The following is a 57,671-nucleotide window of genomic DNA, read 5'->3' as shown; positions in this document are numbered from 1 at the left end:
CCTCATGTACAATGGGTTTATGACCACCAACCCGAGCCTAGTAGCGAAGAAGAAAAACTGATCAAAATATTACAAGAACCAAAATCATGGATTTCAAACTAAAACTACTTGGTATTTTACTAAACTTTTTATGTTTGCCGCTTTTCGCACAAAATAATAATACGAGCAAAACCGCTCAAGATAGTATTCAAGATGTTGTTTATGGCGAACAGCACAATGAATACATTTACATCTATAAAAACAGAATTACAGCCAAGGCTTATTTCATTAAAACCTCAAATACCTTAAGAATAAGAAATCGTGAAGATGCTAATGATGAATTTCACCTTTTCCCAAATAATCAAGATAAAATTGGTGCTTCAGTAGCTTTTAGATCTATTTCAGCGTCTTATTCGTTTTCTCCTAATTCCCTAGCTGAAAACCCAAATGATAACAACTCAAAGCTCTTTAATTTGAACTTACGAAGTTATTTTGGCAAACATTTTATGCAAACCTTGGATATCTACAGTCAAAAAGGATTTCAATTAGAAGGAACAAACAATCAACAAGCCTATCTCCCTAAAACGAAATCATTTAAAATAGGGGGATCCACTTCTTACATTTTCAACGAAAACTTTTCATATCGAGCCATTGCTACTCAGGATGAAAAGCAATTGAAAAGTGCAGGAACATTTATGCCCCGTTTGGTATACTACTTTACTAAACATGATGTCCACGTTACAAGTGAAGATGGTTCTCAATCCATAAGCACCGATTATAATGCTCTTGATATTGCCTTTGCACCCTCGTACATATACAATTTTGTTCCAACAAAAAACTTATTCTTGTCTGCTGGTGTTTCTGCAGGCATAGGTTTGAATTACAGTAACAATCCAGGTGATGAAGAGAACATGACCTCTTTGCTTACTGAACTGGATTTTAGAGGCTCCATAACCTATGATATCAATTTCTTATATCTAGGAGCCCACTACAACTATTTGATATTAAATCACAATAGTGATCGCTCGTCATACATTAAAGATGATATCCCTTATTTGCAAGTTTTTATTGGTTACCGCTTTAATGCCCCAAAAAAAATGGTCAACAAAGCCGATGAAATAAATAAAAAAATAAGTTTTTAATAAATTATGTTATGTTACTGCGGCCATACAAACACATACGAAACCTGCTGTGAACCCATTCACAAAAACATGACAAAAGCCAAAACCGCCGAACAACTCATGCGTTCTAGATACAGTGCGTTTGTTTTAGCAAAAGGTGATTATTTAGTGGAAAGCCACCACAGTAAAACCCGAACGCCTAAAGAAAAGAAATCGATTGAAAAATGGGCTAAATCGGTACAATGGATAAAATTAGAAGTCTTAGAAACGACTAAAGGCCAAATAGAAGATACCGAAGGTACCGTTACATTTAACGCCTATTTTTTTGAAAACGGCAAGGTTGATGTGATTCATGAAAAATCAGCTTTTGTAAAAGAAAATAGCCTTTGGAAATATTTAGGACTAAGTCAATAAAAAATAAAATTATGTACCCTTTAAGAAGAAATAGACGATTAAGAACTAACCCAGCCATACGTTCACTAGTTCGTGAAACCATATTAACACCAAATGATTTTTTAGTACCTCTTTTTGTTGTTGAAGGCAAAGGTGTTAAGGATGAGATTCCATCGATGCCTAATTACTTCCGTTACAGTTTAGACCTGCTTGAAAATGAAGTTAAGCAACTTTGGAAACTGGGGTTAAAATCTGTTTTACTTTTCGTTAAAGTACCAGAGAACCTAAAAGACAATAAAGGTACTGAAGCCTTAAACCCAAACGGGCTCATGCAACGCGCCATTAAAACCGTTAAAAATGTTTGTCCGGATATGTTAGTCATGACCGATGTGGCATTAGACCCTTATTCAGCTTACGGACATGATGGTATTATTGAAAACGGACAAATAATTAACGACGACACCGCTGAAGTTTTAGCAGAAATGAGTGTTTCTCACGCTAAAGCAGGTGCCAATTTTGTAGCACCAAGCGATATGATGGATGGTCGAATACTATCCATTCGTGAAGCTTTAGAAGATGAAGGTTTTATTAACGCAGGCATTATGAGTTACTCGGCAAAGTATGCTTCTGCGTTTTACGGACCTTTTCGTGATGCTTTAGATTCTGCTCCAGTAGATATTAAAGACATTCCTAAAGATAAAAAAACATACCAAATGGACTTTGCCAATCGTTTTGAAGCCATTCGAGAAACTGAAATGGATATCGATGAAGGCGCCGATATTGTTATGGTAAAACCAGGCCTTTCATACCTTGATATCTTAAGAGATATTAAAAATGAAGTTGATGTACCTGTAGCCGTATATCAAGTTTCTGGTGAATATGCGATGATTAAAGCGGCAGCTGAAAAAGGTTGGCTAGACCACAACCAAGTAATGATGGAAACTACAACAGCCTTTAAACGTGCTGGTGCAGACATTATCGCGAGTTATTTTGCAAAAGATATCGTGAACTTATTAAACGAGTAAACGAAGTTAAACTCAGAAAAATTCACTTTCATAAAAACAGTTAAGGTTTAAAAAATAATTTTTAAGAAACCTGACCTTTTGATATAAGATTCTTACTTAAAGAAAAGCGCAAATACAAAAGTACATAAGCCAAAACCAATAAAATTAATAGGTGAATAAATCCAGATGTAATGTCTGGCAAATGTGCTTTTTCTACCGACAAAGAATTAAACACATTGAAGTATGGTGTAGAAGGCAATATGTTTGCTACCCATTGTAACAGTTCTGGCATGGATTCAACTGGCCACGAGTAACCCGAAACTAAAAATAATGGATAAGTTGAAAAAGCCATGATTTCGGTCCAACCAATGGCAGTTCTAAAATATGAAGCAACTAATATTGTATACAATAATATTACTGTAATAAACAAAAAGCCTAAAAGTAAATGAAAGCCAATAGAACCGTTAAAAACAAGCGTATAGTGAGGGAAAATCAACTTATAAAAAACGAAAAAGTAGGCGCTATATAAAAATAGGTAATAAGCGCTTTTAGCCGAAAGGATTTTGGTAAATTCTAAAAAAGAAATACCATTCAAATCTTTTAGAATACCATGCTGAAACTCATGTACAACACTTTGTCCAAAGGCGATAATTAAAGTTTGCTGTAAAATTAAAATCAATAAAATAGGTAGTAAATAATCACCATAATTGTTTGTGGCGTTATATATGGATTTTATAACAGGCAAAATGGGTTGTGCCTTCTCCTTAGCCATGTCTATAGGTATCTTATTACTCACAAAATAGCGCATTCGCACCCCACCAGAAACCATCAAAACTACTTTTTGAACAGATTTATTAATCTCATTCGATGTTAAAAATTTAGTATTATTAAGTATTAAATCAATTTTAGCACCTTCTAAATTCATCGTTTTCTTCTGAAATCCCTTTGGAAGCACTACAATCCCCTGAACCTCCAAATTATTAAAATAAAACAAGGCGTCTTCAAGATTTGAAAAATGCCCTTTTAGCTTAACTTTTTCAGTCGAATTTATAAGCGAAGCCACTTTACGAGACAAGCTCGAGTGATCGTAATCTACTACAGCAATGGGGATTTCATTAACTTCTTTTTCAGAGTAAATGGAACCAACGAAAAAAGCGTATAACAAAGGGGCTACTAAACAAGTAAGCAGAATACTCTTGTCTTCAAAAATTAAAGACAATTCTGACTTAAAAATATCCCACCAGCTTTTCATACAGATCGTTTTTGATTTCTAAGGAATAAAATAATAGCCGTAACCACATAACCAATAGCAAAAAATAAGGCTAAACTTAATAGGTGTTTCACTAAAAACTGAAAAGGTGCATGCATCTCTATACCCTTAATAAAAGCCGATAAAAAGTGAGTATATGGAATCAACTGAGCATACCAAGCATTAAAGGCAGGCATGGCCATAATGGGAAATGTAAAGCCACTAAAAACAAACGCGGGTGAATTGTAAACGAAAGACACATCCATGGCAATGGCTTCGTTTTTAAAAATAGCTGAAACCATAATCCCTAACATGGCATTTACCATAACGAACAAAAATACAACAGGTAAAAACGCGAGCGTTCCTGAGCTAGCTGGAATACCCAACAATGGATGTACAACAGCAAAAATAAAGAGTCCTACAATAAACCCGATTACTGTGTAGGTTGTCAATTTAGCAAAGATTAATTTAAAAACACTCCCATTTGCCATACCTAAAACCTCATCAAAACTAGCATTAGAATATTCTGAATTTATGGAACGTGCTGCTAAAAGAAACACCAACATTTGCAATAAAACCGTAGTTAAACCTGGGAGTAAATAATACAGATAATTATAATAGGCATTAAATAAAGGCTTCGTATTAACTTTAATAGGCGCAATCATTTTTAATGCCTTTTCGCTTGGAATACCTTGTGACCTAAAAGCATTATAATTAATTCCTGCAGACAACGTGTTTATAAAGCTAGCGGCTTCCTTATAAATTAAATTGCCATAAACTATATTAGATGAGTTTGTATAAACTAAAAGTTTGGCTTGTTCCCCTCTATAAATTACCTTTTCAAAATGATTTGGAATCACGTAAAACCCTCTAATTTCGGGGTTTTTCACAAACACCTCGTCAATATTATCATTTGAATTTAAAAATTTTACAATGTTTAGTTTTGGTGTGGCCTCTATACTTTTAATAACGGTTCGACTCAAACCTGAATGGTCTAAATCCAACACCCCAATATCTACAGTATTAATTGCCCCTTCCTTATAAATGTACCCCAAATAGAAGAATATGGCGGTAGGTATTAAAAAAATTAATATCCAAGCGGTAGGTCGTTTTTTTAAGATTAAAACCTCCCTTATTATTATGTTTAAAAACCCTCTCAAATTTTAATATTAACACTCATCCCAGGACGTAGATCAGCAATTTTATTAATGGGTTTTAAGTGAATTTCAAAAGTTTTCATATCCAATCTACCCTTATCAGCAGTTGGAATCCAATCGGCAAAATCTGCCATGGGAGCAATGTAAGTCACCTTAAATTGATATGAATCATTATTAAAAGCAGGCAGTTTCCCAGAAATTTCAGAACCTTTTTTAAAGTTATTCAAGAAATCTTCACGCACATGAATCACGGCGTAGATGTCCTCTAACTTCTGAACGGTAAAAATAGGGTATCCTGCAGGCATAACTTCACTTTCTTCGGCCAACTTATCTGAAATCTCTCCCGAAACTGGGGCATAAATCTCCAACTCCTTATAATAGGCTTTCGCTTCACTTACCATACCTCCAGCAGCATCCATTTGTCCTCGTGCTGCGCGCTTATCTTCAACCCTAGCCCCTTCTTGCGCCATCTCGAAAATAGATTTCGCTGCATTCATTTGATCGAAAGCCGCATCTCGTTTGAAAATAACCTCATCCATTTGCTGCTGAGAGACCAAACTGTCTTCAACTAGCTTCTTTAATCGGTTAAATGACTTTTCGGCAAAATTATACTGACTTAAAGCCATTTTATAACTGTTTTGAGCCGCCATGATCTCTTGATCTCTAGCTCCAGTGTTTGCTTTCTCACTAACCGATTTAGCCGCATTAAACATACCTTCAGCCTGCTTGACTTTCGCTGCTAAAATATCACTTTCAATGGTTGCTAACAGTTGGCCTTTTTTAACTTGATCTCCCCGATTCACATAAATTGATTCAATTCGGCCTGGGATTTCAGAAGCGACTTTTATTTCAACAGTCTCAAATAGACCTACAAAAACGCGATTAGCGTTAGGATCTGGCTTTAAAAGCAATAGCATAATAATTCCAACAATTATTATAATAATAGGAATTGCTAATATGAAAATTTGCTTGGTATTTTTCATAAATTCAATTTTTTCTGGGATTTAATTTTAGCGTTTGTAAACTTCCAGTAGAGATTAATAATTCTAAAGCTGCCATGCGTTGTTGTACTATAAGCTTATAATATTCGAAACTCACATCTTGATAACTAGTCTCGGCCTCCAAACGCTCTGTGATTGGCATAAGACCAGATTTGTAACGCTTTATTGCCGAATTCAAATTATTTAATGCCACTAATTTTTCCTGCTCTTTATATAGCAATTGTTTATTTTTAACTTCAAAATCTACTTGTGTTTTTTTAGAAAATAACTCTAATTTCTCAAGAGCATCAACCTTTTTTTCTTCCGCCATACTTTTTTCTATAGTAGTTTTGCTAATTTCAGTTGTGTGTTTTAAACCGCTAAATATCTCCCATTTCATACCTACCCCTAAAAAATACGTTGGAAATAATTGAAACTTATTAAGCTCTAAATTTATGGGTTCATTACCAATAATCGTATTATATGGTGTGTCCAATTCTGCATTAAATAAATTACTGTAAGACAAGCTTGCAAGGGCTTGAATTTTGGGCAAGAATAAATTTTTATTCATTTTAAGCTTATAATCATAGGCTTTTATGGAAGCATCGAGAGCCTTTACCTCTGGACGATCTATAAAAGATTTATCGCCCATTTTTATTAGCCATGGTTTTAATTCGAAAGTATAGGCTTTCAATTTAGTAGTTTCAATACCCGTAAGCATAGATAATTTAAGATAAAGCAAACTTAAATTACCATAAATCTCGGTCTGTTTTGCAGCTATATTAAGTTCAGCTGCGGTAATTTTATCACGTTCGTAAGGGGTTGCAAGACCATTTGCAATGGCCTTAACCACACGCTCTTTTTCTTTAACTATACGCTTTAAACCTGTTTCTAGAACATGTTTTGACTGGTTTAGTAATTCAATATTATCAAACGTACTAATAACATCCTTTATAATATCACCGCGTTCTTTGAACAACAAATAGTTTTTAGCGCGTATTTTTTCATTTGTCGCCTTAGCCCCATAGTTAACTTGTAAACCAGAAAACAATAATGCTTTTGCTGTAAGGTTGGCGTTAGCAAAACTACCGTTAGCATTAAATTTTTGATCGCCTTCAAATAAATTAATGCCCGTTATTGGCAATTGGATAGTAGGTATGTTAGTAATTATTTGAGTAGAGCCGTATCCGTATAAAGCATCAAATTCAAGAGTTGGAATGAAATTACGACGAATACTTTTATACTCTAAACTATCTATAGCTATTTCATAATTTGCAGCTTTTAACGCATAGCTTTTTTCTAAGCCTAATGCAATTAATTGCAATTCATGGTCACTCAAATTTCTTTGAGCATTCAATGCTAAGGAAGAAACACTAAAAATCAAGAAAATTAAAACGAAGTTTTTTATAGAGCCCATAACACAATCACCTTGTTAACAAACTTAAAAATAAGAGTTTCTATTAAATAATAATAAAATAAACACAATAATTTTTCTTAAAATAGTTTGTTTTAGCTTCGTTTATATTTAATGCTAATGAGTTAATTGGTTTTTGTAATTTAGTCCTTTTCAAAAACCATTTTATGAGCGTACTATTTTTTTGGGCTACCATTTCCATCTTTTTTTCGTTTCTATGTTCGATTCTAGAAGCTGTTTTATTAAGTGTTACCCCTACTTTTATAAACCTAAAAAAAAGAGAAAACAAAGAGTATGCGTTAACCCTTGAAGCTCTTAAAAAAGATGTAGACAAACCCCTTATCGCCATTCTCACGCTTAATACCATTGCCCATACTTTAGGTGCCATGATGGTTGGTATCGAAGCTGAAAAATTACCTTTTAAAATAGAATTTTTTGGAATAAACACCGTAGGTATCGTTTCGGCAATCATGACTTTGCTCATTTTAGTTGCTTCAGAAATTATCCCAAAAACCATAGGTGCTACCTACTGGAAAAAACTGGCTAATTTCACATCTAAAACATTGACCATATTAATTTTCCCACTAAAATGGACAGGTATCTTATGGTTGTTACAACTAACCACCAAACTCATTGGAGGTAAAGGACACGGTAGTGTACTTACTCGCGAAAGTTTTATAGACATGACCGATTTAGCCCATGAAGAAGGTGTATTTCATGAAAATGAAAGCAAGGTTATTAAAAACCTTTTAACCTTTAAAGAGGTTTGCGCCAAGGATGTGATGACACCACGAACGGTTATGAAAACTGTTGATGAAACCACCAGTGTTGAAGAATTTTTCAATAAAAACCTAAACTTACGCTTTTCTAGGATTCCTGTTTTTGTTGATGAACCAGATAACGTTAAGGGTTTAGTGCTTAAGGATGAAATCTTCAAGGAAATGGCACTTGATAATGGTCATAAAAAACTATCTGAACTCAAACGCAATATCATCATTATCGATAGAGATTTGCCCATTCCAGATTTATTTGAAAAACTAATTGAAGGCCGAAATCATATGGCTTTGGTTGTTGATGAATACGGAACGGCCAGTGGTATCGTAACTATGGAAGATGTTATTGAAACCCTTCTAGGTTTAGAAATTATGGATGAAAGTGATAACGTTTCAGACCTTCAGCTCCTAGCTCGAAAAAGCTGGGAATTACGTGCTAAAAAATTAGGAATTTTTGAAGAGGACGACACGAATACAACCGAGTAGATGAAAACCTGCATTATCGCCTCTCCTTTAGGTTATACTCAAATTTGTGGTGATGAAAATGGAATCGCGACAGTAACCATACTCAATTCCGAAGAAAAAATAACAGAATCCATTCCTCAAGAGTTACAAAACTGCGTCATGCAACTTAAGGCTTATTTTAAAGGTGATCGCAAAATATTTGATGTAAAGCTTAATCCTCGAGGTACCAATTTTCAGAAAAAAGTTTGGAAACAACTGGAGCAAATTCCCTATGGCAAGCACATCTCCTATCTCGAATTATCAAAACAATTAGGCGATGTAAAAGCCATTCGTGCAGTAGCTAATGCCAATGGTAAAAATCCAATTTGGCTAATAGTGCCTTGCCACCGCGTTATTGGAAGCGACGGTAGTTTAACAGGTTATGCCGGCGGACTACACCGTAAACAATGGTTGTTAAATCATGAAAGCACAAATAAACAACAATCGCTGTTCTAATAGACAACTCAAAAACCCTGCAATCAACAAAACATAAAATTATTCCCTATATTTATTTCAACTAAATATTTCTCGCATGAAATTTATTAAAACCCTCTTTAAAGGACTTATTATTATTCTAATAACTGGTATTGCACTGTTATATATTTTCGATTATGGCTACATTATAAGAGCAGCTAAAATAGTATATTTTACAGGGCACAAAACCGCTTTTATTGACGATTACCCCTATTTTGAAAATGATACCATAAAAAAAGGCAACAACACAAGCCCTTGGCCTATTCATAAAAATTATAACAGCACCAACCCAACCGAAAAGTTGTCTCAAGCAAATGAAGACTGGGGTACAGTTGCCTTCCTAATTATTAAAAATGATAGTATATGGTATGAAAACTATCATGAAGATTTTAATAAAACCTCCAAAACCAACTCTTTTTCTATGGCCAAAAGTATTACTACCGCGCTTTTAGGAAAGGCAATTATGGATGGCCATATTAAAAATTTAGACCAACCTGTTAGTGATTATTATACACAATACGCCAATACCAATTTAACCGTTGGCGATTTGGCTTCAATGGCGTCTGGGCTAGATTGGGTAGAACATTATACGAGTCCGTTTTCGGTGACAGCAAGAGCCAATTATGATGATGGTTTAGCCGAAACCATATTAAATCAAAAAGTAATTAAAACCCCAGGAAAAGCCTTCGAGTATTTAAGTGGGAACACAGAATTACTAGCTATGGTTATTGAAAAAGCAACGAATAAAACCCTCTCAAATTATTTGTCTGAAGGGTTTTGGCAACCTATGGGAGCTAGCGATGATGCCTTATGGCAAGTTGACGATAGCAAAAACCGCCTAGCAAAAGCCTTTTGTTGTATTTCTAGTAACGCCCGTGATTTTGCCCGTTTTGGAAAACTCTATAAAAATTACGGAAAATGGGAAGGCAAACAAATTTTAGACTCTGCTTATGTTGTAAAATCTGTGACGCCACGTTTTAAGGAAGGCCCAGAATATGGCTATGGTTGGTGGTTAAAAAAGCAAAACAATAAAGACTTTTTCATGATGCGCGGGCACTTAGGTCAATATGTGATTGTGCAACCTGAAGACAACCTTATTATAGTGCGTTTAGGACACAGAAAATCACCCGACTATGGCAAAACAGATGCCATTTTCACCAATGACATTGGAATTTACATTGATGAAGCCTACAAAATGTTAGCTCATGATTAAAAAACTAAATTTAGAAAACATTCTTTTTCTGGATATTGAAACCGTTCCTGAAGTTCAGCATTTCTCAGATTTAGACGAAACAAAACAAGCGCTTTGGGAAGGCAAATCAAAATACCAAAGAAAAGAAGAATTTACCGCTGAAGAGTTTTACGACCGGGCCGGGATTTGGGCCGAATTTGGTAAGATTGTTTGTGTTTCTGTTGGGTATTTTAAAATTCATAACGACTTAAGGAAATTTAGAACAACTTCCTTTTTTGGTGATGAAATCAAAATACTGAAAGACTTTAAAAACCTACTCAATACCCACTTTAACGATCCTAAACATTTACTTTGCGGGCATAATGGTAAAGAATTTGACTTTCCTTATATTGCCCGACGCATGATTATTCATAACATTGAATTACCTCATAAACTGAATCTCTTTGGAAAAAAACCCTGGGAGATACCACATTTAGATACTTTAGAACTATGGAAATTTGGTGACTTTAAAAGTTTCACCTCTTTAAAATTACTCACCAATGTTTTAGGTATTCCATCGCCAAAGGATGATATTGATGGTAGTGAAGTTTACAGGGTATATTATGAAGAAAATGAAATTGATCGCATTGTTACCTATTGCGAGAAAGATACAATAGCCGTAGCTCAAATATTTTTACGTTTAAGAGGCGATAACATTTTAACCGATGATGAAATTATTCATATATAATGAGGGATAACCAAATTTTAGAAGTTAGAGATTTAAGCGTTTCATTTGGCAAAAATGAAGTGGTACATAACATTACTTACAAACTTCACACTAATGAAGTTTTAGGTATTGTAGGCGAATCTGGATCTGGTAAATCGGTTTCGTCCTTAGCCATTTTAGGGTTACTTCCTAAGAAAATTTCAACTATAAATACGGGCTCTATTTTATTTGAAGATTTAGATTTAGTAGAACTATCTTCAAAATCGTTTCAAAACATTCGGGGTAATAAAATCGCAATGATCTTTCAAGAACCTATGAGCTCTTTAAACCCTTCTATGACCTGCGGAAAGCAAATTTTAGAAATTTTGCTACAACATACCCATGTTTCTAATAAAACAGCTAAAAACGAAACCCTAGAGCTTTTCGAAAAAGTTAAACTACCAGATCCAGAACGCGTTTTTAAGGCGTATCCTCATGAAATTTCTGGCGGCCAAAAACAACGGGTTATGATAGCTATGGCAATTGCATGTAAACCAGATATTTTAATCGCCGACGAACCTACAACTGCACTGGATGTTACCGTACAAAATGATATTATTCACCTGTTAAAAGAACTGCAAGCTCAAACTAAAATGAGTATCATTTTTATCACACACGATTTGGCAATAATTTCAGAAATTGCCGATCGCGTTTTAGTCATGTACAAAGGTGAAATTGTAGAACAAGGCTTAGTGGCTCGCATTTTTAAACAGCCAGAACACAATTACACAAAGGCTTTAATTAATTCACGCCCGTCGTTAGATTCGCGATTAAAGGTTTTACCAACAATTAATGATTTTTTAAATGATACGATTTCAGACGCTATTATTTCTAAGGAAGAACGTCAAAAAAATCATAAAAAAATCTATAGTAAAGCGCCATTATTAGAAGTTCTAAACGTAGAAAAGGAATACCTTTCTAAATCGAGTATTTTTTCCAAACCAGAAGGCTTTAAAGCCGTTAACGATGTAAGTTTTAAACTTTATGAAGGTGAAACTTTAGGTTTGGTTGGTGAATCTGGATGTGGGAAGTCGACTTTGGGAAACGCCATACTTCAATTAGATAAGGCAACAGCTGGAAAAATAATATATAATGGTGTTGATATTACCAAGTTATCAAAATCTGAAACAAGAAAACTAAGAAAAGACATTCAAATTATATTTCAAGACCCTTATTCATCTTTAAATCCAAGAATCCCTGTTGGAGAAGCCATTATGGAGCCAATGAAAGTACATAAACTTTATAGTTCCGATGAAGAACGTAAAGCAAAGGTTATTGATATTTTAAATAAAGTAGGACTGTCTGAAGATTATTTTAACCGTTATCCTCATGAATTTTCGGGTGGACAAAGGCAGCGTATTGGAATTGCTAGAACCATTGCCCTTCAACCGAAACTAATTGTTTGTGACGAATCGGTTTCGGCCTTAGACATTTCAGTTCAAGCGCAAGTTTTAAACTTGCTTAATTCACTTAAAAAGGACTTCGATTTTACCTATATTTTCATCTCACATGACTTAGCAGTTGTGAAATACATGTCAGATCAATTACTGGTTATGAACCAGGGTAAAATTGAAGAATTAGACGATGCGGACATCATCTATAAATCCCCTAAAAAAAAGTATACTAAAAAATTAATTCATGCTATACCAAAAGGTTTATAGCATGAATAATTTTTTTGTTAAATAACATAAACTTTTTACAAATTCAAAAGTATCATTTACAGACGCTCTAAACTTGTTTTGATTAGTAGGTAATTCATGTAGATTTGAGTCCATATTCATAAGTTTTTAAAATTATGATAGATTTGGGGTAGGTTAAATCTAAAATTGATATACTTTTTTTGGTTGAAGCTAATATCGATAATAGATTCTATTTATCCGACAAAAAACACATATATTCGATGAAATACATTATTTTTTAACAAATAAAAACATCCAAAAAATATATTATAATCTTTTGGCTACAAATTAAATATACATTTCAGGTATTTCTCCTTCAATTATTAGACAGCCTTCAGTAGCCTTCTTAATCGTTTCCACAGAAACACCAGGTGCACGTTCAAGCAATTTAAAACCCCGAGCAGTAACTTCGATAACGGCAAGATTCGTTACAATTTTTTTCACACAGCCAACACCCGTAAGTGGCAAGGAGCACCTTTTTAGTAATTTGGAAGCTCCATGCTTATTCGTATGCATCATGGCTACGATTATATTTTCTGCACTAGACACCAAATCCATCGCACCACCCATACCCTTAACCATACGACCGGGAATTTTCCAATTGGCGATATCGCCGTTTTCGGCCACCTCCATGGCGCCTAAAATGGTAAGATCCACATGTTGACCGCGAATCATAGAAAAACTAAATGCAGAATCGAAAAAACTAGCACCAGGCAAGGTGGTAATGGTTTGTTTCCCTGCATTAATAATATCGGCATCTTCTTGGCCTTCAAATGGAAATGGCCCCATACCCAAAACACCATTTTCACTTTGAAATTCAACTTCAATATCTTCACGAACATAATTAGCTACTAAAGTTGGAATACCAATACCTAAGTTCACATAATACCCATCTTTAACTTCTTTAGCGATACGTTTTGCTATACCTATTTTATCTAACATTTTTTTTGAGTTATAAGTTAAAAGTGCCTAAAATACTTAAAGTTAGCCACCGTATTAATATTTAGTTGAAACCTGAAAAGTCATACATCCATGAACGCAAGTTTACTTTTAGCACCATTTAAACCCAACTTTAGGCACTTTAAATACTTTGAACTTTAAGTACTTTTCACTCTCACCGTACGCTGCTCAATACGCTTCTCATAGGCTTGCCCTTGAAAAATTCGCTGAACAAATATCCCAGGAATATGAATTTGATTCGGATCTAAAGCACCAATAGGCACCAATTCTTCCACCTCAGCCACGGTGATTTTAGCAGCTCCACACATCACAGGATTAAAATTTCTCGCAGTGCCTTTAAAGACCAAGTTTCCAGCGGCATCACCCTTCCAAGCCTTCACAAAAGCGAAATCGGCTTTAAAAGCATGTTCTAAAACATACATTTTACCATCAAATTCTCGGGTTTCTTTACCTTCGGCAACTTCGGTACCATAGCCTGCAGGTGTATATATAGCTGGAAAACCAGCTTGCGCCGCGCGACAGCGCTCTGCTAAGGTCCCTTGAGGAATCAACTCAACATCTAGCTCTCCAGATAGCATTTGCCGCTCAAATTCATCATTCTCGCCAACATAAGAGGATACCATTTTCTTGATTTGCTTTTTTTGAAGCAATAGCCCTAATCCAAAATCGTCTACGCCGGCATTGTTAGAAATACAAGTTAAACCATCCACGCCGCGTGTCACCAATTCTGCAATAGCATTTTCTGGAATTCCACAAAGCCCAAACCCCCCCAACATTAAAGTCATATTATCAGAAACACCCTCTACAGCTTCTTTAACATCAGCCACTTTTTTATTAATCATCTTATCTCGTTTAGTCTATCTAAATTTACGAATAATTAATGATGTTGTGGAACTGTTTATTTGTTTAATCGGGTAATTGCTCAGCTGAAAACTGAGACTGAGACTGTATTACTAAAAAGATATTACATGTGATAAAAAACCTAACTCCTAGGCTTATTCAGATTCCTATCGTACATAACGATACTACCTGCCACCGAAACATTCAAACTTAACTCCGATTTAAATTTGACTAAAAAATGAGATTTTTCAATAGCTTCTTTATTTAGGCCGTGATCTTCGGCACCTAATAAATAAACACAGCGTCTTGGGTGATGAAAGTTTTCTAAATCTTGGGCAGTATCGTCCAATTCTACCCCAACAATTCGTGTGCCTTTGGGTAAATTATTAAAAAAAGCTTCAAAATTTTCATAATGAAAATAGGGCATCGATTTTACAGCGTTATGTGTATCGCAAGCTTGTTTTGCGTATCGATTACCTATAGTAAAGATGAAACTAGCGCCTAAATTTTGCGCCGAACGCCATAATACACCTAAGTTCTCGGGTGTTTTACCGTTCTGAATACCTATACCAAAAAATTCATTTACAAAATTATCGTTCATTTCAAAAAGCCCTTAAAAATATAGAGACCGATTTTAAAACTCTAATTCATCTAAACGATCTTCAGTTGAATCTTCTGTAACTTCTGAATCTGAGACGGTGGAACAATCGACATTAATTGATAAATTATCTGGAGCTACAAAATCTTTTTTAGAAATTTCTAACGCTTTATCGGCATAACAACTCTTCATATATACACCCCAAATTGGTAAGGCCATAGCCGCGCCTTGTCCGTAAGTAATGGTTTTAAAGTGTGCTGCACGATCTTCGGCTCCTACCCAAACGCCCGTTACTAAATTAGGTACCATACCCATAAACCAACCATCACTTTGGTTTTGTGTGGTTCCTGTTTTTCCTGCAATAGGATTGGTAAATTCATAAGGATAACCTGTAATAATTTCTTTATAATCGGCACGATAAGCATCACGTCCTTTTCCTCTTAATCGAGCACCAGAACCTGATTGGGTTACCCCTTCCATAAGTTTTACTGTTACGTAAGCTGTTTCAGCATTTAAAACATCACGGGTCTCTGGTGTAAACTGATATAACACCGTACCATTTTTATCTTCAATATTTAAAACCATAACCGGTTTGGTATACACCCCTTGATTGGCAAAGGTAGAATAAGCACCAACCATATCGTAAACACTAATATCTGTAGTTCCTAATGCAATAGATGGCACCGCTGGGATCTCCGACTGGACCCCTAATTTTTTAACCAAATCTACCACGGTTTGTGGACCAACCTTATCAATTAATTGAGCCGTAATTGTATTTACCGAGTTTGCCAAAGCATCTTTTAATGTTCTTATACCTCCATACGAATCCCCTGCATTTTTAGGGCACCAGGCTTCTGGGTTTCCAAATTTACCGGCTTCAATACAAAATGGTGTATCTGGCAATTCATCGCAAGGTGAAAAATGTAACTGATCAATAGCTGTAGCATAAACAAATGGCTTAAAAGTAGAACCCACTTGACGACGTCCTTGTTTTACCATATCGTATTGAAAATGTCTATAGTTCATACCACCTACCCACGCTTTCACATGGCCTGTTTGCGGATCCATAGACATCATACCTGTTCTTAAAAACGATTTATAATAACGCATAGAATCCATAGGTTTCATTAGCGTATCAACCTCAGACGGCTTACCGTCTACCCATTTAAAAACAGACATTTTAATAGGTTTCTTAAATGATTCCTCAATCTCCTCATTCGATTTTTTCAAATCGTATTTCATATGTCTCCAACGTTCTGATTGACGCATGGAGCGACGCATTAAAGCTTTTTCCTCTTCAGGTTCTAAATCTAAAAATGGCGCTGTTGGATTTCTGTCTGGTGTGTTTTGATGAAAAAATTCAGCTTGTAACCTTGGCATGTGCTGTTGTACGGCATCCTCAGCGTAAGTTTGCATACGTGAATCGATAGTCGTATAAATCTTTAAACCATCATTATATAAATTCCACTTAGTACCATCTGGTTTTGGATTATTTTTTATCCAATCCTTCATAAAACCATCTAAATAGCCTCTAAAATAAGTCGCAATACCTTCACGATGCGATTCTGGTGAATAATCCAAGTCTAATTCTGTATTTTTAAGTGAATCTTTAACTTTTTCAGTAATGAAATCATATTTATACATTTGGGATAACACCACATTTCTACGGTTTTTTACACCTACTGGATTACGCTCTGGTCTAGGGTTGTATAATGATGAATTTTTAAACATGCCCACCAACATCGCCGATTCCTTAATGTTTAATTCTTTAGGCTCCTTATTGAAATAGATTCTTGAAGCACTACGAATACCATCGGCATTATTCCCAAAATCATAGATATTAAAATACTGGGCGATAATCTCTTCTTTAGTGTATTGGCGTTCTAAACGAATGGCAATAATCCATTCTCTAACTTTCTGAGATAATTTTTCAACCAAATTAGCTTTCTCTCTCTTATGAAATAAAAGCTTAGCCAATTGCTGAGAAATGGTACTTGCTCCACCATTTTTACCCATATAAACCGCAGCCCTTATCGTACCACGTGCATCTATTCCTGAATGCTCATGAAAACGCGCATCTTCGGTTGCTATTAATGCGTCCACTAAATTTTTTGATAAATCATTATAACTTACAGGTGTTCTATTATCATTAAAATAGAATTTACCTAAAGTTTTTCCATCTGAAGAAATAATTTCGGTAGCTAAATTTGTTTTAGGGTTTTCTAAAACGGTATGATCGGGCATTTCACCAAAAGCACCCCACGATGCTAATAAAAAGATAAATACAATTGTAAGTATACCTCCTAAAAACAAGATCCAAAACCAGCGAATATAGGATGAAAAATCTTGACCTTTCTTTGTTTCTTTTTTTGCTGTTGCCATGCACTATGTATTAATACATCTTAAAACTATTTCGCATTTACAAAATAGATGATGCTAACTATTTTTTAAGTCTTTTATGTTCAATACTAAATCCAACATCTGTAATTCCTTCCAATTCCTCTACGCCATTTACCATACCGTTTTCACGCATTGCTTGCTGGATTTTAACTTCATACTCGCCAGATTCGCTAAAAATAACATGTTCTTTATACCACAATTTATTTTCTTTAATGTCTGAATAGCCAGTTCCTAGAAACTTACCACTTGGTTCGGCCATCTTATATTCTAAGGTATCTGTTATAATTTTACCATGAGGAAAAGCCATTTCGACTATTAGAAATAAATTACTGTACTTATAAGCACTTGTATTTCTAAGGTTTACAAATAGATTATAAAGATTTATGGAATCTGGTGGAATGATTTTAAAGCTAACAATGGAATCTTTATGCCATTTTTTAGGCACCGGCTTATACTCATCAAAATAATATTGGGAGTTGCAAGATACCAAACTAAAAAAAAGTAATACTAAAAGTAATAAGTCTCTATTTTTCAGCATTTTTACTGTTTTGAGGTTTATTCTGATTATTGTTATTAGGCTTTCTTCTATTGTTCCTATTTCTACTCTTATTTTGGTTAGGGTTCGGCTTATTAGCTTCTCCACCTTCTGCCTTTGGTTTATTTGGCCTATTAGGACGTTGTCTTGGTTTTGGCTTTGGTTTATTAGGATCTGTATTTTTATTAGCCTGCGTTTTCTTTTGATTTCTAGCAGGTGTATTTTTTCCACCCTGCGATTGAGCCGCATCCTTTTTCGCTGGAGCCCCAGCTTTTTTGCGTCTATTGTTTTTACGTTTTTTAGTCGGTTTTGGACTATCAAAGCGCGTTAAACTATCTTGACCTACAACGTTCTCAAATTCGGTTTTAGTATCCTCTTCAATAAGATCTAAAGCATATTCTTCAAGACTTGTAATTTTTTCGCGTTTCTTATTAATTTCAATAATTTCATTGGCATGTGCTGTAGTTATTTTATGCCAATTCATCCATTCACCTTCGTACGCATACCACATATGCCCCTTAAAAATATCGGTTTTCTGACAAACAGCAGTACCTTTTTCGGTATATAATTTGATATCCGATTTTGGAAAACTTTTTAAAGCATCGAGGTAAGTATCCAACTCATAGTTTAAACAACATTTAAGCTTTCCGCATTGTCCTGCAAGTTTCTGCGGGTTTAAAGATAATTGCTGGTAACGCGCTGCAGAAGTACTAACCGAACGAAAATCGGTTAACCAAGTAGAGCAACATAACTCACGTCCACAAGAACCTATACCACCAAGTCTAGCCGCTTCTTGACGGAAACCAACTTGTTTCATTTCGATACGCGTTCTAAACTCACGGGCAAAAACCTTGATTAATTCACGGAAATCAACACGATCTTCAGCGGTATAATAAAAGGTGGCTTTACTAGCATCACCTTGAAATTCAATATCTGAAATTTTCATTTGTAATTTCAGATCGATAGCAAACTGTCGCGCTTTAACCTTCATGGCTTCTTCACGCTCGCGAGCGGTTTGCCAAATATCAATATCTTTCTGACTAGCTTTTCGGTAAACTTTAAGAATATCGGCTGCTTTGGTAGATATATTTTTACGTTTCATTTGAACACGCACCAATTCCCCCGTAAGGGTAACCATACCTATATCATGACCCGCTTTAGCCTGAGTAGCAACTATATCGCCAATGCTTAAAGTTAGGTTTTCTAAATTCTTGTAATATTCTTTTCTACCGTTTTTATAACGTACCTCAACCCAGTTAAATGGGGCTTCGCCACCAGGAAGCGACATGTTTGAAAGCCAATCGAATACCGTTAGTTTATTACAACTATCTGTACCACAAGTACCATTATTTTTGCAGCCTTTAGGTGAGCCGTCTTTTGTTGAGCAACTTGCGCAAGCCATATATTATATATTGAATTCGCTAATAATTAACTTATTACGAATGAAGATTTATAAATTATCTGTTAATCACTTTTAGGTGAAGAACATATTTTGTTAGGATTCTGAAACTAATTTCCAAAAAACATTTGCGACGTAAAGATATGATTATTCTAAAGACTTATAAAAGAAGATTAAAATATAGTTCGCTGCACAGTAAATACGACACTTGCCAGCAGGCTAAATCTGTTTCACGGATATAATTTTTACAGGACAAGCCTTAGCCGCATTATCACAATCATCGAAAATAAGTTCATCGTTAGATTTTAGTGTAAAAAAGCCTTTTTTATCCTGACCATGAAGCAAAACTGTTTTTCCGTCTTTTTTAGACATTTGAAACTGGCTAGGGGCCAACTCCACACAGTAATTGCAACCAATACATTTTTTCCGCTGTAGGGTAATAACAACCATTAGGCTTCAACTTTATTTTCAACAATCTTATAAAGTTTATCCGATTGGCGAATTCTAAATGGTAATTTAATCGTTACCATATCGCCTTTTTTACCTTCACTTAATTTTTGATCGTTCACAAAAAATGATTCAACAACAAATTCCTGAGCCCCTGTTGATGGCCCTGTGATTAAAATGGTATCGCCAACGTTAATGTTGTAAGCTTCAATTTTAAACTCCCCAACTTCAGCCTTTGGAAAGTAATGGGTGCCTTTTCCAATATACACTTTCTTTTGAGTGGCATGAGATCCAGAGCCTTTACTCCATTCGCCCAATTTCTGACCTAAATAATAACCACTCCAGAAACCACGATTATAAACAGTCTCCAAGGTTTTCATCCATTCGATAACTTCTTCCTTGCTATAGGTACCATTTTCAATACTATCGATAGCCTCACGGTAACACTTAATAACTTTCGCTACATATTCTGGCGCACGACCACGGCCTTCAATTTTTAAAACCTTAATTCCTGCATCGGCAACTTCATTTAAAAAATCGATGGTACACAAATCTTTTGGAGACATGATATATTCGTTATCGAGCTCCATTTCAAAACCGGTTTCTTGGTCGACAACCGTATATTTTTTTCTGCAATTTTGCTTACAAGCACCACGATTGGCTGAAGAATTATCGGAATGTAAACTCAAATAACACTTCCCTGAAACGGCCATACACAAAGCACCATGACCAAAAATTTCTATTTCAACAAGTCTACCTGAAGGTCCTTTGATTTGTTCTTTTTCTATTTGCTCGGTAATCATTTTAACCTGACGCAAGCTTAACTCGCGACTCAGCACCATGGTATCGGCAAACATGGCGTAAAATTTAACCGTTTCAATATTAGTGATATTAATTTGGGTAGAAATATGCACTTCCACCCCCACTTCACGTGCCATAGAAATTACGGCTTGATCCATTGCGATTACCGCAGTAATCTTCGCCTCCTTCGCTTTCTTGACTAAGGTTTTTACAATCGATAAATCATGATCGTAAATAATAGTATTCAGCGTTAAATAGCTTCTTACATTTTTTGCTTCACAACGTTTTACGATTTCATCTAAATCATCTAAAGTGAAATTCACCGTTGCTCGAGCACGCATATTGAGTTGTTCTACACCAAAATAAACGGAATCTGCGCCATTATCTAAGGCGGCCTGTAGGGATTCAAAATTTCCCGCTGGCGCCATTAATTCTATCTTTTGCATAACCCTACTTTTTAATTTCGTCTACTTTAAGTGTTTCGAAAATATTACGTAAATCTTTTTTATAAGGTAAGTGATCGGCACGTCCTTTTTTGAAAATATCGTTACTATTAGATTGCCCTTTACGCAATGCTTTTTGCGCCTCGAAAGGTAAGGCATGAATTTCTTTGCAGTTTATTGAACAACAATTATCCATTTCCGCCTTACAAGAATCACATTGGATAAAAAGTAGATGGCAGGCATCGTTAGCACAGTTGGTATGGATATCGGCTGGACTTCCACATTGGTGGCAACAAGCAATGACATCGTCACTAATTTTTTCGGCGCGACGTTCATCAAAAACAAAGTTCTTGCCTATGAATTTATTTTCAAGTCCATCTTCATTAATCTGTCTGGTGTATTCTATAATACCACCTTCTAGCTGAAACACGTTTTTAAAGCCTTTATGCTTAAAATATGCACTTGCTTTTTCACAACGGATTCCACCAGTACAATACATTACCAAGTTTTTATCTTCTTTATGGTCTTTTAAATCGTCTTCAATAATATCTAACGACTCTCTAAAAGTATCAACATCAGGTGTGATGGCATTTTTAAAATGACCAATTTCACTTTCGTAATGGTTTCGCATATCAACCAATACGGTGTTTTCATCTTCAATTAATGCATTAAAATCGTTGGCAGCAACATGAACCCCTTTGTTGGTTACATCGAAGGTATCATCATTTAATCCGTCGGCAACAATTTTGTTACGTACTTTTACTTTCAGCTTTAAAAAAGACATGTTGTCCTGCTCTACAGCAATGTTTAAACGGATATCTTTTAAAAAAGCAATGGTATCTAAATGTGCTTTAAATTCATTAAAACGATCGGCAGGTAACGACAACTGCCCATTTATACCTTCGGTAGCCACATAAATACGTCCTAAAACGTCTAGTTTATCCCAAACTATAAATAATTGATCACGAAATTCTTGAGGATTGCCAATTTTGGCATATTGATAAAAAGAAAGTGTTAATCGATCCTTTCCGGCTTTTTCGATTAATTCTGCTCTTTCTTTGGCACTTAATTTATTGTACAGTTGCATGCTATACTAATTTTATAAGGTTAAAGACTATTTTTTGAAGGGGCAAAGGTACGATTTTCTATGAGAATCTTCCTTTTTCGAATGAAAAAAGCACTTAAACCGAAGCTTAAGTGCTTAAAAATGAGTTAGTCACTCTAATTCCACTATTTCATAGCAATAAAATAATTTCTTATTTATAAAGAAGATGCATAAAACTTAAAAAGGTTGCGTAGGCATCGCATATTTCATGAATTGAATAAAATTTATGATTCTAATTTCTATGAATTTATGTTGAAAACTATTATTGTGTTATGCCAAAACTTATAGTATTTTAGCCTTCCAATTTTCAGTAAAAAAACAAAGCCATGAGCAGCGAAAAAGAAGCAAAATTAAAAGCACTAAAACTTACATTAGACAAATTAGATAAGGCCTACGGAAAGGGAACAGTAATGAAAATGAGCGATTCTGCTATTGTAGATGTCGAAGCCATTCCTTCTGGTTCATTAGGTTTAGATATTGCTTTAGGCGTTGGCGGATATCCTCGCGGTAGAGTTATTGAAATTTACGGTCCGGAATCATCGGGTAAAACCACTTTAACATTACACGCTATTGCGGAAGCTCAAAAAGCTGGAGGTATTGCTGCATTTATTGATGCCGAGCATGCTTTTGATCGTTTTTATGCTGAAAAATTAGGCGTTGATATTGACAACTTAATTATTTCACAACCAGATAACGGTGAGCAAGCTTTAGAAATTGCCGATAATTTAATCCGTTCTGGCGCTATTGATATTGTGGTAATCGATTCTGTTGCTGCCTTAACACCAAAAAGTGAAATTGAAGGTGAAATGGGAGACTCTAAAATGGGACTTCACGCGCGATTAATGTCACAAGCCTTAAGAAAACTTACAGGATCTATTAGTAAAACCAAGTGTACGGTAATATTCATTAACCAATTACGTGAAAAAATTGGTGTGATGTTTGGAAACCCAGAAACAACCACTGGTGGTAATGCCTTAAAATTCTACGCTTCGGTAAGATTAGATATTAGACGTTCTACACAAATTAAAGAAACTAACGGTGATGTTGCAGGTAACAAAACCAGAGTAAAAGTGGTAAAAAATAAAGTAGCACCGCCTTTTAAAACGGCCGAATTCGACATTATGTACGGTGAAGGCGTTTCTAAAGTTGGAGAGATTTTAGATTTAGCTGTGGAACACGAAATCGTTAAAAAGAGTGGTTCTTGGTTTAGCTACGAAGAAACGAAACTCGGTCAAGGTCGAGACGCGGTTAAAGCCTTAATAAAAGATAATCCGGAACTTATGGAAGAACTTGAAGCTAAGGTTCGAAAAATAGTTTCAGAAATGTAATACCAATTTAATTTGGTATAATACTTTAAAATCCCGTTAATTCGGGATTTTTTTTGCTAGTTACGCAACCTTTTCAATTCATGAGCATCTACATAGAAACATGTATAACACTAAATTGAAAATAGCCATGAAAAGATTAATAGCACTTTTTTTATCACTAGCCTTATTTGTATCATGTAGTACCGACGATGAAGGGGTCGCCTTTCGTTCGGCCATCCTACCAGTTGATAGCGTAGATATCCCTGCAGAATTTGAATTGGGAAAAGTCTATACCATCGAAGTATTTTACTACCAACCTACATCCTGTTATCAGTTCTATAATTTTTATTACAAAAAAGACAATAACGAACGTACCGTAGCCCCAAATAATTTGGAATTTGATTACAACAATTGCGACCCAACCGATGATATTCTAGTAAGCAACCGTTTTAATTTCACACCTACTAGCAATGGTTCTTATATTTTTAAATTCTGGCAAGGTGAAGATGAGGATGGAGAAAATGTATATCTGGAAATTGAAGTTCCTGTAATAGATACCCCATAACTATTTAGTAACTTTAAGTATTCATTTTAAACCTGTTGCATTTGAGTTTAGATTTGCTCATAGAAAATTGTAAAGCCAACAATACAAAAGCCCAAGGCGAATTATACAAGCTGTTTTCCAGTAAGTTATTCGCCATAAGCCTGAAGTATTCGCGCAATCGTGCAGAAGCAGAAGACAATCTGCAGGATGCGTTTTTAACAATTTTTAAAAAAATAGGGCAATATAAAAATAAAGGTTCCTTTGAAGGCTGGCTTAAACGCATTACAGTAAACACTGTTTTACAGCGTTACCGTACCGAGAAAGTATTCGACCTTGTAAATGAACATGCCATTGAAGACGTAGAAATTGAAATTGACGAAGACCAAGTTTCCATCGATTATCTACTAAAAATTATTCAAGATTTGCCAGACCGTTACCGTTTGGTTTTTAATCTATACGTATTAGACGGTTATTCTCATAAAGAAATAGCAGACCTGTTAAATATAAATATTGGCACCTCAAAATCAAACTTAGCACGCGCAAGAATGATTTTAAAAACAACAATTGAAGATTACCAAAATACAGAACACTTACAATCACTATAATGGCTGAAAAGAAACACATAGACCGGTTATTTCAGGAAAGCTTTAAAGACTTTGAATCTGCGCCTAGCGATGCCGTGTGGAAAAATATAGAAGCTAAGCTTAATGCTAAAGAAGAAAAACGCCGTGTGATCCCAATTTGGTGGCGCTATGCAGGTGTAGCAGCTCTACTTTTGCTTTTTATAACTGCTGGAAACCTATTTTTTAATGAAGAAGAAAGCCCTACTAATCAAGTAGTAGATACTAATGCGGTTATTATTGAAGATGCTTCAGCTATAACAGATTCTAAAGCACCAACAGGCAGTTCAAAAGAGGCCAACATAATTTCAGAAAAAGTACAATCGGTTAACAAGCCAACAACACCTTCAAAAGTTTTGGCAGTTGCTAAAAATTCAGAAGAAAAAAAAATTAATACATCGGCCACTCCTTTAGCAAAGCAGAAACCTACTATTTACAAGAAAAACACAACACTGGCGCATGCTAATAAAGAAATCCAGACAGAAAACGATTTTACTGAAAACAAAAATTCTAACACTGCTCTAGCAACATCAACTCAAAAGAAGCACAGGGTAAAAAACAATCATGCTTTTCTAATCGATAAAGAAGACGCAAAATCTCATATTGCTGCAGTTTCAAAAAATAATAACGCTATTGCGGAAGTGAATCCTACTTCAAACAAAAACATGCTTACTATTGAAGAAGCGATGGCCGAGAATAAAACCAAAGTTAACGCAGAGAAAAACCAAAATAAATGGAGCGTATCTCCAAATGTCGCACCTGTATATTTTAATAGTTTAGGAGAAGGCTCGTCTATAGACCAGCAATTTTCTAACAACAATAAAACTGGAGATATTAACATGAGTTACGGTATTTCAACCAGTTATGCCGTTAATAACCGCGTTAAAATACGTTCTGGAATTAATAAGGTAAACTTAGGTTACAACACCAATAATGTTGTGGTTTACGAATCTAGAGGCGCAGGTGTTAGTGCTTTAAAAAATGTAAATAGTTCGGCTGATAATATTTCAGTAACGAGTGCAGATACCCAAAGCAATTTTCCGCAAACGATATCTACAACAAACGTTTCAATCCATCAGACTTTCGATTATATAGAAGTGCCTTTAGAAATTCAATATGCCCTGTCTCAAAAACGCTTTGGAGTTAATATTATAGGTGGTTTTAGTTCTTTCTTTTTAAGTGACAATGAAATAATTTCCAATGGAGAAGATGGCACAAGCACCTATTTGGGTGAAGCCAATAACATAAATGATACGAGCTATAGTGCTAACCTCGGGCTCGGTTTAAATTATAAGTTTTCTAAAAAAGTGGACTTGAATTTAGAACCTATGTTTAAATATCAATTTAACACTTTCGATAATACGTCCGGAAATTTTACACCCTTTTTTATTGGTGTCTATACTGGATTCTCTATTAAATTCTAGGCTTTTGGTTAGGGCCTAGTTCCCTTGGTTTTTTTACATGAAAACCAATTTTTACTAAAACCTCTCTTTTTAAAAAAGGAGAGGTTTTTTATTGATACTATTTTAAGTAATTACACGACTAGAAGGTTTTTTGAGCGCAGTTAGGATAAAATCACGTATCAACATTTTAAAATATTTAATACCCAATGTTGTGAGTAACCGAGGCTGTCGTACTATATTTACAATATCAAATAATCAAACCAAACATGAGATCAATTAAATCCCTCTTCATTTTAACTTTAATCTTTAATCTATGCAGCTGTGAAGTTGTTCAAGAAGTGCACTTCAATGCCGACCAAAGCGGACAATATAGCTTAGGCTTCGACCTCTCTGAAATGATGCACATGGGTGCCGCTGCCGAAAGCGATTCAAAAAAAGAACAAATAGATTCACTAATTGTCTTTGCCGATATCTTAGAATTAAAAAAAGACAGCATCTCCAAATTAAGTCCAGAAAAACAAGCTAAACTCAAACAATTGGAAGCCTATAGTATTGATATAAAATCCGATACAACTACTAACCAATTTAAAATGAAGATTAATTACGATTTTAAAAACTTAGAGGATTTGGCCCTATTTAGTGAAAAACTTAGAGACCAAGACATTCAGGAATTAGATCTAATAGGCAACAAAATGAAAACTACCGATAAAAGTAAAACCGACGAGATATTTAATATCAACGATTCCTTCGAAACCACTTTTAACAAGGATAAATTTACACTTAATATTAGCCCAGAAGCCTTAGCTAAATCGGAAAAAGAAAAAGATACGACCATGACTGCCGATAACCCAATGGCTAACCTCATGCGTTTTAAGCTAAAATACACTTTTCCTTACCGCATTAAAAAAGTTAGCAACCAAAACGCCAAAGTTTTATCTGATTTTAAAGGCATAGAAATCAACGCCAATTTATACCAAATGATGAGCGATCCTAAGTTTTTCGATACCGAGGTCGAGTTTGAATAACAGTAAAAAACAACTTTAAAATGTTAGATTTTTCAATTAATCACATTGCCCTTTCCGTAAAAGATGTTAACGAAGCTGTAGCTTTCTATCAAAAGGTACTAGGGCTTAAAGAAATTAAGAATACGGCTTCCAATTCAAAAACAAGATGGCTCATCCTTGGCCAAGGCAAACAACTGCACTTAATTCCGCGTCCAGATGCCGAAATTAAAACCAATAAAGCCGTTCATTTTGCTCTAGCCACCTCTCAATTAGATACCTTTATAAAGCATCTAGAAACTTTAAATATCGATTACTCCGATTGGCTGGGCACCCCAAACAAAGATTATATTCGAAAAGACCGAATTAAGCAGATTTACTTCCAAGACAATAATGGGTATTGGGTTGAAGTGAACGACGATGTTTAGGCCCTATAAGTTTTACTCCTTCTTAAAACACATCAGTTTGAGAAACTGTTTAATACAAAAAAAATTAATGAAATAAGAAAAAAAACTCGATTAGAAACTACCTACTATCTCATAAAAGCTTCACATTAAAAAATACAATTAAACGATATGTCAAATTGAAATTACTTCTTTTTTTTTGTTCTAAAACCAAAAAATTGGCAGGTAATTAATCACCAAGCCCCTATTTTAACGAGTTTCCATATTTTAGAAATAAACAGTTCTTATTTTCTTTAAAACCCTTAATTTTCTTAATAATTTAGACACAATAAAGCTTAGCATATTTATGAAGATCAATTTAACAACCTTAGTTTTTCTAATTTCAGTGGCTTGTTTTAGCCAAAACTTCAGCAAGAAAAAACAGTATTACTTTCAAGACAACTTAATAACCGAAGCTCAATTTAAATCACTAGACAAGCGAAAAATATACACTAAAACTATTGAAAATGATACCTTACGCATTGAGCAGGTTTATCGTCATAAAAAAATAGGCAAACTTGATTCAATTCAATTTCACCAAATAAACATGTTATTAAAAAAAATGGTTGGTACTGAATTTAATCCAGAAATAAAGACAATGATACACTTGTATAGCAATAATGACAAGGCTATTTACAGGGACTCCAAAAACAAAAAATATTGGAAATGGATAAAAACCAACGCTAATCGCTATCAATCTTTCCTAATTGGCACCAAAACATCGCGAGTGGAACCTCAAGCAAAAAATCACATATATTTAGATCAATACAACGTACTTGAAAGGTTGTTTTTTAAAGATTCCGAATTTAAAACAAACCACTTACTTATAAAACCTGATGCCGAAATTTATACATATTTCGGTCTTGAAGACATCTCCTATGTTTTGGATGCCTCTATAGACTAAAAACACCTAATACTAAGTCGCACTCGTTATTATTGGATGGTTTACGATACAAGAATATAAGAAACGAATGAATTAGTATCTTTACAACCTGCAATTTCTAAAAGGAAATAAAATAACGTTTCTTTTATTAAAAACTGCATCTAACCCTCTAACTCACCATCCATGAAATCAATTTTATCGATTTTTATCGTTCTATGCTATTTCAACAGCACAGCACAGACAAATACAACACACCAAGCAGATATTGTAATTTACGGAGGTACATCTTCGGCCATTGTCGCTGCAGTTAAAGCCAAACAGCTTGGCCACTCGGTACTTGTTGTTTCTCCCGACAAACATTTAGGAGGCGTTTCCTCCTCTGGTTTGGGCTATACCGATAGTGGAAATAGCCGTTTAATTGGCGGACTTTCAAAAACTTTTTACCAAAAAGTATACAATTATTATCAAGATATTAAGGTATGGCACTGGGAAAGCATGGAGGACTTTCACGGTGAAGGCCAGGGAACATCGGCAATAAACACACAATCTAAAACCATGTGGGTTTTTGAACCGCATGCCGCAGAGCATATTTTTGACACTTGGGTGGCAGAAAATAATATAACAGTATTAAAAGAAGAATGGCTAGACCGCAACAAGCCTATTATAAAAGCATCTACAACCATTAAAAGTTTTTACACCTTAAGCGGAAAAAAAATTGAAGGCAAAATTTTTATTGATGCAACGTATGAAGGCGATCTTATGGCTGCTGCAGGGGTCTCATATCATGTAGGTAGAGAATCAAATGCTGTTTATAACGAAACTTACAATGGTGTTCAAAAAGAAGTTTACCAACATAAACATAATTTTAAAAAGTTAAAAATATCACCTTACCTAAGTCCAAGACATAAAGAGTCTGGGCTCTTGGCTAAAATATCTAACCAAAATCCGGGTAAAAATGGAGACGGCGATCATCGCGTAGAAGCTTACTGTTTTAGAATGTGCTTAACCAAAGTTCCTCATAACAGAATTCCTATTTCTAAACCCGAAGACTATAACCCTATGGACTACGAGCTACTCGCTCGTGTATATAAAAAGGGTTGGAAAGCTACTTTTCAAAAATTTGACGGCATCCCCAATTTAAAAACCGATGTGAATAACCATGGGCCTTTTAGTATGGACAATATTGGTATGAATTACGACTACCCTGAAGCTTCATATGAAGAAAGAAAAGCCATTGCAATTGAGCATCGTCGCTATCAAGAAGGCTTATTATATTTCACTGCAACCGATTCTCGTGTTCCTAAAAAGATTCGAGAAGAAATGCAAAAGTGGGGGTATCCTAAAGATGAATTTACAGATAATGGCGGTTTTCCACATCAGTTATATGTTCGAGAAGCACGACGTATGGTTGGTGATTATGTGATGACAGAACATAATGTTTTAGGTAAATCTGATACCAACGCATCCATTGGTGTTGGCTCTTACGCTTTAGATTCACATAATACACAACGCTATGTTACAGCCGAAGGCCACGTAGAAAATGAAGGAGACATTGGCGTTGAACCACCACATCCTTACAAAATTGATAAAGGCACCATTTTACCAAAGGCATCAGAATGCACCAACCTCATTGTTCCCGTTTGCGTAAGTAGTTCTCATACGGCTTATGGTAGCATTAGAATGGAACCTGTGTTTATGATTCTTGGTGAATCAGCATCCCAAATTGCAAGTCTAGCCATACAGAATAAAGTAAAAGTACAGGATGTAAATTATAAGGAATTACAGCCTTTACTAATAAAATCTGGGCAAATATTAGAAAACAAATAAGCTAAAAACGAAGCTTAAAGCTGAAAAAATCTTAATAAAACGAAATTCCCGCGTGCTCGGGAATTAGTATCTTTGCACCATGCAAATCCCCAAAGGAAAAAAAATATATTTCGCGTCCGATAATCATTTAGGCGCTCCAACAGCTGAAGTTTCGCGACCTCGTGAAAAGAAATTCGTAGCCTGGTTAGACGAGGTAAAACACGACGCCGCTGCTATTTTCCTACTTGGCGATATGTTCGATTTCTGGATGGAATACAAAACCGTTGTCCCTAAAGGCTTTACAAGAACCTTAGGTAAACTCGCAGAAATTAGCGATTCTGGCATTCCTATTTACTACTTTGTGGGCAACCACGACCTTTGGATGAACGGTTACTTTGAAGAAGAATTAAACATTCCCGTTTACCACAAACCCAAAGAATTTACTTTTAACAATAAAACGTTTTTTATTGGTCATGGCGATGGTTTAGGCCCTGGCGACAAAGGTTATAAACGCATGAAAAAGGTGTTTACCAATCCGTTTTGCAAATGGTTGTTTCGTTGGCTGCATCCTGATTTAGGCGTGCGTATGGCGCAGCATCTTTCGGTGAAAAACAAATTGATTTCTGGTGATGATGATGCTAAATTTCTTGGTGAAGACAATGAATGGCTCGTCCAGTATTGCAAGCGTAAACTGGAAGAGAAACACCGTGATTATTTTGTATTCGGGCACCGCCATTTACCTTTAAATATCGACCTAAACGACAACTCGAAATACATCAACTTAGGCGACTGGATTAACTACTATACCTACGGTGTTTTTGATGGTGAAACTATGGCATTGGAAACATATAAATAAAGAGGTTCTTTTCACAAATTTAAAGCCTATTATTAAACAAACCCTTGACGGCACTCGTTAAAAACGAGCCTAACATAAGGTTTGCGCGAAAATCTGTGTAATCTGTGTCTAAAAAAAGCTCTGTGAGCCTCTGAGAAACCTCTGTGAAGCGCTGTGAAAAAGCATCCAATCTCGAGTGCGCCTGTCTACCGATAGGCAGGCTCGAACACTATTTTTAGTTGAAAATTTCAACGTCTTCCCAAGTCTTCCGTCATCGGTCTTCGGTCAAAGTTTTCAATTCAACAATAAAAGCCGGTATTATTCTGCATTTTCATGCGCTTCCAAATCTTTAGTTAAGTCAAGTTTTCTAAAAGTTGGAGAAACAATACCTGTAGTTACTACCGTAAATAAGGTCATAGCACCCCCAAAAACCACTGCGGTAGCGGCACCCATCAGTTTAGCCGTTACACCACTTTCAAAAGCGCCCAATTCGTTAGAAGACCCCACAAACATCGAATTTACCGAAGACACACGACCACGCATATGATCCGGCGTTTTAATTTGTAGTATCGTTTGGCGAATCACCATAGAAACCCCATCGGTAATTCCGCTGAAAAACAGTGCCAACAAAGACACCCAAAATATAGATGATAATCCGAAAGTGATGATACTCAATCCGAAACCAAAAATAGCCACGAGCAACTTCATCCCAGCATTTTTACTTATTGGAATATACGCCGTAATTAACATGGTAATAAAGGCGCCAACAGCAGGTGCGGCTCTTAAAACCCCAAAACCTTCACTACCTACTTTTAAAATATCTTGTGCAAAAACAGGCAATAACGCAATAGCACCACCAAATAAAACGGCCACCATATCAAGGGTCATCGCGCCCAAAATAGCCTTAGTTTTGAATACAAAACGCACACCTTCTTTTAAACTTTCAACAACGGGCTCCCCTATTTTCGGATTCAAAACAGGTTTTCGGTCTATTAGAAGTAAAATAAAAAAGGACAGCATCACTAAGCCGAAAACAATACATAAAGCCCAATGCACGCCCATCCAACCAATGGCAAAACCACCTAATGCAGGCCCTAAAACGGCAGCCATTTGCCAAACCGAACTGTTCCAAGTAGCGGCATTAGGATATACTTTTTTAGGCACGATAAGCGCCACTAAAGAAAAAATGGTGGGTCCAAAAAAGGAACGTAAAAACCCACCAAAAAACACCAAAGCATACACCGAATATAGAATTGTATGCTTATCCCAACCAGCTACAATAACATCCCATGTTAGTAAAAACAAGCCCAAACTTATTAGCGAAAAAGCCGCAATACAAAGCGCTAGTAGATTTCGTTTCTCCTTTTGATCGACAATATGTCCTGCAAACAAAGCCATAGTAAAGGCTGGAATAATTTCCATAAGACCAATAACTCCAAGTGATAGCGGATCTTTAGTTAAACTATAAACCTCCCACTCGATCACTATAAATTGCATGGTCCAACCAAAAACTAAAGCAAAACGAACCATTAAAAAAATATTGAATTCTTTGATGCGGAGTGCTGCGTAGGGATCTTTTTTTGCCATGTTCTAAATTCCTGCGAAGGCAGGAATCTCCTTTTTAATTTATACCAGAAAGATATTAACCTTACATGATACGGTTGAAATTTATTTTATTTGTATTACTTCGTTTTCTAAATATTTTAGTATAAAACCTTTAATGATGCTTCAACCTATTATTAAAACAATCGATAATCAATGTATTCAATTCTGGTTTTTTATCACTAAAATAATGATCTGTATCAAACTTCATTAATTTAAAATCATAACCCACAGATTTTAATTTACCCGCCATTCTATCTGCTTGTTCTGGGTTTACTCGTTTATCATACTGCCCACTTAAAATAAGCAGACTACTATTTAAATCTAATTCATCGGCCCAAAAGATTGCCGAACGTTTCTTTAGTTCTATTTCTCTGTTTTTCCAGTAATTGGGAATACATTCCGCAAAAACTTTCGTTTCCAATTCAGGTCTAAATTTTGCTAATTCGAATAAATCACATGGACCGTTTCCAACAATTGCAGTTTTTATCTCATTCGATTTCTGAAGTGCCAAATAAGTCATCACAACACCCCGAGACCAGCCATACATGCCTATACGACTAGGATCGGCGCTTTCAATTGCTTTGATCGTTTCTGTTAAATATAACACATCATTAATTTCAGCACCACCAAAAGCATCATTTTTGCGATAATTACTTCCAATAACTACATAACCTTGTGCTGCCAACTTTGAGGTATAAAAAATTAAAGTGGCTATAGTTAACTTTCCAAAATCTCGATTACCACCACGATTAAAAATAACTACGGGGTATTTACCTTCTTCTTTAGGTTCAACAAGAAGACCTTGAACTTTTAGATCATCACTTAAATAATTGATATTGTAAAAATTCAACTTATTAAGATGATCAAAGTCAGGCTGCAATTTGTCGTTTTCAGAAATCCTATTCCAAATAGGGGTTTTTGAAATATCGACCAATTTTTTAGATAACAATTTTCCATTTTGCCCAACTCCATAGTTTATTGAAAGTAGAAAAACAAAAATTGTAATAAATCTATACATCTCTTTTCTATTAAAGCTTGAAAACTAAATTACAAGATACAGCAATGAAATACTATTTGATATCCTTCAAGCGCAACTGCAACGACACATTACCCTGCCATTCATTTTCATCAATAGCATAAATAGCAGAAAACGGCTTGCGGCTTGTAGCCAACTCTAACTTATCACCCAGTCCAAAACCAATACACACAAACTGGGCAGAAGTCTGTGGTTGTTTAACGGTTAATCTTAAATGGGTTTGATCGGCGCCAACACATTTTCCGTATCCGGTATCAGTTAGATTTTCGGTCATAAAAATGGGAGACATATTACTCGGGCCGTATGGTGCAAACTGTTTTAAAATGCGATAAAACTTAGGCGTAATCTCGTTTAAATCCAGCTGGGCATCAATTTGAACCTCAGGAGTCAATAAATTTCGATCTATGGTTTTAGATACTACGTCATCAAAAGCTGCTTTAAAGGCCTCATAATTCTTTTCTTCAAGCGTGAGACCTGCAGCATATTTATGTCCTCCAAACTGCTCAATATGTTCCTGGCACGCTTCCAAGGCATTGTAAACATCAAACCCCTTCACCGAGCGTGCCGAAGCTGCTAATTTATCGCCACTCTTGGTAAAAACTAAAGTAGGTCTGTAATAGGTTTCAGTTAATCGAGAAGCCACAATGCCAATAACACCTTTATGCCAAGTTTCGTGGTAAACAACAGTAGTAAGGCGGTTTTGTTCTTTAAGAGCTTCGATTTGTTGAAGGGCTTCTTCAGTAATTTGTTTATCTGTTTCACGGCGATCTAAGTTATAATCGTTAATTTCTCCTGCATATTTTTCGGCCAAATCAGGATCTTGTTCAGATAGTAAAGTGACCGCATAATTACCATGTTTCATACGGCCAGCCGCATTAATTCTGGGCGCGACAATAAACACCACATCGGTAATGGTAAACTCGGTTTTATTCACCTGTTTTAAAATGGCTTGAATACCTGGTCTAGGGGTGCTATTTATAACCTGCAAACCAAAATAAGAAAGCGCTCGGTTTTCCCCATTAATAGGGACAATATCGGCACCAATAGCTGTGGCTACAAGATCTAAATATTCGGTTAAATCTTCGGCTGTTTTTCCTTCTTTTGAGGCTAAAGCTTGAATTAATTTAAACCCAACACCACAACCACATAATTCTTTAAAAGGATAATTGCAATCTTCACGTTTAGGGTCTAAAACGGCCACAGCATCAGGAATCGAATCGCCAGGTCTGTGGTGATCACAAATGATAAAATCAATACCTAATTTTTTGGCGTATTCTACCTTTTCAATGGCTTTTACACCACAGTCTAACGCGATTATGAGGGTGAAATCATTTTCTGAAGCAAAATCAATCCCTTTATACGACACCCCATAGCCTTCGCCGTAGCGATCGGGAATGTAGCTGTAAACCAGCTCATGTTTAGTCTTTAGGTAAGTAGACATTAATGCTACAGACGTTGTGCCGTCTACATCATAATCGCCGTAAACCAAAATATTCTCGTTGTTTTCAAGAGCACTTTCAATACGTGCCACGGCTTTACCCATGTCTTTCATTAAGAATGGATCGTGTAAATCGTCAAAACTAGGCCTGAAAAACTGCTTGGCTTCCTCGTAAGTTTCGATACCCCTTTGCACCAATAAACGGGCTAAAATAGGTTCAATTTTAAGGGTGCTTGCTAAGGATTTCACCTTTTCTGAGGGTGGAATTGGTTTTAAAGTCCAACGCATTAATTAAATTCTGAAAGTTAATTTTTATGAAAATGGGTTTGTACATCTAATGCAGCAAACTGACGAAACATCTCCATCACGCCACAGTATTTTTCAACCGATAAATCTACCGCTCTTTGTAACTTTTTTTCATTTAATTCAGCCCCATAAAAATGAAAACTCATGGTCACTTTGTCATAAAATTTAGGATCTACATCGGTAAGATTAGCGTCGATATCTACTTTAAAATCATCAACCTTTAACTTCATCTTTTTAATTAATGAAGCCACATCTAACCCAGAACAACCTGCTAAACCTGAAAGCATTAACGCTTTTGGTCTGTAACCTTCACCTTTTCCGCCGTTTTCTTCACCTGCATCTATAAATAAATTATGTCCTGAAGGATTTGTGCTTTCAAATCGCATCTCGCCTAACCATTTTGTGGAAACCTGTACTGCCATGCTTATTATTTTTTTTCGTTTATTGTAATAAATTCATTTTATAAAATCTGATACGCGTATCGTCAACAAGAGTCTTGGTAGAACACTAACTTTTATTAATGATGGCTCTTGTAAATTCAAAAATACTACTTAAAAAAATAATTATGCCTTTAGTAACACCTTTATCTGCCGATCATGATTTAGAAACCAAAGAATTGGCCACTTTTTTCAATGAAACTTTAGGCTTTTGCCCTAATTCTGTGCTCACTATGCAGCGCCGACCAGCCATTAGTAAAGCTTTTATTAATTTGAATAAAGCGGTGATGGCCAACGAAGGCCGTGTAACTTCTGCTTTAAAACGTATGATAGCCTGGGTGTCTAGTAACGCCACGGGCTGTAGGTATTGTCAAGCGCATGCCATTCGAGCTGCTGAGCGTTATGGTGCCGAACAAGAACAACTAGATCATATTTGGGAATACCGAAGCCACCCTGCTTTTAATGAAGCAGAGCGCGCTGCCCTAGATTTTAGCTTAGCTGTGTCGCAAGTGCCAAATGCGGTTGATGAAGCCATAAAAAAACGATTGAATAAATATTGGGATGAAGGTGAAATAGTAGAGATTCTTGGGGTCATCTCATTATTTGGATATTTAAACAGATGGAATGATAGTATGGCTACTACTATTGAAAGTGACGCCGTGGAAAGTGGTGAACAATACTTAGGCAAACATGGCTGGGAAAAGGGGAAGCATATTTAAAGATGTTCGTACGATGTAGATTTACAATTGATTTTTATAACGTTTAAACTGAAGCCAAGTAATTACATCAAGTTTTTAACTCTAGACCTCAACTTAGGCAATACCTCAACCTCAAACCAAGGGTTTTTTGTGAGCCAAAACCGGTTTCGTAAAGGTTTTCTTGGCGGCCTGTCTTATATAATATTTTTGAGCATACATGCCTATTAAAAGCACGTGTTCTACCTGATCAAGCTCATCAAAAAGAGCTCCATGCCACTGGGGAGCACATTCTTTTCGAGGTGGTAAATCGCCTGTTTTGCCTTTTCCAGGATAACAAAAAACCGTTCAGATTATAGCAGTCATCTATTTTTCCGTTAAAGCGTCTCCTTCGAAAACCAAACCTTCAAAACCTGTTTTCATAAAGTTTCTAATATTTTGGTGTCCCGAACCATTTGGGTCCTCTAAAACATCTTCAAAATAAAATTTACCAAAGCAGGCCAATGTTTCTTCTTTTGTAAAGCCTTGTTTCTTCGCAAAAGCGAACAGCTTACAAGACCCTGAATTTTCACCTGCAGTATTTTTTAAGGCGCCATTTATAAAGGCTGTTGGTGTAAAAGTATAGTTAGCCTCTATAGTACTCATGGTATCAGCAAAAGCAATGGTTTTTGCATTCGCTTGTAATTTGTTTTTAAAAGTTTCTATATTCATTTTAATATTTTTTTTAAACACCATTTCAATAATTCTTCATAAAATTTAAGGAAAAACAAGTTTGAAGCGGCGTATGTTTTATGACTGTCTTGTCTATGCGTAGTTACGTGGGTTAGTACTCAATTTCACAAGTACATTCCAACTTGGAAACTCCATACGAATTTCCAAAGTAAGTGAGAAATAGCAATTACTTATAGCATTGTTAAGCAACGGTTTTTATAGTTTTTTCTTCTTCGGATTCTTTTTGTTTGAAAACAAAGAAACAATCTCTACAGAATTTTTATTAATTCTGTAATAAAGATTATTGTGTTTTTCGACTACAGCTTTTCGAATATTTTTTTTTCGAATGATACTGGAAAAATTTCTGGGGATTTTGAAATCAATTCTATGGTATGATCTAATTTTGCAGAGAATGTTCTTAATTCTCTTTCAGTCCATTTGTTCTCAAGATATTCAATAGTTTCTATCAGCTCAGATATGGCATGGTCAGTCCAAAGAATTTTATAGCCACTTTTCATAAATTCCTTTCACGTTTGAGTGAGAAGTCAATTTTCCGTTATCGGCTTCCTGGATTCCTTTCTCAATAGACTCTTTTTCTTTTGCAGAAATTTCATTCCACCAATCATTTTTCTCCTTTTCTCTCAATCTCATTAGCTTATCAATCAAGGAAGTATCATCCAAAGTTGATAACCATTGAATTAATTCTATTTTTTTATTTTCTAAGCTTAAATCCATATTATCAAATTTACAAATTTAATCTAAACATTCAATTTTAGAACGTGATTTTAACGGTTGCCAAAGGTTCAGCTATAAGCCTTACTTCTTCCCTTCCACAACAATAACTATCTCGCCTTTTGGTGGTTTATTGGTGTAATGTTCCAAAACTTCTTTGGCTGTGCCCCTAACGGTTTCTTCAAACATTTTGGTTAATTCTCTGGAAACAGAAACCGTTCTGTCTTCACCAAAATATTCGCAAAAATGCCCTAAAGTTTTTACCAATTTATGCGGACTCTCATAAAAAATGATGGTTCTTGTTTCTTCAGCTAAAAGCAGTAAACGTGTTTGCCGTCCTTTTTTAACGGGCAAAAAACCTTCAAACACAAACTTATCGTTTGGAAGTCCGGAATTTACCAAAGCAGGCACAAAAGCTGTAGCTCCAGGTAAACAATCTATTGGAATATCATTTTCAATACATGCCCGTGACAACAAAAATCCAGGATCTGAAATCGCCGGCGTTCCTGCATCACTAATTAAGGCCACCGTAGTCCCTCCTTTTAACTTCTGAATGATAGCATCGACCGTTTTATGCTCGTTATGCATGTGATGCGATTGCATATGCGTTGAAATTTCATAATGCTTTAGGAGTTTTCCCGAAGTTCGTGTGTCTTCGGCTAATATTAAATCGACATCTTTTAAAACTTCAATAGCTCTAAAAGTCATGTCTTTTAAATTCCCAATGGGAGTGGGTACAATGTAAAGTTTACTCATGGGCACAGGTAGAAAAGGCGTTCGTTTTAATTGAATTTGCCTTCTATAATTTCAATAAATCGTTCTTCAAATTCTTCTTTTCCACTCCAGTTGTTGTAATCTGGTTTCACCATATTCTGAATAAAATCTCTAGCATTTGCCAAGGTATCAATGGTGTTTAATTGCGAAATCACACGATCGTAATCTTCATTTTTACCGTCAAACAAATGCTTTATAAAAGCAATTTTATCGTTTAGACCAATATTGAATCCACCAAATTTCAATTTATCATTCAGTGATTTCTTTTGGTTCGAAACATGATTTGGAACGGGGTCAAAAATAGGCATATCTTTAAAACCCTCGGTGATTTCTTCAAAATCATCATTTAATTTAGTTACCGGTGGAATGGCTTCCTCAAAAACCGCTTCAACCTCTTCCGGTTCTTCCGGCATAAACTCCAGCATATCCTTTATTTTAGACATGGCGGGTTCGGTAATCACCTCGCGATTAGCATCATCAAAATTGACGTAAATTTTATCTTCTATTTCAATATTATCACTCACTTTATTATTAAAAGCACTGTCTAACATGCCAAAAAAGGAAGAATCATTGCCGATTTTTGGTAATTCACCATCAAAATTTTCCTCTGCAAATTTTAATACGGTAAGCGCCTCATAAAGTGCTCCCGCTTCCGCTTGCAATTTCACAACATCCTCTTTCCCTTTTAGTTTAAGAATTCTGTGTGCAATACTAACAAGATCCGATTCTAACTTCTTCTTCATTGTTTATAAAATTTTAATTATTGCAGCGTGGGCTTTTGATTTTTAATAAATTTGCGCCACCTTTATGCAAACGAATATTTCCTTTGTTTAATGAACTCGTTTCAACATTTTAAATTGGCTAAAAAAGCTCTTTTGCTCTAGTTTTTCGGCTTTTTCCCTTTCCATAGTCAAGCTATGCAAGTCATAAAAGCTTATTACTAGTCGCAAAATAACTTATTTTCGCTTCAATTAAAAGTTAAAAAAAGTTCCTTGTTAAAATTACAAAATGTTTCTTGAAAATACAGTAAATCATAAAGAACAATTTGGCTGGATTGAAGTGATCTGTGGCTCGATGTTTTCTGGTAAAACGGAAGAGCTTATTCGCCGATTAAAACGTGCACAAATCGCGAGACAAAAAGTTGAAATCTTTAAACCAGCACTCGATGTTCGTTATGATGAAGACATGGTGGTTTCGCACGACGCCAATGAAATTCGCTCTACGCCGGTTCCTGCAGCTGCTAACATCCCTATTCTGGCAGATGGTTGTGATGTCGTAGGTATAGATGAAGCCCAGTTTTTTGATGATGAAATTGTACGCGTTTGCAACGATTTAGCCAACAAAGGGGTTCGTGTTATTGTTGCTGGATTAGACATGGATTTTAAAGGCAATCCTTTTGGTCCTATGCCAAATTTAATGGCCACTGCAGAATACGTAACTAAGGTACATGCTGTTTGTACAAGAACAGGAAATTTAGCCCAGTATAGTTACCGAAAAAATAAAAATGATAGCTTGGTTTTATTAGGGGAAGTTAATGAGTACGAACCATTAAGTCGCGCTGCGTATTACAAAGCGATGACACGTGATAAAGTGAGAAACATGAAAGTTAATGATGGTGAAGAACTAAACAATAAAAAGGATCAAGATGCCTAAAGCACAAGAAACCGTGCTTGAAATCAACTTAAAAGCACTCGAACATAATTTTGATTATTTAAAATCGAAATTAAAGCCGGAAACCAAATTTATGGCCGTAGTAAAAGCCTATGCCTACGGAAGTGACTCTTGTGAAATTGCGCTTTATTTAGAAAAATTGGGTGTCGATTATTTTGCTGTTGCTTACATTGAAGAAGGTCTCGCGCTACGAAAAGGTGGTGTTACAGCTCCTATTTTAGTTTTGCATCCACAAATTGTAAACTTCGATATGTTATTAGAAAACAATTTGGAACCGAGTTTGTATAACATAAAAATATTAAAAGAATTTATTGCCGCACTTTCTGAAAAAAATATTACTGATTACCCTGTTCACCTCAAGTTTAATACGGGTTTAAACAGATTAGGATTTTGGCATACAGATGTAGATATGATATCAAATTTACTGTCTGAAACCAAAACTTTAAAAGTAGTATCGCTACTTTCTCATTTGGCAGCCAGTGAAGATTTCAACGAAAAAGAGTTCACCCTAAACCAGATTAAAGATTTTAAATCTATTGCTGAAAACTTCACCAAACAAGTGGGTTATAAACCACTGCATCATATTTGTAATACATCGGGTATTTTAAATTATCCCGATGCGCATTTTGATATGGTACGTTCTGGCATCGGACTCTATGGTTTTGGGAATTCCGAAAAGGAAAATAAGTTTTTTAAACCCATAGGAACCTTAAAAACAGTGATTTCACAAATTCACGACATTATTGAAGGTGAATCTATCGGATACAATCGCGGCTATAAAGCCACAGGAACTCTACGCTCTGCAACCCTACCCATTGGTCATGCCGATGGTATTGGCAGACAGTATGGCCATGGTAAAGGTTTTGTAACCATTCATGGCAAAAGAGCACCCATTATTGGTAATGTTTGTATGGACATGATCATGGTAAACGTTACAGATATTGATTGCGAAGAAGGTGATGAAGTTATTATTTTTGGAGAATCCCCAAATGCTGAAACATTAGCTGAAACTGCGAACACCATTTCCTACGAACTTATTACTCATATTTCTCAACGCGTTATGCGCGTTATCATTGCGTCATAGCTAAACGCTCGCAACCACCTTACCTCAGCATATCTAAAAGCAGGCCGTCTCAAGAGATTAAAATCAATAAAATTAGGCGATTGTTAAAAAAATAAACATCTGTTAAATATATAACAACGTGTTATTTGTTGTTAAAAAGCCTTTGTTTTCTGAAAATGAGGGCTTTTTTTAGATTCAAAAATAGAATTAATACTTAGTTTTGCCTTTCAGAATATTATTATAATTAGAAAAAAGATTCATTATGAAAGTTGCAGTTGTTGGAGCCACAGGTATGGTTGGCGAAGTGATGTTAAAAGTTCTTGCAGAACGTAATTTCCCAGTAACAGAATTAATTCCTGTTGCCTCAGAGCGCTCTGTTGGAAAAACAATAACCTATAAAGGAACCGATTATAAAGTGGTTGGATTAGAAACAGCTGTTTCTATGCGTCCTGATATTGCTTTATTTTCAGCTGGTGGAGACACTTCTGTAGAATGGGCTCCAAAATTTGCCGAAGCTGGTACAACTGTAGTGGACAATTCTTCTGCATGGCGTATGGATCCTACTAAAAAATTAGTAGTTCCAGAAATTAACGCAAATGAATTAACTAAAGAAGATAAAATTATAGCAAACCCTAACTGCTCAACCATTCAATTGGTTATGGCATTAGCGCCATTACATAAAGCTTTCACGATGAAACGTGTTGTAGTTTCAACATATCAATCGGTTTCAGGAACAGGTGTAAAAGCTGTGAAACAATTGGAAAATGAAATCGCAGGTATTGATGGTGAAATGGCTTACCCTTATCCTATTGGTAGAAATGCATTACCACATTGTGATGTTTTCTTAGAAAACGGTTACACTAAAGAGGAAATGAAATTAGCTCAAGAACCACAAAAAATATTAAGTGATAGCACGTTTTCTGTTTCCGCTACAGCGGTAAGAATTCCAACGGCTGGTGGGCATTCTGAATCTGTAAACGTACAGTTTGAAAATGATTTCGATTTGGCTGAAGTTCGCAAAATATTAAGCGAAACTCCAGGGGTTGTTGTGCAAGATAACACCGCTACAAACTCTTACCCAATGCCAATTTATGCACATGATAAGGATGATGTTTTTGTTGGTCGTATTAGACGTGATGAAACACAACCAAACACCTTAAACATGTGGATTGTTGCCGACAACCTTAGAAAAGGTGCTGCAACAAACACGATTCAAATTGCTGAATACCTAATTAAAAATGAATTAGTTTAATTCATCTTTAACTTTATAAAGTTTAACTCCTGCAGACTTATGTAGGAGTTTTTTTTGTTTTGGCCACCAAAGCAATGAAATTTAAAACGTATTACCCACCATACCTTACTAAAATGTAAGATTTCTGTTTGGTTTTCCTTATTTTTGAAACTATAAAAGTATTCAATTATGTATAAAACCCTATGTTCAGTATTAGTCCTAACAATTTTTATGGCCTGCAAACAAAACGAAAGTAAAAAGCACAAAATTTTAGCCTCATATCCAGAAAGCAAAAAAGTAGACAGCGTTGATACTTATTTTGGGGTTAAAGTTAAAGACCCTTACCGCTGGTTAGAAGATGATAGAAGTCCAGAAACAGAGGCTTGGGTGGTTGCAGAAAACAAAGCAACAAACGATTACTTAAAGCAAATTCCATATAGAGATACCTTAAAACAAAGACTTTCCGAACTTTGGAACTACGAAAAAGTAGGCGCTCCCTTTATTGAAGGCGATTATACCTATTTTTATAAAAATGATGGCTTACAAAACCAACATGTGATTTATAGAAAAAAAGGAGATGGCGCCCCTGAAATTTTCTTAGATCCAAATACATTTTCAATGGATGGCACGGTTTCCTTGGGCGCCTTAAGTTTTTCTAAAAATGGTGAAATTTTAGCCTATTCTATTTCAGAAGGTGGTAGCGATTGGCGCAAAGTAATCATCATGGATACTGAAACTAAAGAAATAACGGAAGACACCCTTGTCGATATTAAATTCTCAGGGCTTTCTTGGTTTAAAAATGAAGGTTTCTATTACTCGAGTTACGACAAACCAAAGGGTAGCGAACTTTCGGCCAAAACAGATCAACATAAAGTATATTATCACAAATTAGGAACACCACAAAATGAAGACACCTTAATTTACGGTGGTACTCCAGAAGAAAAACACAGATATACTACAGCCCATGTCACCGAAGATGATAAATATCTACTTTTATCACTAAGTATCTCTACTTCAGGAAATAAATTATTATTAAAAGATCTAAGCAAACCAAACAGTCCCTTTGTTAGCATATTAGATCACGACAATAGCGATACACAAGTTTTAACCAACCAAGGCAGTAAGCTATTTTTAGAAACGAATTTAGATGCGCCTAATAAAAAAATTGTTACTGTTGATGCCTCAAACCCAACTCCAGAAAATTGGGTCGATTTAATCCCAGAGACTGAGCAAGTTTTATCGCCCGCAACAAGTGGTAATTATATCTTAGCACACTATATGGTAGATGCCATTTCTAAAGTTAAGCAATATAATTTTGATGGTACTTTAGTTAGGGAAATCAAACTACCTGGACTTGGAACAGCAAGTGGTTTTGGTAGTAAAAAAGATGAAAACATAGATTATTTTCACTTTACAAATTATTACACACCAGGCAGCAACTACAGTTTAAACACTGAAACAGGCGAAGTCAAATCATATTGGCAACCATCCATAGATTTTAATAGTAGTGATTACGAAAGTCATCAAGTCTTTTATACTTCAAAAGATGGTACTAAAGTACCGATGATGATTACACATAAAAAAGGTTTAAAATTAAACGGAAAAAACCCTACAATGCTATATGCTTATGGTGGTTTCAACATCAGTTTAACCCCTTCATTTAGCATCGCAAACGCCGTTTGGATGGAACAAGGTGGTATTTATGCTGTTCCAAATTTACGCGGTGGCGGCGAATATGGTAAAGCATGGCATGATGCAGGTACCAAAATGCAAAAACAAAATGTATTCGACGATTTCATAGCAGCTGGAGAATATTTAATTAAAAACAACTATACATCGTCTGAATTCTTAGCCGTTCGCGGCGGATCCAACGGCGGATTATTGGTTGGAGCAACCCTAACACAACGCCCCGATTTAATGCGTGTGGCCTTACCGGCTGTTGGCGTTTTAGACATGCTACGTTACCACACATTTACCTCTGGAGCAGGTTGGGCCTACGATTATGGAACTTCTGAAGACAGTAAAGCAATGTTTGAATACCTTAAAGCCTATTCGCCAGTGCATCAAGTAAAACAAGACATTCAATACCCAGCCACCTTGGTAACTACTGGCGATCACGACGACCGTGTGGTTCCAGCACATAGTTTTAAATTTGCTGCAGCTTTACAAGCAAATCAAACTGGTAATCACCCAGTTTTAATCAGAATCGAAACCGATGCTGGCCATGGCGCAGGGACACCTGTAAGTAAAATAATTGATCAATATGCCGATATTTTTGGCTTCACACTTTATAATATGGATTTTGAAACCTTACCAAATAGTAATTAAACCGAAGTAACCGAGTAGTACAAAATACATCTTAAACAAAAAGGCTAAATTTCATGATTATTGAATTTGGCCTTTTTGTTTATAACAGCAGGTTCTCGTTTAAAAGATTTAGAGCAAGAAATAATGCTATCAATTATTTTAAAACAGACTTGTTGTATAACGGAAGATATTTAATCTCAAAGTATCTTATTTACTTTTGTTATTTTTTGAATAAATTTGCGCGTTTACAAATTTAAAAAACGCAATCTATTCCCGCGGAACACACCTTATATGCTTAGCGTAGAACACCTTACTTTTTCTTACCATAAAAAGCCTGTTTTAAATGATATTTCATTTCAAGTACAACCAGGAGAACATCTTGCCATTATTGGAGAAAGTGGCTGCGGAAAAAGTACGCTTTTAAAAGTCCTGTACGGCGAATATGATTTAGATGATGGCCATATTTTCTGGAAGGATCAAGAAATTCTTGGTCCGAAATTTAATCTCGTTGTGGGTTACGATTTCATGAAATATGTAGCTCAAGAATTTGACTTGATGCCTTTTATTTCGGTTGAAGAAAACATAGGTAAGTTCCTGTCTAACTTTTATCCCGAAGAAAAAAAAGAACGTACAGCCGAATTACTAGAAGTTGTAGAACTCACAGCTTTTGCCAAAACAAAAGTTAAAATTTTAAGTGGTGGCCAAAAACAGCGTGTAGCTTTAGCTCGTGCGTTGGCCAAACAACCAGAAATCATGCTTTTAGATGAACCTTTTAGCCATATTGACAACTTTAAAAAACAAAGTTTACGCCGTAATGTTTTTAAGTACCTTAAAGAAAAAAATATTAGCTGTGTAGTCGCGACTCATGATAAAGAAGATGTTCTTGGTTTTGCAGACCATATGATCGTTTTAAACAACAATAAAATTGTAGAGAACAATTCCCCCGAAAAATTATTTAAAAGCCCTAAAAAACCTTTAATCGCCTCTTTTTTTGGAGAGTTTAATACGATCGCTGGGGAAATTATCTATGCACATCAATTACATGTAGTAAAACACTCAAAATGGCAAGCTACGGTTAAACGTGTTTTCTTTAAAGGGCATTTTTATTTGATTGAAGCTGAATTAAATAATCAAACCATTTTTTTTGAACATGATACAGCGCTTAATCTATCAGATATCGTATTTGTTTCAGTGAAATAAAAAAAATTAAAAGACATCTTTGATTTCAAAACTATCAGTTCTAAAAGTCACGGTATCCCCCTTGGTTTTTCCCAAGAGCAACTGACCAATAGGTGTATTCGCAGAAATCGCATAAAACCGTTCATCCTTAAAAAGTAATTCTCCAGCGCTTATCGCGATAAAATAATTAGCCTTGTTGGTATACACCACACTACCTAAACCAATGGTTTTAGATGATGAATCTGGATTCACCTTAGCTAAAATTTCTTTTATTTTTTGAATTTCGGCCAATTGATTTCCTGCCTTCTCACGTTCCAACTGAAGCATAGCACGTCCAGTTTCATGCTTATCACCGGCACTACTTTTGGTTTCAGAAGTTAAAGATTCCTGAATTTCGCTAATCGTATTTTGAATGGTTTCAAACCTACTTTCAACAAAAGCTTGACACAAAATATACAGCTCGGCCTTAATGTTTTCCTTTTCCATGATCTTTCTTTTCAAACTTTAGGGTTCCAAAATAACGCATTTGCTTAACAATCCACGCTTTTCTTGATTGTATATAGGCTGTTGCTGGTGATGCTTTATATTTTCTAGGGCTAGGTAAAATAGCAGCTACCGCTGCTGCTTCATATTTAGTTAAGTTCTTAGCTGGCTTTTTAAACCAATATTGTGATGCGGCTTCTGCGCCATAAATGCCGTTGCCCATTTCAATACTGTTTAGATACACTTCTAGAGTGCGCTCTTTAGACCAACAAAGCTCTATTAAAAAGGTAAAATACGCTTCGAAACCTTTTCTTAACCAGCTACGCTCTGGCCAAAGAAATACATTTTTAGCGGTTTGCTGGCTAATCGTGCTGCCTCCTTTTAATCTCTTACCTTTATTATTCGAAGTTATGGCTTTTTCAATGGCTTTATAATCAAAACCATTGTGCTTCAAAAAATTTTGATCTTCACTACAAATAACGGCAAGTTGTAGGTTTTTAGAAATAGCGTCCATGGAAACCCAATCGTGTTTTAATATTTTCTTGCTATCCTTTTCAAAATAACGAAAAGCCATTAAGGGCGTAAAAGGTACTGGAGCCCATTTAAACAGGAGTACCAAACCTAATGATAACACAACAAACCAAAAACAAATTTTTAATAAAAACCGCAATAAACCCTTCATCAAACACGTATAATTTTTAGCAATAATACTAAAATTAGAGCATAAAAAAACTCCGAAATCGCTTCCGGAGTTTTAATCATTTATGATATTATTATTTTTCCATAACAAAATCTTCCATAAACTTGGTAGTATAATTACCAGCCAAATAATCTGGATGATCCATTAACTGTCTGTGGAAAGGAATCGTTGTTTTAATACCCTCAATTACAAACTCATCTAAAGCACGTTTCATTTTATTGATCGCTTCTTCTCTCGTTTGCGCCGTTGTAATCAACTTAGCAATCATAGAATCGTAATTTGGTGGAATAGCGTAACCAGCATAAACATGAGTATCTAAACGTACACCATGACCTCCTGGCGCATGTAATGTTGTAATCATTCCTGGTGATGGTCTAAAACCATTAAAAGGATCTTCAGCATTAATTCTACATTCTATAGAGTGTAATTTTGGCAAGTAGTTTTTACCTGAAATTGGCACACCGGCAGCCACTAAAATTTGCTCACGAATTAAATCGAAATCAATAACTTGTTCGGTAATTGGGTGCTCTACTTGAATACGCGTATTCATTTCCATGAAGTAGAAGTTTCTGTGTTTATCTACTAAAAATTCGATAGTTCCAGCACCTTCGTACTTAATATATTCTGCTGCTTTTACAGCGGCTTCGCCCATTTTTTTACGCAATGCTGCAGTCATGAATGGAGAAGGTACTTCTTCTGTTAATTTTTGATGACGACGTTGAACAGAGCAATCTCTTTCTGATAAGTGACATGCTTTACCGGTAGAATCACCAACAATTTGAATTTCAATATGTCTTGGTTCTTCAATAAGTTTCTCCATGTACATATCGTCATTTCCAAAGGCCGCTTTAGATTCCTGTCTCGCAGAATCCCAGGCATCTCTAAGATCTTCTTTCTTAAAAACACCACGCATCCCTTTACCACCACCACCAGCTGAAGCTTTAAGCATCACTGGATAACCGGTTTCTTCGGCTATTTTCTCGCATTCTTCAAACGATTCAATAACACCTTCACTACCTGGTACACATGGTACGCCCGCAGCTTTCATGGTTGCCTTGGCATTGGCCTTATCCCCCATTCTATCAATCATTTCTGGAGAAGCTCCGATAAATTTAATACCGTGTTCTTCACAAATTTTTGAGAATTTTGCGTTTTCAGATAAGAATCCGTAACCTGGATGAATGGCATCTGCATTAGTAATTTCTGCTGCAGATATAATATTAGACATTTTTAAATAAGACTCGCTACTTGCCGCTGGCCCAATACAAACCGCTTCATCAGCAAATTTTACGTGTAGACTTTCTTCATCGACCGTAGAATATACAGCGACGGTTTTAATGCCCATTTCCTTACAGGTTCTAATAACACGAAGTGCTATCTCTCCTCTATTGGCTATTAATATTTTTTTAAACATCTTGTTTGAATTAGATTAAATAGAAAATCGGAATATGCAATAATTAGATATTTTCACCTAATCACTAAACCCGAACAATCTAAAATTTAAGATGGGTCTACTAAAAATAATGGTTGATCAAATTCAACCGGAGAAGAATCATCAACTAATATTTTAACAATCTTTCCTGAAACTTCAGATTCAATTTCATTGAAAAGCTTCATCGCTTCAATAATACAAAGAACATCACCTTCTCCAATGGTCTGACCTACCTCAACAAATAATGGCTTATCTGGAGATGGCTTTCTGTAAAAAGTACCGATAATTGGTGATTTGATTGTAATATATTTTGAATCTTCTGCTGCTGGAGCTGGGGCTGCTGGTGTTGCGGCTTGAGCTGCAGCTTCTGCAACAGGTGCTGCAGGAAGTGGTTGCGCTACTTGTGCTGGAACTTGATGCACGATAGTCGTATCAGATTCTGATCCTGTTCTAATCGTGATTTTGATATCGTCCATTTCTAATTTAACTTCACTCGCCCCCGATTTGGCAACAAATTTAATTAAGTTCTGAATTTCTTTTATATCCATAATATTGCTAATTAATTAGTGGTTAGTTTTTAGAGTTGTACGCCCATTTTAAATAAATAGACCCCCAATTGAATCCGCCTCCAAAAGCGGCAAATATAACATTATCTCCCTTTTTTAATTGTGATTCGTAATCATTTATTAACAAAGGTAAGGTAGCTGATGTTGTATTCCCATACTTGTGAATATTAATCATCACTTTTTCATCCTCTAAATCAATACGTTGGGCTGTAGCATCGATGATTCTTTTATTTGCTTGATGAGCCGCTAACCAGTCCACGTCATTTTTGGTTAGATTATTACGTTTTAAGATTTTTTCAGCAGCATCTGCCATGTTAAACACGGCATTCTTAAACACTGTTCTTCCTTCTTGAAAAGCATAATGACCACCATTTGCTAAAACTTCAGCCGTTAAGGCATGAGAAGACCCTCCATAAGTGGCTTGTAAAAACTCACGTCCAGATCCATCACTTCTTAAGTATTCATCTTTAAGCCCTAGACCTTCATCATTAGCTTCAAATAGAACCGCACCCGCACCATCACCAAAAATAATACACGTTGCTCTATCTTTATAATTAATTATTGAAGACATTTTATCTGCTCCAATAAGTAAGACATTTTTATATCTTCCAGATTCAATATAACTGGCAGCAACAGACATACCAAACAAGAAACTCGAACAAGCAGCATCCATATCGAAGGAAAAGGCGTTTGTTGCGCCTATTTCGGTTGCGGTGAATGAAGCTGTCGATGCCGCTTTCATATCTGGCGTAGCGGTAGCCACGATAACCAATTCGATATCTTTAGGATCTAAATTGTTCTTATCAATTAAGTTTTGTGCTGCTTTTATAGCAAGGAAAGATGTCCCTTTACCATCGTCTTTTAAAATACGACGTTCTTTGATACCTGTTCTGGAGGTTATCCATTCATCATTGGTATCAACCATCGTTTCTAAGATCTGATTGGTTAACACGTATTCTGGCACATATGCACCTACAGCTGTAATTGCCGCTGAGATTTTACTCATAACTTTATAGTTAATTTGACCAAAAATTTATTAAAAATGGACAAAAACGTTCAAAATTTGGCGAAAACTACTAAATCTTGAAGTAATATTCTGCAAATTACGCGTTTTTGTTAATCATAAAAATTAAATCATAAAAAAAACGCTCATAAATGAGCGTTTTTTAATATGCATGCATAATTAATTATGCAACATTTTCTATTTCTGCAGAATTATCAATCAAAATTTGACCTCTGTAGTATAATTTTCCTTCATGCCAGTGTGCTCTATGGTATAAGTGAGCCTCACCTGTTGTTGGGCAAGTCGCAATCTGTGGCGCAGTTGCTTTGTAATGTGTTCTTCTTTTATCTCTTCTTGTTTTCGAGATTTTTCTCTTAGGATGTGCCATTTTATGTTTTTATTTATCCGTTAATAATTTCTTTAATGTATTCCAACGAGGATCAATGTCCTCTGACTTGTCTTTTTCTTTATCTTCCTTAAGCTTCGGGCTTAACTCTTCTAATTTTTTGAGTATTTCTGAATTTAGCGTACCATCTTCAACACCTGGATGTATTCTTTTAATAGGAACTGCAAGTATAATTAACTCATAAATATATTGCTGAATATTAATTTCGTACGTCCCATGAGGAACAATTAATAAGTCAATATTTTCATCGTTATACGCATCACCAAAATTCACCACCAAATCAAATTCATTTTCGATGTCTTGATTATAAGGTTCGTTGGTTAAATCGCAATTCACGTTAACCCATCCTGAAATTTTAAAATGTAACTCTAATAATGTTGACTTCTTTTCTAAAATAAGATCTACATTAACCTTTACATTGTTAAAATCTTCATACTCAAAATGTTCAAAGAACGGCTGTTCAACTTCATACTCAAAATGATGTTTGCCAATTTTTAACCCTACAAATGGAATTGTAAACTCTTTTAACGACTTCATAATCACATCTATTTTGAGCCCGCAAATATATAAATTTTTATTTACGCAGCATTACTTATTAACATTTTTTTGTTTATATCTTAAATATCTTTCGATTCATCCGAAAAACCTAGGAATCAACTTCTTAAGCATATAAATTACCCTAATTTTTACCAACTTGACAAATATAACTCATTAACCAATCTATTTATTATTAAGCAATTAAAAAATAGACTAGCATTTAACGACCATCCCTCTTATAAATAAAATAAAGATGATTCACCTCTTAATAGGACTAATTTTGCAAGGTAGCATCATTCTGTTCTTGCTCAGACAACCATCCTCCACCAAGTGCTTTATAAAGTTTTACATAGCCATTAAATAGTTGTTGAGTAGTTTCTGACAGACTAAGTTCCGCATCAAAAGCTTGCCTCTGACTCTCTATCAACTCAAGAAAACTTGTAACCCCCTTATCATAACGTTCTCTTGAAAGCCTAAGCGCATTTTTCGCTGCATTAACATGGTCTTGCCTTGCTAATCGCTGATCTTTTAAAGTTGATATCTCCACAAGCGCATCTTCAACTTCCTGAAATGCTGTAATAACGGTTCGCTCGTACTCATACATGACCTGTTCGGTTTTCCTCCTTTGAATTTCCACACGTCGTTTATTCTTTCCAAACTCAAACAAAGGACCTAATAAACTACCGCCTATAGCAAATGCGGCAGGGTTTAAATTTAAAGTAGACACGTCCGAACTAACTGCACCAAACAAACCTGTTAAGTTTATAGCAGGAAATCGCTGGGCAACGGCAACCCCGACATTTGCCGTTTGTGCATGTAACAAAGCCTCAGCTTGTAAAACATCTGGTCTTCGCTCCATTAATAAAGAAGGCAAACCTACAGGTATATCCGGTGGTAACTGTTGATCCTCCAATTTAACTCCAGTATGTATAGGCCCTGGGCTTCTACCTAATAATACACTTAAAGCATGCTCTGTTTGTGCTACCTGTCGCTGATATAGCGGGACAGCTGAAGCCGCAATGGCACGTTGTATCTGGGCTTGATTCAAGTCAATTTCAGGCACTATACCATAATCATATCGCGCCTGAATGATGTTTTCAGATTCTTGTCGTAATTCAAGGGTTTTTCGCGATATATACTCACGCCATTTATAATCTAATAAAAGATAATGTGTTCCTACAATTGCAGAAATTAAGCCAATCTGTACCGTTCTTTGACCATACTCTGAAGCTACCAGTTCTGCCCTTGCGGCCTCACTAGACCGCCTATATTTTCCCCAAAAATCTAATTCCCAATTAAGAGTACCAAAACCAGTAAACATATTACTAGTGGCTAGACCTGGGGTAGCTTGACCTCCAATAACATTTCCTCGAGTTGCTCCGGCACTATACCCAAACTTTGGCCACAAATCTGCATTATTAAAGCCCAATTGTGCCGCGGCTTGTTCGATTCTACTTGAGGCAATTAAAACATCTTTATTTTCGGCAAGACCAATTTTAATCAATGTATCTAGTACCGGATCATTAAACAGTTTCCACCAGCTTATATTCAACACAGAATCCTGTGTAGCGAGTTTTAGACTATCATAACGATAAACAGCAACTGAATCTATTTTATTTCGATTAGCCTTAAAATTAGGCCCTACTTTACAGGCATTAAATGCTACAATACATAATAAAATGACAACTATAAATGAAATCTGACTTTTCCTAATTTTCATCATTTTAGTTAGAAATTTTAGTTTGGTTAGCCAATTCCTTTTCTCTTTTTTTCTCATATCCAGCTATTTTACCTATAAGAACAAATAACATAGGGTAGAAGAACACACCGAGTATTGTTGCCATACTCATACCTCCAAGTAATGCCATTCCCATAACTTTCCTCGATTCCGCCCCTGATCCTGTTGCTATAACTAAAGGAAATACCCCTAATATAAATGAGAATGCTGTCATGAGGATAGGTCGGAATCGCGATTTTGCAGCTAGAATTGCGGCATCAAACAAACTCGCTCCTTTCTTAAATTCATCATTAGCAAATTCAACAATAAGTATTGCATTTTTGGCAGCCATTCCTATAAGCATCACGAATGACACCTGAGCGAAAATATTATTTTCAAAAGTTGGACTAAAAAAACGCGCTACCCAAAGAAATACAAGCGCTCCAAAAATAGCAAACGGCGTACCAAGTAATATAGAAAAAGGTAAAGACCAACTCTCATATTGTGCCGATAGTATAAGAAAAACGAAGATTAGCGAAAACGCAAGAATAACCATTAGGGAACCTGAAGACTTCTTCTCTTGAAACGACATGGCATTCCAACTATAATTCATATCTGAAGGAAGCACCTCATCTCCTACTTCCTCAAGAGCAGCAATAGCTTGCGCAGAAGTATATCCTGGAGCCGGCCCACCGGTAACTTCCACCGCCCGATAAAGATTAAACCTATTTGTATAATCTGGACCTGAAATGGGCCGCACAGTCGCTATAGTTGCGAGAGGAACCATATCTCCTTTGTTATTTTTTACAAAGAAATTATTAATTTTTGATTCATCTACCCGATATTCTGGTTCTGCCTGTATATAGGTTTTATAAAGTCTTCCGAACCTTGTAAAGTTATTCACATAGGCACCCCCCATAAATGCACCTATAGTCGTATATAAATCACTAAGAGAGACCCCTAATTTAAGTGCTTTCTCTTTATCAATATCTAAATATCTTTGTGGCACATTGGCCTGAAACGTAGTAAATGCCGACCCAATTTCAGGTCGTTCGTTCGCCGCCTTAATAAATTTCATGGTGTTTTCACCTAAGTATTCTGGCGTATTACCACCACGATCCTGAATCATAATACTAAAACCCGAGCCATTCCCTAATCCCGGCAAGGCCGGCGGGCCAAAAGCAAATACCTGAGCGCCCTTTATTTTTTTAGCGAATTCCCTATTTAAATTATCTATTACCTCTTTAGCCGTTAAGTCCCTATCTCCCCATTCGGAAAGTGTTGCAAACATAAAACCGTTATTGGGAACCGCAGATCCAGCAAGGATACTATACCCAACAGCAGTTGTTAAATAGGTAACATCTGGGTTGTCTGTAATAATCGTTTCAACTTCCTTTGCAATAGCGTCAGTTCTTTGAATAGAAGCCGCATTAGGCAATTGAATATTAACATACAAATAACCCATATCCTCTTCAGGAATAAATCCTCCAGGAACCATACTACCGAAAACTCCAGCACCTACAGATAAAATTACAATAAATATCACACCTCGCTTTAGTTTTCTAGCTATAACATTTGTAAAACTCATATAGGCATCTGTAGACCTATCCATACCTTTATTGAATTTTTCAAAAAACCAGCCTAAAGGTCCTTTGTACGGTTTTGGCTCTTTTAATAAAAGTGAACTTAATGCTGGACTTAATGTTAATGCATTTACTGATGACACCAATACAGAAACAACAATTGTAATTGCAAACTGCTGATACAATAACCCGGTAATTCCCGCCATAGCAGCAACTGGAATAAAAACTGCAACCAAAACCAAGGTTGTAGCTATCACAGGCGCGGTTACTTTTTTCATGGCATCAAACGTCGCCTCACGAGAGTTCATACCTTTAGCAATATTAACTTGTACAGCTTCTACCACCACAATAGCATCATCAACCACAATACCAATAGCTAAAACTAATCCCAATAAAGATAACACGTTAATGGTGAAACCTAAAAGTGGGAAAAATATAAAAGTTCCAATCAAGGAAACAGGAATTGCAAGCGTAGGAATTAATGTTGCACGCCAATCTTGAATAAAAACGAACACCACTAATACAACTAAAAGCAATGCAACAATTAAGGTGACAATAATATCTTTAATACCAGCAGTAATTGGTAATGTAGAATCTAACGAGACATCATACTCTATACCTTCTGGGAAATTTTTTGACAGATTATCCATCTCCGAAAGAACGTTCTCTGCTAATTCTACGGCATTAGACCCAGGCGCTTGATATACGGTGATAATGGCACAGGTTTTTTTGTTCATTCTAGGAATCATAGCATAAGCTTCTACGCCTAGATTAACAGTAGCAACATCCCTTATTTTCACCTGAGATCCATCTTCATTTGTTCGTACTACAATATCCTCAAAGGCCTCAGCGGAATTAAACCTTTCTGGCAATCGTACAGTATAAGTAAATTCTGTACCCGCGGGAGCTGGTTCTGCTCCAAATTTACCCCCCGGAACAATAACATTTTGTTCATTAATAGCATTTAGAATTTCGGGTACGGTTATACCCATTTTGGCAAGTAAATCTGGTTTTACCCAAATTCTCATTGAATAATCGGAAGTCCCTAGAATATCTACACGTCCAATACCTTTGATACGCGATAATTGATCTTTGATATTAATCAACGCATAATTACCAAGAAATTCTTGATCGTATCTTCCATCGGAAGTTAGAGATACAGCCAACATAATGTTAGGCAATGATTTTTTAGTAGACACCCCGAACTTCGTTACCTCTTGAGGCAATTTTGCAGAGGCTGCAGATACTCTGTTTTGAGCTAGTACCGTATTCATATCTGGGTCTGTACCAACATCAAATGAAATATCGATAACCATGCTACCATCGTTTGCATTGGTCGATTTCATATAAATCATATTGTCGACTCCATTAATTTCTTGCTCCAATGGTGTAGCAACGGACTCTTCAACACTAATAGCATTCGCTCCTGTATAATTGGCCCTTACCTGAACAATAGGGGGCGTAAGACTTGGATATTGCTCAATTGGCAGTCCAATTAACGATACACTACCAACAATGACAATGACGATAGCAATGACGATGGCCACAATTGGCCTCCGAACAAAGAAATTACCTGAGTTTTCAGCCATCTTTAATTGGTTTTAGAGATTTGACTTTTAAACTCAGTAACAACTGGATTGATTGTCATACCCGATGTCACCTTTTGCAATCCATCAATTATGATTAATTCATTTTCTTTGACTCCTTCAGAAATTAACCAAAGGTCGCCTATACGCCCTCCAGTTTTTACCGTTCTAGATTTTACAACATTTCCTTCTTCAATAACATAAACGAAATATTGTCCCTGAATTTCTGTTATGCATTTTTGAGGCACTAGAATTGCATCTTTTGCGATTTCAAATTGAACACGCACTTTTGCATACATCCCTGGTCTTAGAAGTCCTTTTTTATTACTAAATGAAGCTTGTACTAAAATAGACCCCGTATTGGCATCAATATTTCTACCAAGAAATTCCACACTTCCTTTTTCCTCATAAATTGTTCCATCCCCCAAAATTAATGTTAGGTTATTTTTTGAGTTCTTTCTATTAACCTTATCCCTTAAATTCATGTCTAATTCAAAATGCCTTGCAAGACTTAAATACTCAGATTCGGTTAGAAAAAATTCAACACGCATTTTTTCAATATCGGACACAACATTTAGAATAACTGGGTTAGGTTCTCGCCCTACAAATTCACCTTTTCGTGCTTCTGTTTTACCAATTAGTCCATCAATAGGTGAAAGAATTTTGGTATAACTCAAATCAATTTGGGCCATTCTTAAATTTGCTTGAGCGGCTTCAACTGAAGAAATTGCAGCATCTCTGCTTGCCTGTGCCGCATCTAAATCACTTTTACTTACTGCATTAATTTTTGCTAAAGGCTTATATCTCGCCAGTTCATTCTCTGCATTTACAAGATATGTCTTGGCTTCTGCAACAACACTTTCCATAGAGGCAACAGACGCAACAAATGGCTGTGAATCTATCGTGTAAAGTAATTGCCCTTTTTTTACAGGAAACCCTTCGTTAAAATGAACTCCTTCCAAAAAACCCTCAACCCGAGCTCTAATAGGAATATCTTGAAATCCATAAATTTGCCCAACAAACTCCTTCTCTATTGGAACATCTTTTTTTATAGATTTAATAACCTCTATTTCTGGAATAGAACTGACTGCTGAAGCATTTTCTTTACAGGCAGATAGAATTAACATACTCCCTAATACTATAATAGGGATACACAATTTACATCTCTTTTTCATAAAATGGCTTTAGTTCGTTTTGTTCTATTATTAAAAGCATAAGTCCTTAATATTAAACTAATTTACAATTAATGACTTGAATAAAACCTCATACATTGATAAAAATTTAACGACGCTCATTTCGCGAGGCCTTTTTTAGAGGGTTTGCGGTGAGTTCATCATGCTCCGAACGGTTTTTAAAGATTTTCATGGCACTATATACCGCTTCTTTAAACGAATTTTCATCTGCCACACCTTTACCAGCAATTTCATAAGCCGTGCCAT

General features: G+C 35.7%; 56 protein-coding genes (2 of these 56 running past the window's edge). 24 read left to right on the top strand and 32 right to left on the bottom strand.

Annotated features, from left to right (window positions below):
• The 4 genes from hemF to hemB all read left to right on the top strand — a co-directional run.
• A protein-coding gene (gene hemF / locus KO493_RS03575; RefSeq protein WP_216066576.1) for an oxygen-dependent coproporphyrinogen oxidase crosses the window boundary here: on the top strand, positions 1–102 show its 3' end. Its footprint begins 807 nt before the window's first position; the window shows 102 of its 909 coding nt (coding positions 808–909); its start codon lies beyond the left edge, outside the window; its stop codon occupies positions 100–102.
• Entirely contained in the window at positions 87–1,121 is a 1,035-nt protein-coding gene (locus tag KO493_RS03570) for a DUF4421 family protein (RefSeq protein WP_216066575.1), read from the top strand. The genes hemF and KO493_RS03570 overlap by 16 nt, the downstream gene beginning before the upstream one ends.
• Before the next feature lie 69 nt (positions 1,122–1,190).
• Entirely contained in the window at positions 1,191–1,514 is a 324-nt protein-coding gene (locus KO493_RS03565) for a YchJ family protein (RefSeq protein WP_354667418.1), read from the top strand.
• A gap of 11 nt (positions 1,515–1,525) precedes the next feature.
• Complete coding sequence (gene hemB, locus KO493_RS03560) at positions 1,526–2,518, top strand: porphobilinogen synthase (protein WP_216066573.1); 993 nt, start codon at positions 1,526–1,528, stop codon at positions 2,516–2,518.
• Positions 2,519–2,579: 61 nt separating this feature from the next.
• Here the strand turns inward: hemB and KO493_RS03555 are convergent, their stop codons facing one another.
• Genes KO493_RS03555 through KO493_RS03540 form a run of 4 tightly spaced genes read right to left on the bottom strand, consistent with a single transcriptional unit; the run spans position 2,580 to position 7,300 of the window.
• Positions 2,580–3,749, bottom strand: coding sequence for an ABC transporter permease (locus KO493_RS03555; protein WP_216066572.1), 1,170 nt, complete (start codon positions 3,747–3,749; stop codon positions 2,580–2,582).
• A complete protein-coding gene (locus KO493_RS03550) occupies positions 3,746–4,906 on the bottom strand; it encodes an ABC transporter permease (protein ID WP_216066571.1) in 1,161 nt (386 codons plus the stop codon). Before KO493_RS03550 ends, KO493_RS03555 begins: the two co-directional genes overlap by 4 nt.
• Entirely contained in the window at positions 4,903–5,886 is a 984-nt protein-coding gene (locus tag KO493_RS03545) for an HlyD family secretion protein (RefSeq protein ID WP_216066570.1), read from the bottom strand. Before KO493_RS03545 ends, KO493_RS03550 begins: the two co-directional genes overlap by 4 nt.
• 4 nt (positions 5,887–5,890) lie before the next feature.
• Positions 5,891–7,300: a TolC family protein gene (locus KO493_RS03540; protein WP_216066569.1), complete on the bottom strand. Its 1,410-nt coding sequence runs from the start codon at positions 7,298–7,300 to the stop codon at positions 5,891–5,893.
• A gap of 164 nt (positions 7,301–7,464) precedes the next feature.
• On the opposite strand from KO493_RS03540, the gene KO493_RS03535 reads away from it, so the two are divergent.
• From KO493_RS03535 to KO493_RS03515, 5 genes are all read left to right on the top strand, one after another.
• A complete protein-coding gene (locus tag KO493_RS03535; protein WP_216066568.1) occupies positions 7,465–8,556 on the top strand; it encodes a CNNM domain-containing protein in 1,092 nt (363 codons plus the stop codon).
• The gene (locus tag KO493_RS03530; RefSeq protein WP_216066567.1) at positions 8,557–9,030 is read left to right on the top strand and encodes a methylated-DNA--[protein]-cysteine S-methyltransferase; all 474 of its coding nucleotides are present in this window, start codon (positions 8,557–8,559) and stop codon (positions 9,028–9,030) included. It abuts the gene before it with no gap.
• A 76-nt stretch (positions 9,031–9,106) separates the two neighbouring features.
• Positions 9,107–10,261 carry a serine hydrolase domain-containing protein gene (locus KO493_RS03525; RefSeq protein WP_216066566.1) on the top strand — a complete coding sequence of 385 codons (1,155 nt, stop codon included), beginning with the start codon at positions 9,107–9,109 and terminating at the stop codon, positions 10,259–10,261.
• The gene (locus tag KO493_RS03520) at positions 10,254–10,967 is read left to right on the top strand and encodes a 3'-5' exonuclease (RefSeq protein WP_216066565.1); all 714 of its coding nucleotides are present in this window, start codon (positions 10,254–10,256) and stop codon (positions 10,965–10,967) included. Before KO493_RS03525 ends, KO493_RS03520 begins: the two co-directional genes overlap by 8 nt.
• A complete protein-coding gene (locus KO493_RS03515; RefSeq protein ID WP_216066564.1) occupies positions 10,967–12,646 on the top strand; it encodes an ABC transporter ATP-binding protein in 1,680 nt (559 codons plus the stop codon). Before KO493_RS03520 ends, KO493_RS03515 begins: the two co-directional genes overlap by 1 nt.
• 306 nt (positions 12,647–12,952) lie before the next feature.
• On the opposite strand, the gene KO493_RS03510 is transcribed toward KO493_RS03515, so the two are convergent.
• From KO493_RS03510 to trhO, 9 genes are all read right to left on the bottom strand, one after another.
• A complete protein-coding gene (locus KO493_RS03510; RefSeq protein ID WP_216066563.1) occupies positions 12,953–13,606 on the bottom strand; it encodes a 3-oxoacid CoA-transferase subunit B in 654 nt (217 codons plus the stop codon).
• Positions 13,607–13,761: 155 nt separating this feature from the next.
• A complete protein-coding gene (locus tag KO493_RS03505) occupies positions 13,762–14,466 on the bottom strand; it encodes a CoA transferase subunit A (protein WP_216066562.1) in 705 nt (234 codons plus the stop codon).
• Positions 14,467–14,606: 140 nt separating this feature from the next.
• Positions 14,607–15,065: an RNA methyltransferase gene (locus tag KO493_RS03500; RefSeq protein ID WP_216066561.1), complete on the bottom strand. Its 459-nt coding sequence runs from the start codon at positions 15,063–15,065 to the stop codon at positions 14,607–14,609.
• Between the two features lie 33 nt (positions 15,066–15,098).
• Positions 15,099–17,444, bottom strand: coding sequence for a penicillin-binding protein 1A (locus tag KO493_RS03495; RefSeq protein WP_216066560.1), 2,346 nt, complete (start codon positions 17,442–17,444; stop codon positions 15,099–15,101).
• Positions 17,445–17,502: 58 nt separating this feature from the next.
• Complete coding sequence (locus tag KO493_RS03490) at positions 17,503–18,000, bottom strand: gliding motility lipoprotein GldH (protein WP_216066559.1); 498 nt, start codon at positions 17,998–18,000, stop codon at positions 17,503–17,505.
• Entirely contained in the window at positions 17,987–19,399 is a 1,413-nt protein-coding gene (locus tag KO493_RS03485; protein WP_216066558.1) for a PSP1 domain-containing protein, read from the bottom strand. Before KO493_RS03485 ends, KO493_RS03490 begins: the two co-directional genes overlap by 14 nt.
• Positions 19,400–19,615: 216 nt before the next feature.
• Positions 19,616–19,846, bottom strand: coding sequence for a ferredoxin (locus KO493_RS03480; RefSeq protein ID WP_216066557.1), 231 nt, complete (start codon positions 19,844–19,846; stop codon positions 19,616–19,618).
• Entirely contained in the window at positions 19,846–21,090 is a 1,245-nt protein-coding gene (locus KO493_RS03475; protein WP_216066556.1) for a peptidase U32 family protein, read from the bottom strand. The genes KO493_RS03480 and KO493_RS03475 overlap by 1 nt, the downstream gene beginning before the upstream one ends.
• Positions 21,091–21,094: 4 nt before the next feature.
• Positions 21,095–22,174: an oxygen-dependent tRNA uridine(34) hydroxylase TrhO gene (trhO, locus tag KO493_RS03470; protein ID WP_216066555.1), complete on the bottom strand. Its 1,080-nt coding sequence runs from the start codon at positions 22,172–22,174 to the stop codon at positions 21,095–21,097.
• Positions 22,175–22,518: 344 nt separating this feature from the next.
• Here trhO and recA point away from each other — a divergent pair, with 344 nt between their 5' ends.
• From recA to KO493_RS03425, 9 genes are all read left to right on the top strand, one after another.
• Entirely contained in the window at positions 22,519–23,520 is a 1,002-nt protein-coding gene (gene recA / locus KO493_RS03465) for a recombinase RecA (protein ID WP_216066554.1), read from the top strand.
• Between the two features lie 127 nt (positions 23,521–23,647).
• Complete coding sequence (locus KO493_RS03460; RefSeq protein WP_216066553.1) at positions 23,648–24,064, top strand: hypothetical protein; 417 nt, start codon at positions 23,648–23,650, stop codon at positions 24,062–24,064.
• Between the two features lie 41 nt (positions 24,065–24,105).
• A complete protein-coding gene (locus KO493_RS03455; RefSeq protein WP_216066552.1) occupies positions 24,106–24,648 on the top strand; it encodes an RNA polymerase sigma factor in 543 nt (180 codons plus the stop codon).
• Positions 24,648–26,087, top strand: coding sequence for a PorT family protein (locus KO493_RS03450; protein ID WP_216066551.1), 1,440 nt, complete (start codon positions 24,648–24,650; stop codon positions 26,085–26,087). Before KO493_RS03455 ends, KO493_RS03450 begins: the two co-directional genes overlap by 1 nt.
• Before the next feature lie 245 nt (positions 26,088–26,332).
• On the top strand, positions 26,333–27,091 hold the full coding sequence (locus KO493_RS03445) for a hypothetical protein (RefSeq protein ID WP_216066550.1): 759 nt from the start codon (positions 26,333–26,335) through the stop codon (positions 27,089–27,091).
• Between the two features lie 20 nt (positions 27,092–27,111).
• Complete coding sequence (locus KO493_RS03440) at positions 27,112–27,495, top strand: VOC family protein (protein WP_216066549.1); 384 nt, start codon at positions 27,112–27,114, stop codon at positions 27,493–27,495.
• A gap of 322 nt (positions 27,496–27,817) precedes the next feature.
• The gene (locus tag KO493_RS03435) at positions 27,818–28,414 is read left to right on the top strand and encodes a hypothetical protein (RefSeq protein WP_216066548.1); all 597 of its coding nucleotides are present in this window, start codon (positions 27,818–27,820) and stop codon (positions 28,412–28,414) included.
• A 162-nt stretch (positions 28,415–28,576) separates the two neighbouring features.
• Positions 28,577–30,220: an FAD-dependent oxidoreductase gene (locus KO493_RS03430; protein WP_216066547.1), complete on the top strand. Its 1,644-nt coding sequence runs from the start codon at positions 28,577–28,579 to the stop codon at positions 30,218–30,220.
• Between the two features lie 79 nt (positions 30,221–30,299).
• Entirely contained in the window at positions 30,300–31,055 is a 756-nt protein-coding gene (locus KO493_RS03425) for a UDP-2,3-diacylglucosamine diphosphatase (protein WP_216066546.1), read from the top strand.
• 297 nt (positions 31,056–31,352) lie between these two features.
• Here the strand turns inward: KO493_RS03425 and KO493_RS03420 are convergent, their stop codons facing one another.
• The 4 genes from KO493_RS03420 to KO493_RS03405 all read right to left on the bottom strand — a co-directional run bounded on the left by KO493_RS03420 (position 31,353) and on the right by KO493_RS03405 (position 35,841).
• The gene (locus tag KO493_RS03420; protein WP_216066545.1) at positions 31,353–32,621 is read right to left on the bottom strand and encodes an MFS transporter; all 1,269 of its coding nucleotides are present in this window, start codon (positions 32,619–32,621) and stop codon (positions 31,353–31,355) included.
• 130 nt (positions 32,622–32,751) lie between these two features.
• Complete coding sequence (locus tag KO493_RS03415; protein ID WP_216066544.1) at positions 32,752–33,657, bottom strand: alpha/beta hydrolase family protein; 906 nt, start codon at positions 33,655–33,657, stop codon at positions 32,752–32,754.
• A 52-nt stretch (positions 33,658–33,709) separates the two neighbouring features.
• The gene (gene recJ / locus KO493_RS03410; protein ID WP_216066543.1) at positions 33,710–35,401 is read right to left on the bottom strand and encodes a single-stranded-DNA-specific exonuclease RecJ; all 1,692 of its coding nucleotides are present in this window, start codon (positions 35,399–35,401) and stop codon (positions 33,710–33,712) included.
• A 17-nt stretch (positions 35,402–35,418) separates the two neighbouring features.
• Complete coding sequence (locus KO493_RS03405; RefSeq protein WP_216066542.1) at positions 35,419–35,841, bottom strand: OsmC family protein; 423 nt, start codon at positions 35,839–35,841, stop codon at positions 35,419–35,421.
• Between the two features lie 143 nt (positions 35,842–35,984).
• Here KO493_RS03405 and KO493_RS03400 point away from each other — a divergent pair, with 143 nt between their 5' ends.
• Complete coding sequence (locus KO493_RS03400) at positions 35,985–36,575, top strand: carboxymuconolactone decarboxylase family protein (RefSeq protein WP_216066541.1); 591 nt, start codon at positions 35,985–35,987, stop codon at positions 36,573–36,575.
• A 342-nt stretch (positions 36,576–36,917) separates the two neighbouring features.
• Here the strand turns inward: KO493_RS03400 and KO493_RS03395 are convergent, their stop codons facing one another.
• The 4 genes from KO493_RS03395 to KO493_RS03380 all read right to left on the bottom strand — a co-directional run bounded on the left by KO493_RS03395 (position 36,918) and on the right by KO493_RS03380 (position 39,511).
• On the bottom strand, positions 36,918–37,262 hold the full coding sequence (locus KO493_RS03395; RefSeq protein WP_216066540.1) for a HopJ type III effector protein: 345 nt from the start codon (positions 37,260–37,262) through the stop codon (positions 36,918–36,920).
• 501 nt (positions 37,263–37,763) lie between these two features.
• Positions 37,764–37,997 (bottom strand): hypothetical protein, encoded by a 234-nt coding sequence (locus KO493_RS03390; protein ID WP_216066539.1) that lies wholly within the window; start codon positions 37,995–37,997, stop codon positions 37,764–37,766.
• Between the two features lie 81 nt (positions 37,998–38,078).
• On the bottom strand, positions 38,079–38,750 hold the full coding sequence (gene rsmI / locus KO493_RS03385; protein ID WP_216066538.1) for a 16S rRNA (cytidine(1402)-2'-O)-methyltransferase: 672 nt from the start codon (positions 38,748–38,750) through the stop codon (positions 38,079–38,081).
• Between the two features lie 26 nt (positions 38,751–38,776).
• Positions 38,777–39,511, bottom strand: a complete 735-nt coding sequence (locus KO493_RS03380; protein WP_216066537.1) for a hypothetical protein — start codon at positions 39,509–39,511, stop codon at positions 38,777–38,779.
• Between the two features lie 265 nt (positions 39,512–39,776).
• Between KO493_RS03380 and KO493_RS03375 the strand changes: the two genes are divergently transcribed.
• The 5 genes from KO493_RS03375 (at position 39,777) to KO493_RS03355 (ending at position 46,240) form a co-directional block, all read left to right on the top strand.
• Entirely contained in the window at positions 39,777–40,421 is a 645-nt protein-coding gene (locus KO493_RS03375) for a thymidine kinase (protein WP_216066536.1), read from the top strand.
• Positions 40,414–41,523 (top strand): alanine racemase, encoded by a 1,110-nt coding sequence (alr, locus tag KO493_RS03370; protein ID WP_216066535.1) that lies wholly within the window; start codon positions 40,414–40,416, stop codon positions 41,521–41,523. Before KO493_RS03375 ends, alr begins: the two co-directional genes overlap by 8 nt.
• A 241-nt stretch (positions 41,524–41,764) precedes the next feature.
• The gene (locus KO493_RS03365; protein WP_216066534.1) at positions 41,765–42,754 is read left to right on the top strand and encodes an aspartate-semialdehyde dehydrogenase; all 990 of its coding nucleotides are present in this window, start codon (positions 41,765–41,767) and stop codon (positions 42,752–42,754) included.
• Positions 42,755–42,964: 210 nt separating this feature from the next.
• Positions 42,965–45,061, top strand: a complete 2,097-nt coding sequence (locus tag KO493_RS03360) for a prolyl oligopeptidase family serine peptidase (protein ID WP_436839520.1) — start codon at positions 42,965–42,967, stop codon at positions 45,059–45,061.
• A gap of 270 nt (positions 45,062–45,331) precedes the next feature.
• Positions 45,332–46,240, top strand: a complete 909-nt coding sequence (locus KO493_RS03355) for an ABC transporter ATP-binding protein (protein ID WP_216066532.1) — start codon at positions 45,332–45,334, stop codon at positions 46,238–46,240.
• Between the two features lie 6 nt (positions 46,241–46,246).
• Here the strand turns inward: KO493_RS03355 and KO493_RS03350 are convergent, their stop codons facing one another.
• The 11 genes from KO493_RS03350 to pdxA all read right to left on the bottom strand — a co-directional run.
• On the bottom strand, positions 46,247–46,705 hold the full coding sequence (locus KO493_RS03350) for a GreA/GreB family elongation factor (RefSeq protein ID WP_216066531.1): 459 nt from the start codon (positions 46,703–46,705) through the stop codon (positions 46,247–46,249).
• Positions 46,686–47,384: a monofunctional biosynthetic peptidoglycan transglycosylase gene (gene mtgA / locus KO493_RS03345; protein WP_216066804.1), complete on the bottom strand. Its 699-nt coding sequence runs from the start codon at positions 47,382–47,384 to the stop codon at positions 46,686–46,688. Before mtgA ends, KO493_RS03350 begins: the two co-directional genes overlap by 20 nt.
• 91 nt (positions 47,385–47,475) lie before the next feature.
• A complete protein-coding gene (gene accC / locus KO493_RS03340; protein WP_216066530.1) occupies positions 47,476–48,816 on the bottom strand; it encodes an acetyl-CoA carboxylase biotin carboxylase subunit in 1,341 nt (446 codons plus the stop codon).
• Positions 48,817–48,902: 86 nt separating this feature from the next.
• Complete coding sequence (gene accB / locus KO493_RS03335; RefSeq protein WP_216066529.1) at positions 48,903–49,382, bottom strand: acetyl-CoA carboxylase biotin carboxyl carrier protein; 480 nt, start codon at positions 49,380–49,382, stop codon at positions 48,903–48,905.
• Between the two features lie 22 nt (positions 49,383–49,404).
• Positions 49,405–50,406, bottom strand: coding sequence for a beta-ketoacyl-ACP synthase III (locus KO493_RS03330; protein WP_216066528.1), 1,002 nt, complete (start codon positions 50,404–50,406; stop codon positions 49,405–49,407).
• A 181-nt stretch (positions 50,407–50,587) separates the two neighbouring features.
• Positions 50,588–50,791 carry a 50S ribosomal protein L32 gene (rpmF, locus tag KO493_RS03325; protein WP_216066527.1) on the bottom strand — a complete coding sequence of 68 codons (204 nt, stop codon included), beginning with the start codon at positions 50,789–50,791 and terminating at the stop codon, positions 50,588–50,590.
• A gap of 9 nt (positions 50,792–50,800) precedes the next feature.
• Positions 50,801–51,346 carry a YceD family protein gene (locus KO493_RS03320; RefSeq protein WP_216066526.1) on the bottom strand — a complete coding sequence of 182 codons (546 nt, stop codon included), beginning with the start codon at positions 51,344–51,346 and terminating at the stop codon, positions 50,801–50,803.
• 274 nt (positions 51,347–51,620) lie between these two features.
• Entirely contained in the window at positions 51,621–53,069 is a 1,449-nt protein-coding gene (locus tag KO493_RS03315; protein WP_216066525.1) for an efflux transporter outer membrane subunit, read from the bottom strand.
• Between the two features lies 1 nt (position 53,070).
• Positions 53,071–56,235: an efflux RND transporter permease subunit gene (locus KO493_RS03310; protein ID WP_216066524.1), complete on the bottom strand. Its 3,165-nt coding sequence runs from the start codon at positions 56,233–56,235 to the stop codon at positions 53,071–53,073.
• Between the two features lie 2 nt (positions 56,236–56,237).
• Positions 56,238–57,407 carry an efflux RND transporter periplasmic adaptor subunit gene (locus KO493_RS03305; protein ID WP_216066523.1) on the bottom strand — a complete coding sequence of 390 codons (1,170 nt, stop codon included), beginning with the start codon at positions 57,405–57,407 and terminating at the stop codon, positions 56,238–56,240.
• 106 nt (positions 57,408–57,513) lie between these two features.
• Positions 57,514–57,671 carry the final stretch of a 4-hydroxythreonine-4-phosphate dehydrogenase PdxA gene (gene pdxA, locus KO493_RS03300; protein ID WP_216066522.1) on the bottom strand. It continues 895 nt past the right edge of the window, so only the last 158 of its 1,053 coding nucleotides appear in the window; the start codon falls outside the window, past its right edge — the gene reads right to left on this strand; the stop codon is at positions 57,514–57,516.

This window comes from Pseudotamlana agarivorans, from assembly GCF_018860245.1.
Taxonomy (GTDB): domain Bacteria; phylum Bacteroidota; class Bacteroidia; order Flavobacteriales; family Flavobacteriaceae; genus Pseudotamlana; species Pseudotamlana agarivorans_A.
This window is presented reverse-complemented; position numbering and strand designations above follow the sequence as displayed.

Bases quoted from the DNA above. Each gene is read 5' to 3' on its own strand.
- KO493_RS03570 (WP_216066575.1), top strand. From the start codon at position 87: ATGGATTTCAAACTAAAACTACTTGGTATTTTACTAAACTTTTTATGT.
- KO493_RS03565 (WP_354667418.1), top strand. From the start codon at position 1,191: ATGACAAAAGCCAAAACCGCCGAACAACTCATGCGTTCTAGATACAGT.
- hemB (WP_216066573.1), top strand. From the start codon at position 1,526: ATGTACCCTTTAAGAAGAAATAGACGATTAAGAACTAACCCAGCCATA.
- KO493_RS03555 (WP_216066572.1), bottom strand. From the start codon at position 3,749: ATGAAAAGCTGGTGGGATATTTTTAAGTCAGAATTGTCTTTAATTTTT.
- KO493_RS03545 (WP_216066570.1), bottom strand. From the start codon at position 5,886: ATGAAAAATACCAAGCAAATTTTCATATTAGCAATTCCTATTATTATA.
- KO493_RS03540 (WP_216066569.1), bottom strand. From the start codon at position 7,300: ATGGGCTCTATAAAAAACTTCGTTTTAATTTTCTTGATTTTTAGTGTT.
- KO493_RS03535 (WP_216066568.1), top strand. From the start codon at position 7,465: ATGAGCGTACTATTTTTTTGGGCTACCATTTCCATCTTTTTTTCGTTT.
- KO493_RS03530 (WP_216066567.1), top strand. From the start codon at position 8,557: ATGAAAACCTGCATTATCGCCTCTCCTTTAGGTTATACTCAAATTTGT.
- KO493_RS03525 (WP_216066566.1), top strand. From the start codon at position 9,107: ATGAAATTTATTAAAACCCTCTTTAAAGGACTTATTATTATTCTAATA.
- KO493_RS03520 (WP_216066565.1), top strand. From the start codon at position 10,254: ATGATTAAAAAACTAAATTTAGAAAACATTCTTTTTCTGGATATTGAA.
- KO493_RS03515 (WP_216066564.1), top strand. From the start codon at position 10,967: ATGAGGGATAACCAAATTTTAGAAGTTAGAGATTTAAGCGTTTCATTT.
- KO493_RS03510 (WP_216066563.1), bottom strand. From the start codon at position 13,606: ATGTTAGATAAAATAGGTATAGCAAAACGTATCGCTAAAGAAGTTAAA.
- KO493_RS03505 (WP_216066562.1), bottom strand. From the start codon at position 14,466: ATGATTAATAAAAAAGTGGCTGATGTTAAAGAAGCTGTAGAGGGTGTT.
- KO493_RS03500 (WP_216066561.1), bottom strand. From the start codon at position 15,065: ATGAACGATAATTTTGTAAATGAATTTTTTGGTATAGGTATTCAGAAC.
- KO493_RS03495 (WP_216066560.1), bottom strand. From the start codon at position 17,444: ATGGCAACAGCAAAAAAAGAAACAAAGAAAGGTCAAGATTTTTCATCC.
- KO493_RS03490 (WP_216066559.1), bottom strand. From the start codon at position 18,000: ATGCTGAAAAATAGAGACTTATTACTTTTAGTATTACTTTTTTTTAGT.
- KO493_RS03485 (WP_216066558.1), bottom strand. From the start codon at position 19,399: ATGGCTTGCGCAAGTTGCTCAACAAAAGACGGCTCACCTAAAGGCTGC.
- KO493_RS03480 (WP_216066557.1), bottom strand. From the start codon at position 19,846: ATGGTTGTTATTACCCTACAGCGGAAAAAATGTATTGGTTGCAATTAC.
- KO493_RS03475 (WP_216066556.1), bottom strand. From the start codon at position 21,090: ATGCAAAAGATAGAATTAATGGCGCCAGCGGGAAATTTTGAATCCCTA.
- trhO (WP_216066555.1), bottom strand. From the start codon at position 22,174: ATGCAACTGTACAATAAATTAAGTGCCAAAGAAAGAGCAGAATTAATC.
- recA (WP_216066554.1), top strand. From the start codon at position 22,519: ATGAGCAGCGAAAAAGAAGCAAAATTAAAAGCACTAAAACTTACATTA.
- KO493_RS03460 (WP_216066553.1), top strand. From the start codon at position 23,648: ATGAAAAGATTAATAGCACTTTTTTTATCACTAGCCTTATTTGTATCA.
- KO493_RS03450 (WP_216066551.1), top strand. From the start codon at position 24,648: ATGGCTGAAAAGAAACACATAGACCGGTTATTTCAGGAAAGCTTTAAA.
- KO493_RS03445 (WP_216066550.1), top strand. From the start codon at position 26,333: ATGAGATCAATTAAATCCCTCTTCATTTTAACTTTAATCTTTAATCTA.
- KO493_RS03440 (WP_216066549.1), top strand. From the start codon at position 27,112: ATGTTAGATTTTTCAATTAATCACATTGCCCTTTCCGTAAAAGATGTT.
- KO493_RS03435 (WP_216066548.1), top strand. From the start codon at position 27,818: ATGAAGATCAATTTAACAACCTTAGTTTTTCTAATTTCAGTGGCTTGT.
- KO493_RS03430 (WP_216066547.1), top strand. From the start codon at position 28,577: ATGAAATCAATTTTATCGATTTTTATCGTTCTATGCTATTTCAACAGC.
- KO493_RS03425 (WP_216066546.1), top strand. From the start codon at position 30,300: ATGCAAATCCCCAAAGGAAAAAAAATATATTTCGCGTCCGATAATCAT.
- KO493_RS03420 (WP_216066545.1), bottom strand. From the start codon at position 32,621: ATGGCAAAAAAAGATCCCTACGCAGCACTCCGCATCAAAGAATTCAAT.
- KO493_RS03415 (WP_216066544.1), bottom strand. From the start codon at position 33,657: ATGTATAGATTTATTACAATTTTTGTTTTTCTACTTTCAATAAACTAT.
- recJ (WP_216066543.1), bottom strand. From the start codon at position 35,401: ATGCGTTGGACTTTAAAACCAATTCCACCCTCAGAAAAGGTGAAATCC.
- KO493_RS03405 (WP_216066542.1), bottom strand. From the start codon at position 35,841: ATGGCAGTACAGGTTTCCACAAAATGGTTAGGCGAGATGCGATTTGAA.
- KO493_RS03400 (WP_216066541.1), top strand. From the start codon at position 35,985: ATGCCTTTAGTAACACCTTTATCTGCCGATCATGATTTAGAAACCAAA.
- KO493_RS03395 (WP_216066540.1), bottom strand. From the start codon at position 37,262: ATGAATATAGAAACTTTTAAAAACAAATTACAAGCGAATGCAAAAACC.
- KO493_RS03390 (WP_216066539.1), bottom strand. From the start codon at position 37,997: ATGGATTTAAGCTTAGAAAATAAAAAAATAGAATTAATTCAATGGTTA.
- rsmI (WP_216066538.1), bottom strand. From the start codon at position 38,750: ATGAGTAAACTTTACATTGTACCCACTCCCATTGGGAATTTAAAAGAC.
- KO493_RS03380 (WP_216066537.1), bottom strand. From the start codon at position 39,511: ATGAAGAAGAAGTTAGAATCGGATCTTGTTAGTATTGCACACAGAATT.
- KO493_RS03375 (WP_216066536.1), top strand. From the start codon at position 39,777: ATGTTTCTTGAAAATACAGTAAATCATAAAGAACAATTTGGCTGGATT.
- alr (WP_216066535.1), top strand. From the start codon at position 40,414: ATGCCTAAAGCACAAGAAACCGTGCTTGAAATCAACTTAAAAGCACTC.
- KO493_RS03365 (WP_216066534.1), top strand. From the start codon at position 41,765: ATGAAAGTTGCAGTTGTTGGAGCCACAGGTATGGTTGGCGAAGTGATG.
- KO493_RS03360 (WP_436839520.1), top strand. From the start codon at position 42,965: ATGGCCTGCAAACAAAACGAAAGTAAAAAGCACAAAATTTTAGCCTCA.
- KO493_RS03355 (WP_216066532.1), top strand. From the start codon at position 45,332: ATGCTTAGCGTAGAACACCTTACTTTTTCTTACCATAAAAAGCCTGTT.
- KO493_RS03350 (WP_216066531.1), bottom strand. From the start codon at position 46,705: ATGGAAAAGGAAAACATTAAGGCCGAGCTGTATATTTTGTGTCAAGCT.
- mtgA (WP_216066804.1), bottom strand. From the start codon at position 47,384: ATGAAGGGTTTATTGCGGTTTTTATTAAAAATTTGTTTTTGGTTTGTT.
- accC (WP_216066530.1), bottom strand. From the start codon at position 48,816: ATGTTTAAAAAAATATTAATAGCCAATAGAGGAGAGATAGCACTTCGT.
- accB (WP_216066529.1), bottom strand. From the start codon at position 49,382: ATGGATATAAAAGAAATTCAGAACTTAATTAAATTTGTTGCCAAATCG.
- KO493_RS03330 (WP_216066528.1), bottom strand. From the start codon at position 50,406: ATGAGTAAAATCTCAGCGGCAATTACAGCTGTAGGTGCATATGTGCCA.
- rpmF (WP_216066527.1), bottom strand. From the start codon at position 50,791: ATGGCACATCCTAAGAGAAAAATCTCGAAAACAAGAAGAGATAAAAGA.
- KO493_RS03320 (WP_216066526.1), bottom strand. From the start codon at position 51,346: ATGAAGTCGTTAAAAGAGTTTACAATTCCATTTGTAGGGTTAAAAATT.
- KO493_RS03315 (WP_216066525.1), bottom strand. From the start codon at position 53,069: ATGATGAAAATTAGGAAAAGTCAGATTTCATTTATAGTTGTCATTTTA.
- KO493_RS03310 (WP_216066524.1), bottom strand. From the start codon at position 56,235: ATGGCTGAAAACTCAGGTAATTTCTTTGTTCGGAGGCCAATTGTGGCC.
- KO493_RS03305 (WP_216066523.1), bottom strand. From the start codon at position 57,407: ATGAAAAAGAGATGTAAATTGTGTATCCCTATTATAGTATTAGGGAGT.